We start from the raw sequence: 56886 nt of genomic DNA on the forward strand, positions 1-56886 counted from the left end.
CGAGGAATAATCCTCAAATTTAGACTAGCATACGTGGGAGTCAGTTATGCAAAATTTAGTTACTCGTTTTATTAAAGACGAATCCGGTGCAACAGCCATTGAATATGGCCTGATTGCAGCTCTTATCTCAGTCGCTCTTATCGCTGGCGCACGCGCTATCGGTACTGGCCTTGACGATAAGTTCACTGCTGTTTCATCAGCGATCTCAGGTGAGACTGTAAACACTGGTGAGTAATTTGTTTTAGGCAAATTATAAGATTGAGCCGCGTTTTTGGACGCGGCTTTTTTTTGCCTGAATTTATAAAGTGAAACCCAACATTAACCATAGCTTGGTAAAACGCCTTAAATTTACCGGAGCTCACCCCTTATGTTGCTAACTTTTTTCATCGTTGTGGTCTTTGCGGGCACCATGTTGACCGCTGCGGCAAAAGACGCAACATCCATGACAATACCAAACTGGATCAGCTTGGCTGTGATTGCTGGTTTCATCATTGTGACGCCCTTCATATGGGCGGGTTGGGGCGTGCTGTCTCAACACCTTCTTGTGGGACTGACATTTTTTGCTGTAGGTTTTGCCATGTTTGCCTTTGGTTGGCTTGGCGGCGGTGATGCAAAGCTGATGGCGGCGACAGCCCTTTGGTGGCAGTGGGATGATGCCGCGATATACGTTATATATACAACGTTTTTAGGCGGTATTTTGGCGCTTTTACTAGTCTTTGGCCGTAAATACATACCTGAAAGACTTTTGACAGCACAGTGGGCTCATCACTTATTCCGGGACGAGAAAAAAATGCCTTACGGCCTGGCTTTAGCCGGCGGTGCCCTTTTGACGCTTCCGAAAAGCGATATCTTCCTCAGATCCGTCGGATTTTAAGAATTATCATCAGGCGTTAACACTTTTTTTGCATGCAGTACCTAAATATTAACCATGCTTTATCAAATCAGTCCCTAATATTGTGGGACATAAGGCCGAGTGAGGGATAATGGATACCAAGAGACTTATACTTATTGCAGGCCTTGGATTGGCGGCTGTTGTGGTTTTTACCCAAGCTAAAAAGCTTGGCACTCCTCCGCCTGTTGCCCCTGTCAAAGCAGCGGCCCCAATTATACAAAAAGTTGAATATGTAAAAGTGCTTGTCGCCGCACAAAATCTTCCCCTTGGGTCTCGTTTGAGTGAAGCGGCCTTTGAATGGAAACAATGGCCTGCAGAAGCCGTCAGCCCAGCATTTATATCTAACGATTTACGCCCCAATGCAGATGCTGAACTCCTGAACTCTATTGTGCGATCCCCTATTGTTGTCGGAGAACCAATCAATGAGGGTAAGCTCGTCAAATCGGGCGAGTCAGGTGTTATGGCAGCGCTTTTAAAGCCAGGAATGCGCGCTGTAACAACTAGAATTTCGGTGGACACAGCTGCAGGTGGATTTATTCAGCCTGGCGATCGCGTGGACCTCATATTGACACAAGCTGTTCAGCGTAATCTGAATAATACAAATCAGACTGGAAATCAGCGCGTCTATATTTTCCGATACTATTTTTGAAAACGTACACGTTCTAGCGATTGACCAAACATTTTCGACTTCAGCAGAGAGTGGCGCTACAAAAATTGGTTCTACTGCGACGTTCGAAATGTCTCAAGGTGATGCAGAGCTTTTACAGCAAGCTGTGGCAAAGGGTGACCTTACACTCACATTGCGCGGTATTAGAAATAGCCGTGCTGTGGCGCCGACTACGGCAACTTTTGACAAAGAAGAAACAGATACACAGTCGATGTTGACCGTTTATCGGGGCGGACAGCCTCAACAAGTTGCGATCAGAGGAAACTAATATGTCAAGCAAGACACTCATGACGCTGGCATTAGGAACGGCTGTAACATTTGGCCTCGCGGCGTCCACAATATACACAGCAGACGCTGGAACACGTTCTTATTCGCATATCCAATCAGCCTCCGCTGGGAATGTGAATATACAGTCTCCGGGCCAAAGCTCTAAAAGTCGCTCGATTGTGTTGCCATATTCCAAGTCAACAGTCATTGAATTGCCCCAAGACATGATGGACGTGATCGTTTCAAATCCGGATATTGTTGAGTCTGTTATTCACACATCTCACCGCGCGGTCCTTATTGGTAAGCAGCCTGGTCAGACGAATGCTTATTTTTACGGACATGACGGTCAAGAGCTTCTGAGCTTAGACATTCGCGTCGAACGCGACATTAATGGTCTTACATCATTGATATCGCAACATGTTTCAGATGCGCAAGTTGATGTGCAAGCTGTTAATAATAATATCCTCTTAACAGGATCCGTTCAGAATGCCTCCATGGCAAACCGAGTCGAAAAGCTCGCGATGATGTGGCTTGATGAAAATACCGCTGGCGGCGCAGAGGGTGAGATTGTCAATCTGATGTCTGTAGAGGGTAAAGATCAGGTTTTACTGAAAGTGCGTATTGTTGAAATGCAGCGGTCAGTGACTAAACAGATGGGTATAAACCTAAATGCAATTGGGCAATTAGGCGATTCAACAGTGTCTCTTATCAGTAACTCAGCTTTAAATACGGGGGCTGGGCTAGATGGCTCATTTAACTGGAACAATACAGGCGGCGGTAATCTAAGTTCTCTGGGAGCTGGATTGCAAGCTTTAGAGCGGGTTGGTCTTATACGCACGCTTGCAGAACCAACGCTCACAGCTATTTCAGGCGAAACAGCAAATTTCCTTTCTGGGGGAGAATTTCCCCTCCTTACGGGTGTTTTCGTGGATGAAAATGGCCGACTTCAGCGTGAATTTGAATTCAAACCTTACGGTGTGGCGCTTGGCTTTACGCCAGTGGTTCTAAGCGAAGGGAGAATTTCACTTAATATTTCAACTGAGGTCTCAGAACCTACTACTGAGGGGGCTTTTGAAACGGGCGGCTTATCCTCTGATATCCTTGGTTTAAGAATTCGCCGCGCAAATACAGTTGTTGAGCTTCCTGCAGGAGGAAGTCTTGTGATTGCAGGCCTTATTCGTGAAGAAAGCCGCCAATCATCAGACGGTATCCCAGGCGCAAAAGATATACCCGGCTTTGGGGCGCTGTTTAGAAACAGAGATGATTTAAATACGCAAACCGAGCTTGTTGTGATGGTCACGCCTTATCTCGTGGATCCAACGCACCCTGATAAATTACAAACGCCACTTGATGGTTATGTGCCTGCGAGTGATTTGGATAATCTTTTGCTTGGTAAAATGAATAAAATCTACGCTGCCAACGGTAAGCCGAAAATCAGCGCTGACTCACTCAGTGGACCTTTTGGTCACGTGGTAGATTAAGGAGAGCCTGATGATGAAATATAAGAGACATCTTGTCAGATCAGTCGGCTTAACGTTACTTGTGAGCGCGGTCAGCGCGTGTTCGACACCTTCAACTTCGACGCCTCCAAGTATCTTCAAAAATAAGGTACAGGTCGCAGAGTCTATAGAACGCCTAGAGCTGTATACACGGCCAAATGGTCTCGAGCTCTCCGCGCGCGATCAAGCTGCTGTAAGTCAATTTCTACAAGCTTATGGACATGGGGGTAACGGGCCGCTTTACATCAACGTTCCGAGTTCAGCACAGGCTGGACTTGGTTCGCAGCAAGCACAAGCTCTCATACGCCAAAACTTATCAGCTATAGGTTTGGGAGGCGCAGCTGTTCAGACAGGACAATATCAAGCTGCTTATGGTAGCCCTGCGCCAGTTGTCGTATCTTACCGGACACTTAAAACGATTCCGCAAGACTGTCGCCATTTAGGCGATATGACTGATACATTTGCAAATCAGCCTTATGATAATTTTGGATGTTTCCACACGGCAAACTTGGCCGCAATGATTGGCGACCCTCGCCAACTATTAGAGCCTTATGCCATGACTATTCCTGACTCTCAGAGGCGTCAGACTGTATATGATAAATATATTAAGGGCGAAAACCCTGCTTCTGCACAACCTGACAGACAACAAGTTTCTGTAGAAGATTAAGCCCTATCGAGTGACGGACCCAACCGGATGAATGCCATGAAACAGACCCCAAAGCAGATGACGAGCCCGACACCCGGCGCTCCTGTACCGTTACCTAATCCAACGCGGGCTCCAATGCCGGCCAATCCGCCTATGCCGATGGCGTCGCCGCAGCCTATGCCAAACCAACACATGCCGCGTCAGACTATGTCGCCGCAGCCTATGCCGCAAATGCAGCCTGCGCCGCCGATGCCGCAACAACAGATGATGCCACAAGCGAACATGCACGGACAGCCTCATATGCATACGCAGCCACAAATGCATGCTCAGCCTATGGCTTCGGCGGTTGTGCAGCCTTTGGAGGAACTAAACCGCGAGGGTGGTGATAAAGCGTTACCCCAAATTTCTATTCATGCCTTTTGTGATCGCCAAGAAACGGCAGGGGTCATAAATGAGTCTTCGCGCGATTGGCGGATGAAGCGTACGAATATGAAAATCTATATGGGTGGTCTATCGTCTGCTATTGAATTTTATCACAAGGAAAACACGCCTAGCTTGATTTTAGTCGAATCAGGTATGCGCGGGACTGAGCTTTTCTCACAATTAGAGGAATTGGCATCAGTCTGTGATGCTGGGACAAAAGTCGTGATTATAGGCGCCGCAAATGATATTCGCCTCTATCGTCAGCTTATGGATAAAGGCGTTAGCGACTATATCGTACCGCCATTTCATCCTATTAGTCTTATTAGGTCTATGGGAGAGCTTTATGCGGATCCTGATAAGCCATTTATTGGACGTGTTGCGGCCTTTTTTGGTGCAAAAGGCGGCGTAGGCTCCTCCACACTGGCTCATAATATTGCTTGGAGCCTGTCTGAACGTATTCAGCAGGAAACAGCTTTAGTCGACCTTGATTGCTCATGGGGAACGACAGGCTTGGACTTTGCCTATGATGCAAGCCAAGGCCTTGAAGAAGCTTTGGCGGAACCGGACCGCTTGGATGAGACATTATTGGATCGGATTATGATCCGCCACACACCTAAGCTATCTATTTTACCGACGGCAGGATCTTTGAATCAAAAAGCGGTCATGACGCCTGAAGCTTATGAAGCTGTTGTCAATGGCGTGCGGTCTATCAGCCCTCTTACAATATTAGACATGCCTCATTATTGGTGCGATTGGACGACGAATGTTCTCATTAATTGCGACGATGTTGTGATTACGGCCACGCCGGACCTTGCGAACTTACGCAATACGAAAAACCTCGTTGATTTTCTGAGGGCGCAACGTCCTAATGATGCGGAGCCTATCCTTATCCTGAACAAAACAGGCATGACAAAAGGATCTGAGATTTCAGTGAAAGACTTTGCGTCTGCCGTAGGCCTTGAACCTGCGCTTGTTCTGGGGTTCGAACCTGAAATTTATTTTGAAGCGTCCAATGATGGTAAAATGCTTACAGAAGTCAAATCAGCTGCACAGCTTGTCAATGGTATCGACTACATTGCTCAAAGGTTGAAGACTGGCAATTTTAACTCAGGCCCTTCTGGCGGAGTGGCAAAAGGAGGCTCTTTATTGGGCAAGCTCTCAAAATCAAAAGCTGACGGTGCCGGTAAAAAAGAAGGTAAGTCACTCTTTTCCTTTAAGAAAAAAGGAGCGTAAACGCTCATGTTTGGTAAGCGCGCAGAGACTAGTAGTGCAGCCCTAAAGGCCCCGCCATCAGTTGAAAAAGAAATTGTTAAAAAGGTCGAGCCCACGGCGGCTCCCGTGCCTCAAAGTGGCAATGCTAATCGTGGAGCGCCTTCTGAGGAATATTATGAGACAAAGGCGACGATCTTTAACGCGCTTTTTGAGACAATTGATGTTACTGCGCTCGCAGGTATGCAGCCCGATAAAGCGCGCGAAGAAATTCGTACAATTGTCGATGAAATTATCGCTATTCGGAATGTACGTCTTTCCGTTGCAGAGCAAAATCAATTAATCACTGAAATTTGCGATGATATTCTTGGCTATGGTCCATTGGAGCCTCTTCTCGCTCGCGATGACATTGCCGATATTATGGTCAACGGCGCCAAGCATGTCTTTATTGAAACAGGTGGTAAGATGCAGAAAACGAATATTCGTTTTCGAGACAATACACAGCTGATGAATATTTGTCAGCGCATCGTGTCTCAAGTAGGCCGCCGTGTCGATGAAGCCAGTCCTATTTGTGACGCGCGTCTGCTAGATGGCTCACGGGTCAACGTTATTGGGCCGCCGCTTGCGATTGATGGCCCCGCGCTTACTATTCGTAAGTTTAAAAAGGACTCACTGAGGTTAGGTGATTTGGTAAATTTCAAATCTATCTCTCCCGCTGGTGCACGTGTTCTCGAAATTATTGGTGCTTGCCAATGTAACATTATCATTTCTGGCGGTACGGGTTCGGGTAAGACCACTCTTCTGAATTGTTTGACCAGCTTTATTCATCCCGATGAGCGCATAATCACCTGCGAAGACTCGGCTGAATTGCAGCTCCAGCAGCCACATGTTGTACGCCTCGAAACACGTCCGCCAAACCTTGAAGGCAAGGGTAAGGTCACCATGACGGATTTGGTGAAAAACTGTCTGCGGATGCGTCCTGAACGGATTATCGTGGGTGAGGTACGTGGACCCGAAGCCTTTGACTTGTTGCAAGCTATGAATACGGGCCATGATGGTTCGATGGGAACACTCCATGCTAACTCGCCTCGCGAAGCACTCTCACGTATTGAATCCATGATCACAATGGGCGGCTTCTCATTGCCCGCCAAAACAATTCGCGAAATGATAACGGGTTCTGTCGATATTATTGTGCAAGCGGCCCGTCTTCGCGATGGCTCCCGCCGGATTACACATATTACCGAAGTTATCGGTATGGAAGGTGAAGTCATCGTAACGCAAGATTTGCTAACCTATGAAATGGACGGTGAAGATGCTCAGGGCAATATTATTGGCGAGCACAAGTCTACGGGTATTGCGCGTCCAGTATTCTGGGATCGTGCGCGTTACTTCAACCTCGAAAAAGAGCTAGCCGAAGCCTTGGAAGCTGCTGGTAGTTAAACTATGGAGCCAAACACTCTCATAGCACTCGCCGCCGCCGCCGGTATATTCTGCCTTGGGTTTTTGTTGTTGGATAATGGGTCTTCGAAAGGCGATGCTCGTATCAAGCAGCTTTCAGGCCAGCAATCTGGCAAAGCGGGATTTTTATCAAAACTCAAATCTGAAGATGGCGGTAATCGCCGAAAACAGATTGAAGAAACGCTTGGAAAAATTGAAGAGCGTCAAAAGACAAAAAAGAAAAAAGCCAAAGCTCTTCCGGCGCGCCTAATCCAGGCGGACTGGTCAATGAAGCCTCAAACATTTATGGTCATGTCACTTATTATTGCGGTGATAGCGGGCGCTGTTCCTTTTGTGCTCGGGATGAAGCCGCTTTTTTGTTTGGGGTTGGCTGTGGGCCTAGGCTTCGGGATGCCGCGTTTTTTCTTGAATAGCGCCATTAACCGCCGTCAGAAAAAATTCACTTCTCATTTCGCGGATGCGATGGATATTATTGTTCGCGGCGTCAGAACTGGTTTGCCATTAGGCGACTGCCTGAAAATTATTGCCCATGAAAGCCCTGACCCTTTGGGGGCGGAATTCCGCCGCGTCGTTGAGGGCGAGTCCGTTGGTGTGCCTTTGGAAGTTTGTCTAGAGCAAATGTACGAGCGCATGCCGATTTCTGAGGTGAACTTCTTTTCAACAGTTTTGAATATTCAAAAGACGACAGGTGGTAACTTGGGCGAAAGTCTCGCCAACCTTGCCTCTGTTCTGCGTGGCCGTAAATTACTCCGTGAGAAAATTAAAGCGCTCTCAGCGGAAGCTAAAATGTCAGCCATTATTATTGGTGCTCTGCCAATATTCGTTGGGGGTCTCGTGACAGTTATTGCGCCCGATTATATGGAAGAGCTTTATACAACGCCGACAGGTCACAGAAACCTGATGATCGGGGCGGGCATGATGGTACTAGGCACAGTCATGATGCGCAAAATGATTAACTTTAAGTTCTAGGGAGGCCGCTATGGGTGCTGAATCAGTCGCAATGTTCCAAAACGCAGCTTACCTTGTAGTCGCTTGTCTTGTTGTTGCAACGCTTTACACAATCTTTGCTCCAATGCTTGAAGGCGATAAGCTCAAGAAACGTATGGACTCCGTGGCGAGCGCACGTGAAGGATTGCGCAATAGCCGCATGGAGCAATTAAATAAAAAAGCGGGCCTCCGTACGGAGAGTAAAGGCTATATCAAGGATATGGTTGATAAGCTGAGCCTTGAAAGGCTTTTGGAAGCGTCCGACCTTAAAGACAAGCTCGCCCAAGCGGGCATGCGAGGACAAAAACCCGTATATACTTTTTATATTTTCAGACTCGCCTTACCTATTGCGGGATTACTCATAGGCCTGATTTTATTTGTGGGCCTCAATATATCTGGCTGGCAAATGTTGCAGCGAATAGCCATGACAGTGGCTTTGACCTTATTTGGATATTATCTTCCTGCGATTTTTGTAAAAAATGCTGCGGGTAAACGGTTGGCGTCGATTGTACCCGTTTTTCCCGACGCGCTCGACTTATTATTGATTTGTGTGGAATCTGGTATGTCTGTCGAACTTGCTTTCAACAAAGTTGCGGAAGAAATGGCTGAGAACTCAGTAGAGCTCGCAGAAGAATTTTCCCTAACAACGGCTGAATTGTCTTTCTTGAGTAGTCGCCGGATGGCTTATGAAAACTTCGCGCGGCGAAATAACCATGTAGGTATGCGCTCAGTTGCAACGGCGCTCATTCAAGCCGAACGTTATGGTACGCCGCTCGGAGATACTTTGCGGACAATGGCGAATGAAAACCGTCAAATGCGGGTTATGGCAGCGGAGAAAAAGGCAGCCTCTCTTCCTGCTAAGTTGACGGTTCCGATGATTTTATTCTTCTTGCCGGTTCTCTTTATTGTAATTCTAACGCCAGCTTCGATGCGCCTCATGGGTGCCCTCAGTTAGAATTAGCCATCTGATGAAGTTATAATCATAAAAAAAGCCTCTGTTTCAACGCAGAGGCTTTTTTATATGTATAAGAGAGACGTTTTATCTGCGGCGTCTGTTAGGCGCGCGTCCTTGATCTTGTATCTGTCCGTAATATTGCTGTTGTGTCGGAAGATAATTTTGAGGCGGTTGAGCTTGATAGGCTTGCGGCGCGGTTGGCGCGGCGCCTGCAAGTTGTGGCCCGCTGGCTTTTGGGCCTAGCCCGCGCGATATTTGCTCCAGAACGGAACGTTGCTCTAATGTGGGTTGGGATGTGTCTTGAAGCGGCATGACGACTTTGCCGCGTTTGGATTGTTGCGCGGCGAGGCGGGCGGCATCAGATGCTGTCATGGGAGAGCTGTTTCTCGCAGGGTTTTGCCCGCCAACGGAGGCTGTCGCATTTAACGAGCGGCTAGGATATTGGCCCGCGCCATATGTTTGTTTGCGAGTCCCTCGCTCGGAACTTGGTATACCTGAAAGCTGTTGCTGACTTGGCGTTGACCGGCGCGGTTGGTAGCTTTGCGCTGCGGGGTAACCTTGAGGCGCTGCATTTGCCTGTTTTTCATAAGCTCCGATGCCGGATTTATAGGCGCCTGATTGCTGCGCATGTGAGGTTTGGGGCGCGGGGCGTAAACTCGGAGTCGCCTTCCGCCCTGCATAACGTTTAGCTTCATCGTCTTTGCCTTGAAGCTGTAAAATAAGCGCCAGATTTTGCCGAACAGATTGACTGGCGCCCGGAATAGCCACAGCGCGGCGTAACCACCCTTCTGCGGTAACAGGGTCACCGGAGAGCGCAAAGCTAAGCCCGACATTGGCCATAACATTTGGATCATACGGAGTAATTTGCAGGGCTTTTGCATAGTGTTTTCTGGCAAGGTCATAATCTTCTTGCTGGTCAAGCGCAGCGCCTTTGAGGGACCAGAGTCGGGCGTATCCTGGGGCAGTTCTTAAAGCATCATCTAAGGGTTTCATTGCTTCTTGTGCGCGCTCAGCCGCTATAAGGCCCGCAGCAAATTCCGCTGTCAGATAAGGGTCGCGCGGATAAAGGGCCCGAGTTGTTTGCGCTATTTCGATTGCGCGCTGCGGATTGCCAAGTTTTCTAACAGCTGCAGACAGCTTAATTGCGCTCTCAAGATCTCCCGGATTAAGTTCATATTCGCGAGACCAGAAGGCGGCTTGGGCAAAGAGTTCCTGCGTTTCTATATTATCACGCATTTCGCGGGAGGCTGGCTGAAAGTTAGAACCTTGCAGTGTTTCCGTCATTTCCTGCTCGGCATCCGTATAGCCCGGCGCAATCGCGCAACCTGCTAAAGTGAAAGCAGATACTGCCATAAGTAAGCTAGAACATAAAGTAGATCTCAAAAACATAGAGTCTCCATAGGAAAACCACGGTTGCGCCGTGATAAGATTTCGTTAACAAACGTAAACACAGACAGTTAACGAGACGTTAGCAAATTCAAGATGCGGAGCCCCAATGTCAGCTATTTTTGCGACCCAAGATGATGTCACAGCAAGTGCTGTCGTCAAAGATATCCACGTCGTAAGGCCCGAATCTTGGCCTGAGTTGAAGTTGGGCTTCTCTGCCGCGCAGCAAGCTTTTGCCGAAGCACGGCAATTTACTGGCGAGTCTGGCCAGAAATTGCAGTTACCTAACTCTAAGGGTGAAATTGAATGTGTCCTTTATGGAGCCGGGTCTGTCGAAACAGATGTCCTAGGGCCAATGCGCGCCGGAGGATTATCAAGCGGCTTACCTGCAGGATATTACAAATATGCTAGCCTTCCTCGGGATTGGAATATCAATTTAGCGGATGTCGCTTGGGGAGTCGGGGCTTATAAGTTTGAAACTTACCTGCCTTCAAAGACGGAATTTCCAACGCTTGTTATTCATGACACGGACAGGCTGATTGAGACTCGCGCCTTGTCTGAGGCCACGCATCTATGCCGTGACCTCATAAACACACCTGCAGGCGATATGGGCCCCGTGGCCCTCCATCAAGAGGCGGCGGATTTGGCCTCAGAATATGGTGCCGATCTGACAGTGACGATGGGAGAGGACCTTTTAAAAGAAAATCTGCCGATGATTCATGCTGTCGGTCGGGCTGCCCATGAAGCGCCTCGCTTGGTCGAGTTTGAGTGGGGTGATAAAGATTACCCGCGCCTCGCCCTCATCGGTAAGGGGATTACCTTTGATACAGGCGGCCTCAATATAAAAAGTGCCTCGGGAGCACGCATTATGAAAAAAGACATGGGCGGGGCTGCTCATGCTTTGGCTTTGGCGAAAATGATTATGGCGAATAATTTGCCAATCCGTTTACACTGCTTGGTCTCTATAGCTGAGAACGCCATTTCAGCTGGAGCTTACCGTCCGGGCGATATTTTGACATCGCGCGAAGGCCTCACGGTTGAAATCGATAATACAGACGCGGAAGGCCGTTTGGTTTTGGGAGATGCTCTTACCAAAGCAGCTGAATCAGAGCCAGTTTTAATGATGGACTTTGCGACCTTGACAGGGGCAGCGCGTGTGGCTTTAGGGCCAACATTGCCGCCTTTCTTTAGTAACCGTGAGGCCCCAGTTACAGATGTGCTTGCACACTCCAAACAACAATATGATCCCATTTGGCATATGCCGCTCTGGCAGCCTTATAATTCCATGCTCAGCTCACCCATAGCTGATATGAAAAATTCAGGCGGAGGTTTTGCGGGCGCGGTCACAGCGGCGCTATTTTTGGAGCGCTTTGTTAAAGGTCGTCCTTGGATGCATTTTGACGTTTATGGTTGGTGCCCCACGTCCTATCCTGGACATCCCAAAGGCGGTGATATGTTTGCGTTACGGGGGCTGTATCATTGGCTGAAAGCCGGCGGTCTAAATGGCGACTTCTCGTCTTAAGGCTGTCGCGGCCCAGCGGTTTATATGGCCTGAAATAGCCGCATGGGTCGCTATCGCAATGAGTGTTGTTATCGCGATACAGCATCCAATAAGCGGCCATCCGTGAAGCTCCGGATACATTAAGATAAGAAGTTGCGATGTTGGCCAATTGGCCAAATAAAGCCCGAGGACGATATTGGGCCAATTATTCATCCAGGCTGTAACCCGCATTGGTGTCTGGATGATAACAATTGCAAGATAGGTCCATAACAGAGTGCCGGTAATTTCAATCCCTGGTGTCCAAGGCAATACGAAATATTGAACTAGCGCCAAGCTTAAAAGCATCATAAGCACCGCGCTCTTTCCTGTGGCTGTACTTGGAAGTTTATCCTGCCATCCATAAAGTGCAGCCCCTGCAAGGAAAGCATAGGTTAGGCGAAGACCTGCAAAGGCCGGGAAAACTGCTTCGAAGCCGTTCTTGGCGGCGAAATAGCCCGCCACACCATAAAAAACAGTCCCGAGAACCGCTAAAATCAAAAGTATATGCTTGGACTTTAGAATACCAAGGCGCCATCCGAGAGCCATAGATATATGCGCAAGAGCGCCCCAGCGGAATGTCCAAATGGCTCCCTGTATGAGGCACATATATTTGGCATCATCCAACAAACCCGGAAGCCTCGCGCCAGGGTCTATGCATAAAACTGTCAGAAAGAAATAACGTGTCAGCTTAACGACTTCTTCTGCAAGAGGGGCGTCAGTGCGGCAAAAAATAGGATATATGACGGTAACAGTCGCCAAGGTAAAAGCGGCCAGTAAAGGCCCGTTACGTAAGATACGAGACATCAAATAACGTATAGATGACCCGTGCCGGGTTAGACTGCGTACAGCTAAATAACCTGAAAGACAGAATAGGATTTGAAGGCCAAACCAACTGGGGTCATAGCCCAAATGCCTCAAGACTTCATATTGGTCATCCAGAGGAGACATGGTTGAAGCGTAGCCAATCGCGATCAAAAGAACGATGATCGTTCTTACGGCGTTTAAACGTGTTAGAGGCATTTGTGCCCATTTTTGTGTATCTGCTTGCTGCATGCCAGCCTTTAAAGCCCTGAATTTCTAAATAAGCCTAACCCAAAAACATTAAAAATTTGCTTGTGTTTGAATCACTTAGGACGATGCAAGAAACACACCGCGAATTGCCGCTTGACCCAAGAATCCTGGTTATGCGAGTCAAGTGACATCAGTGATTTGTTTTGAGGGAAAATAACAGGTTTTATGTCTGCGTCAGCCAACACAGCCCGTATGAAGCGTAGTGACGCGCTCTCATTGTGGCATCGCGTGACACTGGAAACTGTCATTGCCCAGGGCCCAGACTTATCAACACGGCAGCTCGCAATACTCATGTCGGTTTACTTGGAAAGCACAAGCCATACGGTTAAATCGCTTTCGGAAAAGTTAAATGTGACTAAGGCCGTTATTTCGAGAGCTTTGGATACGTTAAGTAAATATGGGTTTGTCGCTCGTGCGCCTGACCCGTCTGACAAACGGTCAATTATCGTGACACGCACGTCGGCAGGTATTCTATTTCTTCAGCGTTTCGCAGATATTATCCAATCTGAAATTCACTTAGGTGACGTGTCGCGCGTCGCGGCATAGTGCAGCGTTCGGATCCTCGTTTATATATTCCGCGCCAAAAAGGCCCGCATCTGTCCACGCGAACGGTAACGGTGCCAATCGCTCCGCTTCACAGCAAAGCCTCTAAGCACTCTGGTCAAGATACGCAGCTGCTCTATGGGCATCACTTTGACGTTTATGAGGTCAAGAAAGGTTGGGTATGGGGGCAGGCTAAATCCCCCTTAAAAGGTTCAAAAGAAAAGGGTTATGTAGGTTTTGTGCCATCGCGTTTTTTAGAGGAGGCCAAGGTTAGAGCCACCCATATTGTGACAGCTCTGAAAGCTCCAATGTTTACAGCGCCGGATATAAAAAGTCATATTGTGCAATCCTTGCCTCTGGGCGCGCATGTGAAGGCACAGGAAGAGCAGGCTGACTTTCTTCAAATTGGGGCGGGGGGATATATTCACCAAAATCACGTGAGAGCGATAACTAAGCCCTACTCAATTTCAGATTATGTCGAAGTGGCTGAGGCGCATTTGGGATTACCTTATGTGTGGGGTGGTATCAGTACGGATGGTCTTGACTGCTCAGGTTTAGTTTTATCCGCCCTTCGTGCGACGGGGCGTGACGCCTTACGGGATACAGATATGATGGAAGCAACGCTCGGACATCATTTGCATATTAGTCAGCGCGGCTTAAAGCGTGGTGATTTGATTTTTTGGAAAGGCCATGTTGGTATTATGCAAACGTCGGGGCGCCTACTTCATGCTAATGCTTATCATATGTGCGTTTCCACAGAGCCTCTACGTGAGGCAGCTCGTAGAATAATGGAACGTGGAGGAGGGCCGATGACCGCCATTAAGCGGTTATAGCCCTATTGTTCTGTTGTCGTTTCGGTGGGGTCTCCGGCGGGTTCTTCAATGACGACTTCTTCAGCCTCGACAATAACTTCTGCAACTGCTGCGGTGGGCTGATCCATAGGCGCGTCAGCGGCCAGACGAAGCAATTCAATAACAGCAGCACGATCGGCTTCTTTCTTTAGGCCTACAAAATTCATATTAGTACCGGAAAGGTATTTAGTTGGTTTCGCAAGGAAACCATCAAGTTCTTCATAACCCCAGACAAGTCCTGATCCAGCCATGGCGCCAGAATATTTAAAGCCTGCATGTTGGCCCGCTGTCGCGCCGACAACATTCCACAGATTTGGTCCTGTTCCATTAGCGCCGCCATTGTCAGCATTGTGGCATGAGGTGCACTTTTTAAAAACTTTCGCCCCGCGCTCAGCATCCATAGCGGCTACCCATTCAGGCTGGGGGAAAGGGAGAGGCTCCGCATCTCCAGAGTCTTCGACGATCATGGGCCCAACAGTATAGGCCGGAGTTTCGGGCATGTCAGAATGCATGAAAAAATGCGGCGCTTCCCGCAATAGCATGACGCCTAAAGCTGTGGCTAAAACAGCGCCCGCAATTTTGTTAAAACCAAGTTCGTCCATGACGTCGTCCTTTAGTCGTTCCAAGCCTGATTCCAGCCTGTCGTTTGTTCTCGGTCTTTTATAAACTTCTGCCGTAAAAGCAAACTGAAAACCTCTTGCGGCGAACCGTCGCAAAGGCTTTAAGGCTTATTGGAAAAACAAGGAAGACCAAAGCTATGACAGAGGCCATTGTCTATCAGGGAGAACCCGGCGCATATTCTCATCTGGCGTGTCGGGACGGCTTTCCATATATGACACCCAAGCCTTGCGCGAGCTTTGCAGCGGCTTTTCGGGACGTCAGTTCAGGCGCGGCTAAGCTTGCCATGATACCTGTGGAAAATACTGTCGCGGGGCGTGTGTCAGATATCTATCATTTACTGCCTGAAGGCGGGCTTCATATCATTGGTGAACAATATTTAGCTGTGCATCATCAATTACTCGCAGTGCCAGGCGCTAAACTGACAGATATCAAGACCGCGCGGTCACATCCGATGGCCTTGGGTCAAGTGCGTAAACGCCTTTCTGCGATGGATATTCGTCCCGTCAATGATGTGGATACGGCGGGGGCAGCCCGAGCGGTTGCCGAGCTTGGGGATATATCTGTGGCTGCGATTGCCTCGACATTAGCGGGCCAAACGTATGGATTGGATATTTTAGCGGCTGATATCGAAGATGCCTCCCACAATACGACGCGGTTTTTGATTTTGGCGGATGCGCCGTTGGAGATTTCAAAAGCGGAGGGGCCTGTCGTCACAAGTTTCGTCTTTAAGGTGCGGTCTGTGCCATCAGCTCTGTATAAGGCCTTGGGCGGCTTTGCGACAAATGGCATAAATATGACTAAACTTGAGAGCTATATGGTCGGGGGCTCTTTCCAAGCCGCGCAGTTTTATGCCGATGTTGAAGGACATCCCGAGGATGATGGAATGAAGCATGCGCTTGAAGAGCTGTCTTTCTTTACGGAATCCGTGAGCATGCTCGGCACTTATCCCGGCCATGCCTCACGCTACAAAACTCAAAATACACAAAAGTGTTAGAAGGACGTGTTTTGTTTATCGGGGTGTTTCTGAGTAATTACCCAATATGAAAATTGTTATTACAATAATTGCGCTATTGTTTACCGCATTCTCTGCCGCTCCCGTTGTTGCCAAAGACTCAGTATATACGTCATGGCAGAATAATTTGGCCGTCGGTGGGTATGACACAGTGAGCTTTTTCTCGGGCAAACCGCAACTCGGGAAGAAGAGTTTTACTTTTGACTATGCGGGCGCAAAATGGCGTTTCGCAACACGCGGAAATTATGATTTATTCAAAACCAACCCCGAAGCTTTTATGCCGCAATATGGCGGTTATTGTGCTTGGGCTGTCGCGAAGAACAAACTTGCTAAAGGCACACCAGACTATTGGCATGTCGAAGATGGAAAGCTGTATTTGAACTTCAATGCCCGCATCAAAAGACGTTGGGAAAAAGATATTCCCGGGTTTATAGATGCGGCGGAAGAAAACTGGCCTGAAATATTACAGGACTAAAAAGAAATAATAAGGGGATACAACATGGATAAATTCAAAAAAATATTACCGATTATACTGGCCCTCATATGTAGTGCTGTTTTTCTGGACAGCTTACGTTTCAAATTTACAAATCACCCGAACACGCAAGAAATATTTGGGCGGCTAAATGAATGGGCCGCCAGTCACGGCGCGGACGGTCTTTTTGCGCAAACAGGCCTTTTCTCGCAATATTCAATAGGCGCCGCGGAACTGTTGGCCTCAGCAGCTTTACTCTTAGGGTGTCTTCCGCGCTTTCACAGGCTTCAAGGATTTGGGGCGTTACTGGGGCTAGGCGTTATGACAGGCGCAATTAGTTTTCACCTTTTCACGCCGCTTGGTATCGACCCTAATAACGATGGCGGAGGCTTGTTCTTTATGGCCTGCATTGTCTGGCTCTCTTGCCTGACCTTAGTCATCATACGTCGCAAGCATTTAGCTTATGGCTTAGGCCGCATTGGAGAGGCTTTATTTGGGAAACGAGCTTAGGTCTCTAACCAATGCCTTAAAAGGTGATGCGCGATCGTAAATCTTGGAAGCCTTAAAAAGGCTTCGCCCGTTTTATTATAAACGGCCTGAACCTCGTCTCTCGTGAACCACTTCGCGTCTTCCAATTCGTCTTTATTAATCGTGAGTTCTTTGCTTTCGGCTTCGCAGGCAACGCCCATCATAAGCTGACTTGGCCAGGGCCATGGCTGGCTAAAGATATAGCGCGGGTTTTTGATCCTAATGCCGACTTCTTCAAACGTCTCGCGTGCGACAGCTTCTTCCATGGATTCTCCGGGCGAAATGAACCCCGCTAAAGCGGACATGGCGCCTTCGGGCCACCCGGCTCCACGCCCCAATAAGACTTTGTCGCCTGATAAAATCAACATGATAACAACAGGATTTACCCGCGGAAAATGTTCTGTCTCGCAAGAGGGACATTTGCGTTTTATGCCCCCAGCTTCAGGCTGGCTAACCTGCCCGCATTTTGCGCAAAAGCGGTGGTTGAAATGCCAATCAAGCAGCGACTTTGCGCGCCCCGCCAAGGCCATCTCCTCGGGGGATAGGAAGCGTGTTGCGCTCCGTAGGTCTTTAAAATTATCTTGATGTGTTACATCTTCGGGATTTTGTAATGATGCCGCAAAAAGAGGGGTCTCGCCTTCAAGACCTAAAAAGATAGGGCCCGGATCTATCAGGTTTCGTCCTATAAGTTCGGAAGGATGAATGCGGTGTAATCCGCCTGACTCTCTGAGTGCTGGAGCCCCTTTGTGGAAGATAACACATCGGGCTTGTGGCTTTGCGACAAAAGCCTGAAGCTCTGCAGGTGAGCGCTGTGTCTCAACGTGATCAATTGTGCCGCCGGCAAAAGGCATTGTAAAATTATCTGTCATAAACCGCTCTGTAACGGGTTCAGATAGCTTTGCCTAGTGGGGCTTTTCCCGCTGTTTCACGCGCATGGGCATGTCATTTTCGGGCTGTATAGTAATCCGAAGCTTAGGCCAGGGCACATCTTCACCTGCATATGCAAAACGGTATCTACGCGTAAGCAATGCGATAAGAATAGCCGCTTCTTGCAAAGCGAATCTTTGGCCGATACAGACTCGTTCTCCCACACCAAAAGGAAGATATTGAAAGCGCCCTATTTTATCGCGGGCTGCGCCCAAAAAACGTTCGGGGATAAAAGCACCGGGATTTTCCCAAAGAGTTTCATGACGATGTAACTGCCAAGTATTTAAAAATAACACGCTTTTGGCGGGGATTGTAATATCGTCTTTAGTATCTTCATGAATGGCTTCGCGCACAATGAAAGGGGCGGGTGGGAAAAGCCGCATAGTTTCCTCAAAACAGGCGAGAGTAAAAGGAAGGTGCTCTCCCCACTGCTCAGGCGGGATGTTGTCTATATCAAGCGCATCAACCTCGGCTTCTAATCGACCGAGAGATGTTGGATCATTTGAGAGCAAATAAAATAGCCATGATAAGGCCCGCGCGGTCGTTTCATGTCCTGCGCCAATAAAGGCGAGAAGGTGATCAATAACGTCCTCATCCTTGAACGGGGCGGTATTACTATCGCCGACTAATAATAGTCTGGATAGGAAGTCATCGGGGAGGTCTTGCCCTGCGTCTTTTCTCTGTTTTCTGTCCTCCGCCAACTCACTAATCATGTCGCGAAGATGCTTAACGGCCTTCAGTCCCCGTAAACGCGTCAAACGCGGCACCCATTCGGGCGCTTTTAATAAATCGAGAGGGTCAGGCCGTCCTACATATGTCAGTGCTGTCGCGACATCTTTCAAGACGCTTTTTTGTTCACGCTGTATCTCTCCAGAAAAAAGCGTGTCTGATAAAACCAAATATGTGAGGGCGGCCATAGGGTTCGAAATTTCTATTATTTCACCCGTCTCAAGGACATTAGGCATTTCCCTTTCAGTTGTTTCCTTCATAACGGCTGCAAATTTCTTGACATTACGCGGTGTAAACATGGGTGACATTGCGCGCCGCGCATGGGTCCATTTTTTACCTTCAGCTGAAATGAGCCCATCGCCTATAACTGCGCGCAAAACACGTTGGCGAATATCACTGAATTTATAATTGCTGCGATTATCCACAAAACAGTGTTTGATAAGTTTGGGATCATTAATTACTGAATAAGCTGTTCCAAAAAGATTATATTGCGTGACGGGATTCTGATACTGCTCTGCGTTAAAACTCTCAAGCGGGTTTCGGGCAATCGTGCGTATGGCAGATATGGCGTGATACCAGCGATACTCATCAGTCGTTTTCGTATCTGGAACTGGAACGGAAGGGCTAAAAACACCATTTTTAAAAATGGGTGCTGGGCGGCGTTTATCTTCGTGATGGGTCATAAAGTCCCTCCGTTCATGTCACAATACCGTGCCTTTAACATGCGTCAATTAAGCAATTTCGACGTAGAGCTATGCGGAAGTGTAAGCTTACAGCGCTCGGTACTTTGGTGTCTTGCTTCTATCTGCAGTCTTTTTAATCGTTGAAGTACTTGCCTTAGCGGCAGTCTTTCCCTATCTAGCCGCTCGGAAGGCTGGCTTGGACGGCACTCTTGTTAACCCGGTCAGGTCGGGAACGAAGCAGCCGCATGCGAGTCCTTGTCGGGTCAGGTTCAGTCTTCCACTCACGACGCGCCCGAAATCAATCTAGTTGATTGATTTCAGCGAAGTGCCATAACCGTTGCTCGATTTTGGGTGGTGCCATATCTTATTTTCATCATAATGCAGTCATGGACACATCACCAAAAATAACCGCTATCTTAGCGGGTGGTAACGCGCGACGTTTTGGTGGCCAAGATAAAGGTGAAATCATAATCGGTGATAATCGCTTGATAGATATTATACACGCGCGATTAAGTGTTCAATCTACGGACATCATTATCTCAGGCACCAGTGACTATGGTTTAGGTGTGAGTTTTATTGCTGATAGTGACGATGCGCCTGCAGGGCCAGTGGGCGGGCTCTACTCTATATGGCAGGTGTTAAAACCAAAAAAAATTGAAGGCTTTTTCACGGTTGCCGTTGATGGTCCTAATTTGCCCAGTAACCTTATTGAATCATTATATTCAAATACGAACTCAACAATTGCCGTTGATGGCGCGGGTCGTCATCCAACCTATGGCTGGTGGCGCATCGAAGATCTGTCAGTAGCTTGGGTGAAACTCCAAGGTGAACCTTCGATATCTCTGAATAGATTAGCAGATGTTGCAAAAGCCAAAGAGGTTTCTTGGGACAGGAGTGAGAGCTTTATAAATATTAACCACGCGGAAGACTTAGAAAGATATGTAAAGGACACTTGACATGTAAAGCTTCCTTGTCTATGTAAAGTTAACTTTACTATTTATAGGAGACGATGATGAAGCCAAAACAAGCTAATAAACGATATTTTTCTGCGATGTTGGGATCATCCCTTGGATATCTTGGGAGTGTTTTTGGGGTAAGTTTTTTACACGACAAATTGGTCGATGGGTCTATTCCTGGCATTCTTTTATCTCTTATCCCGGGAATATTTATATGCCTCATGCTACTCTCAGTCTGGAGATATTTAAAAGATGTCGATGAAGTTGTCCGGCATGAACTTATCCAAGCCATGATGGCAGGATTATTTGCTTTGCTGGCGCTAAGCGGAGGTTGGGGCCTTGTTGAATTATTCAACGATAGCCTCCCACGCTTACCTGTATTCTTTGCATTTCCAGTCTTTTTCCTAACTTACGGCTTGGTCACTGCCATCAGATATAAGCGGTGTGTGTAAGATGGAAAACAACCTTAAAACCTTACGCGGCGAAAAAGGGTGGTCTCAAGCGGCACTCGGAGACCAACTAGATATTTCGCGTCAATCCGTGAATGCAATTGAAACGGGCCGTTATGATCCCTCTTTACCGCTAGCTTTTAAGATTGCTAGATTATTTGATATGAAAATAGAGGATATTTTCGATGATAGCGGTGCGGATTAACTAGTATGTTGCAGAGCTTTTTGCAGCATATCAAGATTGGTAAGCTTCATCGCTAAGAGTTGACGGCGGAGATTTTCTCCATAAGGAGACGACGATAACTGCGGTACTCTGGTAATATCAGTATCATATCGCTCTGTTGCGAAATCTTTCACGAAGCGGCCGGCCGTTTGCCCCAAAAGGTTCTCAGGGTTTTGGCGTAAGTCGGCTGAAAGCTGTGCAATTGCCGTAACGTCATTTTGGGCGCTAAACCTTGCAAAATTATTATAGCGAAAATTCTCATCGACATAGCTGTCGCTTCGGGCAATCAGCTCGTTCATAAGAGCATGTAGCAAAGCATTTGGTGTGAGTGCTTTTAGAAGTAAGATAATGGGCTCTGCCGTAAATTCCTCATGCGTTTCTGTTGGCATATCTAACTGTAAAGTGACGGCTGACAGACCGTTACGAAGAGATTGAATATCGACCATTGAAAATGTACCGCAGTCAAATTTTATCAGCCTTAAGCAATCTTCATAGGATAGCTCTGTAGATATAGGCCGTCTGAATATGTCAGCATTACGCGCCATAAGCGGTAAATCGTGATGATTATTAAATGGCGTTGTTGTCTTACCGTTCAATGTCAGGGTAAAGAGCTCGCGTATCTCATGCTCGCGCGCTTTCTTTATTGCAAGGAAAGCTGTCTGTATAATTTCCGATGTAGGCAGATTAGGTTCTATGCGCCATTTACGACCAAAAACAATTTTTGGTCCGGCCTGTTTTGAGGTCGGACGGTAATTATCAAAGCCGATAATACCGATTTGCAGAATAAGTCCTCCGGCATCCTTACTTACAAAAATGGGATAACGGTCAGAAAATTCTATATGAGCTATAACCGCCTCAACTGAGGCAAGAGTATGAGAGTATTGGAGGTAATGTTGAGGTATGCAGCTGCGTCCGTTCCTTAAAGTCAGGGTCGGCGCATTCTCAATGGCACGCTCGCCTTGGTTTAAGTCTTCAAACATTATGCCCATATCGTTACTCGCGGGTTGAGAGCCAAAGCTCATGACCTACATATTACGGTTGGCAGAGAACAAAGTTCATCGGGGCGTTTAAATAATGTCTTGGCCTAAATGCGGGGTACTGCGTTACTTATAAGGTTTAAGGGAATCGCATAGCTTTCTTTGGCTTGCCGCAAGACAATGCGAGACTGAACGTCAGAAATCAGATCAATCGAGAGCAAGACTTCCCGCAGAAAGTCTTCATAGGAATGCATATCTTTGGTCACAACGCGCAACATAAAGTCAACGGCTCCCGTAACTGAGGCGCATTGTACAACTTCCGGCATCCGGGAAATGGCTTTTTCAAACTTTTCCATATTTGTTCGGTTGGGTAGGGCCAATTTTACAGCAACAAAGACTTCAAAGTCCAAGCCTAGCTTTGTACGATCTAAAATTGTCACGCGCTGTTTGATAATGCCAATTTCTTCCATGCGTTTGATACGCCGCCAGCATGGTGAAGATGACAACCCGACTTTGTCAGCGATATCAGCAACAGAAAGCGCAGCATTGCTCTGAATGAGGTGTAAAATTTTGGCATCAATACCATCAATTTGCTCAGGCACGTTTCGCCTCCCAATAACTTTTTATGGGTGAATTATTGTGCATTTAAGCGAATTTCAATAGATATTATTATGTAATTCGACATATATACGAAAAAGAATATCATTTTATCGTGAAAATGGACGCCCTTATGACAAAAAAGTCTAACCAATCCCGTCTTTATGTCCCTGAACCGCCTTTTCGTCCGGGTGATACGCCTGATTATTCGCATATTGCCGTACCTGCAAATCACTCTCCGCCCCGCCCAGATCCGCTTTGCGAAGATCATGAGACTGTGGAACATGCGACAAGCCTGATCCGTGTCATGCGGTTTAATGGCGAAGCTGTTGGTGACTGGGCCCCTAAATTGACAGCAGATCAGAAGCGCAAAGGTTTGCGCGACATGATGCTAACCCGCGCCATGGATGACCGCATGTTTAATATGCAGCGCCAAGGCAAAATGAGCTTTTACATGAAATCACGCGGTGAGGAGGCTGTTTCTGTCGCTCACGCTATGGCGCTACGTAAAGATGATATGACCTTTCCGACCTATCGGCAGCAAGGCATTCTGATAAATCGCGGTGCGCCTATCAAAGAGATGATGTGCCAATGTCTTTCTAATGCAGGAGATCGTTTACAGGGTAAATCCATCCCGGTGCTTTATTCCTTTCGTGATTATGGCTTTTTTTCCGTCTCCGGAAATTTAGGCACACAAATGATCCAAGCCGTGGGATGGGGGATGGCTGAGGCTTATAAAGACAGTGACGGTATTGCCAGTGCCTTTACAGGCGAGGGGGCGACAGCGGAAGGCGACTTCCATTACGCGCTCAACTTTGCCTCAACTTATAGAGCTCCCGTTATATTAAATGTCGTCAATAACCAATGGGCCATTTCTTCCTTTCAGGGTATTGCCGCCGGAGAAGGGGAAACCTTCGCCGCGCGTGGGTGTGGCTTTGGTCTTGCGACTTTGCGAGTTGATGGAAATGATTTCCTTGCGGTTTACGCGGCGACTCAATGGGCGGCCGAACGAGCCCGCAAAGGCGGCGGCGCCACACTGATCGAACATTTTACGTACCGTAAAGAGGGACACTCAACGTCTGACGATCCAACGAAATACCGGCCGGAGAATGAGCCCGAGGTCTGGCCCTTTGGCGATCCAGTTGACCGGCTGAAAACACATCTAATCCATATAGGGGAGTGGGACGAAGACCGACATGCCGCGCAAGCAGAAGAGTGCAAAGTTGAGATTCGCAATATTTACAAAGAAGCTGAAAAAATGGGCTCTCTGTCTAGTGCGACGAATGTCAATGACTTCACGATGTTTGAACAAGTTTATGAAGAGTTGCCGGGGCACCTACAAGCGCAAGTCGAAGCCTTTAAGGAAGAGCTATAATCATGGGGCAAGCAACTAAACGCATGAATATGATCGAAGCGATCCGAGATGCGCTGGATGTCAAAATGACGGAAGATTCTGACGTTCTCGTTTTTGGCGAAGATGTGGGCTATTTTGGCGGTGTATTTCGCGCCACGGCGGGCTTGCAGGAAAAGCATGGCCTTCACCGCTGTTTTGATACGCCAATTTCTGAAGGCGGCATTGTTGGGATTGCTATAGGCATGGCGTCCAATGGATTGCGGCCTGTCGCAGAAATTCAATTCGCCGATTATATCTATCCGGGCTATGACCAAATTGCCTCAGAGGCTGCGCGTTTGCGTTACAGGTCTAACGGCGAATTTTCGGCGCCGCTGACAATCCGTACCCCTGTCGGCGGGGGAATTTATGGCGGGACAACCCACAGCCAAAGCCCAGAAGCATTGTTTACGCATATTGCGGGACTAAAGACTGTCATTCCGTCCAACCCTTACGATGCTAAAGGCATGCTTATCACCGCGATTGAGGATAATGACCCGGTCTTATTTTTGGAACCCAAGCGGCTTTATAATGGCCCGTTTTATGGGGACCCGCATATTCCGTCAGTTAGTTGGGCCAAACATGAGCTTGGAGATGTGCCTGAAGGCCATTACACTGTGCCATTCGGTTCAGTCCGCCGAATAACAGAAGGGCCTGATCTCACCATTTTGGCCTATGGAACGATGGTCTGGGTGGCCGAGGCGGCGGCAAAAGAGGCAGGTGTTCAGGCGGATATTCTCGATCTGCGCGCGCTTCTCCCTCTTGATATTGAAGCCATTGCAGAGTCAGTCAAAAAGACAGGGCGTTGTCTTATTCTGCATGAAGCCACGCGCACATCCGGCTTTGGTGCAGAATTATCAGCCCAAGTCGCAGAGGCGTGTTTTTTCTCACTCGAGGCTCCTATCGTGCGGGTGACGGGCTGGGATACGCCTTATCCGCATGCGCAGGAATGGGCCTATTTCCCGGGGCCAAAGCGCGTTATGAACGGCATTCGTAAAGTAATGGGTCAGGCGTAATGGGCGATTACAGATTTAAACTCCCCGATATCGGTGAGGGCGTCGTTGAGGCCGAAATTACAGCGTGGCATGTCGCCGTTGGCGATACTGTCGAAGAAGATGCGCCAATAGCAGACGCTATGACGGATAAAGCCACGATTGAACTCACGGCACCTGTGTCGGGCGTCATAAAAATGGTGGCTTGCGAAGAAGGCGATATGCTCGCCGTCGGCGCCGATCTGGTTGTTTTCGAAACCGATGGCGGAGAGGATGATGATAAGGGCGATAAGACCGAAGCCCCAAATACTGTTGAGGCAAGCTCAAACGGCTCTTCAACATATGCCTTTAAACTGCCCGATATTGGTGAGGGTGTAGTTGAGGCTGAAATTACGGCGTGGCACGTCGCTGTTGGGGATGATGTTGAGGAGGATGACCCCATAGCCGATGCGATGACGGATAAAGCCACAATTGAGCTAACCTCTCCTGTTTCAGGCACCGTTAGAACCGTAGCCTGTGAGGAAGGGGAAATCTTGGCCGTAGGCGCGGACCTAGTCGTGTTTGACGTAGAAGGCGGCGGCAATGTCGATGCTGAAACCGGCTCGGACTCCAGTGATATTACGCCGCTAGCGACAGCCATTATCCCAGCAAAACCTCAAAACACATCCACCCCGCCGGCGAGTTTTAAAAAAGCAGCGGCGCCAAAATCCAATGGCGGCAAAGTCCTCGCGGCTCCTGCCGTGCGTAAAGCAGCCCAGGAAAAAGGCCTAGATTTAGCCCTTGCCAAAGCGAGCGGTAAAGATGGTGAAGTCACCCATGCTGATTTGGCCTTGCTAGAAAAAAGCTTTGCGCAGGAAGAGGGTGAAACCCGTATCAAAGTCATTGGGCTGCGCCGTGTTATTGCGCAGCGCATGCAAGAGGCTAAACGTCATATTCCGCATTTCACCTATGTTGAAGAGATTGATGTAACGGAACTTGAAGCCTTGCGTAAGCGTGCCAATGAAAAGAAGAGCGAGGAGAAACCAAAGCTCACCGTTCTGCCCTTCATCATTCGCGCCTTGGCAAAAACGCTCGAAGACTGGCCTCAATTTAATGCCCGCTATATGGATGAGCAGGGCTATGTTTCTCAATTTTCTGACTTGAATTTAGGAATAGCCGCTCAGACAGAGGCCGGGCTTATTGTTCCCGTTTTGAAAAAAGCGCAAACACTGTCGATATGGCAAATGGCCGAAGAGATCGCGCGTCTCGCCGAAGGCGCAAGAATGAATAAACTCACGACGGATGATCTGACCGGCGCCACGACAACATTGACCTCTTTGGGGCCTCTAGGTGGTATTGTAACAACGCCCGTTATCAATCGTCCCGAAGTCGCGATTTTTGGCCCCAATAAAATCCGTAAAAAACTGGTCTTGGAGGGCGGGGAGGTTAGGCAGCGCTTGGTCATGAATTTTTCAGTCTCTTGCGATCACCGGGTGATAGACGGATATGATGCCGCAAAAATGATGCAAGATATGAAACAAACGCTTGAAGATCCATTATTTATGTTTTTGAGCTAAGGGATGCGTGCAGCTTAAATCGCCGCGCGTCTTGGGGCTTGTTGCCGTAATTTAACGTATTTCCCAAGATGTTCCTATATTATACCTTGCACTCAGCATGGTTTGTAGGCATTTGGATTTCGCAATGGTTTTATTATAGTTTCATCTCAAAATGCTTACTGCGCTCATTCAACAAGCCAAAAATGCCACGAAATACTCACTTGAGGGTTTTCAGTACCTTTTTAAAAGCGAATTCGCGGCCAGAATTGAAGTCTATTGTTTCATTTGGTTTTTTCCGGCTTTGGTGTTCTTGAAGTTATCACCAATTTATCTTCTGAGTTCACTACTCCTTTTCCTAATGCTACTAGCGACTGAAGCATTGAATACGGCTGTTGAAGTAATTGTTGATAAAGTTTCTCCTGAGATCTCTGCTATGGGAAAACAAGCTAAAGATTTGGGGTCTTTCGCTGTAATGTGCGCTTTAATAATGAATTTTGCGCATTTGGCTTTTGTTTTGACTAAAGTAAATTGGACGGCGGTTGATGTGAATTTAGCCATTATTTTTTCTCTTATCGCTCTTCTTATAGGTGTTTATCTGGCGGTATGGCCACATTCCAGAAAACGGATATTATTTTTGGTCACACCTGTTCTGCTCCTCTATTTTTTGGCTTTAGGCATATATTTGGCTTCAAACGCTTTTACAGGAGCTGGGTTTGATAATAAGGTTATATACCATTTAAAGACAGGCTTGAGCGGAGCGGGTTTTGCCGAATATACAGGCCTTATCCTATGGATGACCTTATATTCTGTTATCGGACTTGCTTTAGTTTATTTAGTGCATGATTTAATTGGCAAAAAAAAGAGAGGCATTTCCCAAAAGCTGTCCGGTTATATGACTCGTCAAGTCAAATTTGAAGCCACGCGAGGTGAAACGGATAGTACGCATAGGGTTCCCGACCAAAAAATAAAACACTGGCTAAGCCTTGGAGCATTACTGCTTGCTGTCATTTTAAACCCCCTTACCGCGAATCTCGCCACGCTATTGAATAGGCCTTCGCCTAAGCTCGTAACAATGTCAGATTATGAACTTTACGTTCAGCGTGATGTCGCCAGTCTTGCAAGCGAAGTTAAAATAAAGAAAAATTTTTTATTTGTTTATTTGGAAGGATTGGAAAGGACCTATTTCGACCCTGAATTATTTCCGGGTCTTACACCTAATTTAGCCGCTCTTGAGGCTAACCACATCAGCTTTTCTGATATACGCCAAGTTTACAACACGGAGTGGACAATAGCAGGTATGGTTGCGACGCAATGTGGCGTACCCATGTATACGCCGTCTCAAGGCAATACGATGAATGCCTATGACCAATTTATGCCCAATGCGGTTTGTTTAGGCGACATTTTGGACCGTAATGATTATCAACTTGAATTCTTAGGTGGCGGCGATTTGGACTTTGCTGGAAAAGGGAAATTTCTCAAATCCCATGGCTTTGATAAGGCGATTGGACGGGATGATCACGAGAAAGGAAATTTTTCTGAAGCGGAGTATAATGGTTGGGGGCTTTACGATGATACCCTACTCGGAGTGGCTTATGATAAATTTGTCTCCCTATCACAAAATGACGACCCGTTCGGGCTATTTGTTTTGACGCTGGATACACACCAACCTAAGGGACATGTCTCTCCATCTTGTGAAGGACGAGTCTATCAAGATGGATCAAATCCTTTGTTAAATTCTGTTTTTTGCACTGATCAGCTCTTTAGTGATTTCGTCAAGAAAATTCAGGCCACGCCTTATGTTGACGAGACTTTAATTGTAATTGTATCTGACCATATCGCTATGAACGGGACAACATCAGACCTTCTTGCAAAAGGGCAACGACGAAACTTGTTTATGATTATTGACCCGTCTGCGACAAAGCCTCTAAGAGTTGAGCGGCTTGCCTCTCCTCTCGATGTTGCGCCTACAGTCTTATCATATTTAGGTGTAGAAAGTAGCTCGATCGGTTTTGGCCGAAATTTATTTGCAGATAAGAAAACGCTTATTGAAGAGAAACCAGAGCATTTTAACTTCTTTTTATGGCAGGTTGGAAAGAAGATAAAATCGGAACTATGGAATTTCCCAGAGCTCTCTCAAGGGTTGGTATTGGACATAAAAACAGAGCGCTTGAATATAGGCCGGCGATGGATTTCTGTTCCAGCGATACTGGTGCTTAATAAAGATAATGAAATTTCTACATTAGAGTTTTATTCAGTCGATGCGGGGGAACGAAAAGGTTATCTGGTCAATAAACTCCCAAAAGAGATGCCCTATCTTTGGGTAGATAATTGCGCTGAGATGGAAGCGAAGCAACCAAATAATGCTGTATTAGTTTATACTGAAGGAGAGTGGTGCGCGGGCCTTGGTGAAAATAATAATCTGTTAAATGAAATTTCTAAGGTGAAACATCGGGGAAAAGTATTTCCTGAGATTTTTAAACCTTAGCCTGATGCGTCTTAAGTCTTATATTCTGCTGATATGTTAGCTTTTGGGAAAATGACGGCCATAGAGAGCTTTCCACTTGTCAGACGTAATATTTTCCCTTAAACGGCGCATCTTTAGAGGCGTGGTGAGGTAGCTCAGCTGGTTAGAGCGCAGGACTCATAATCCTGAGGTCGTGAGTTCAAGTCTCACTCTCACTACCATTTTCCTAATTTGTGATCACTTGCTCGACAGCACGCGTTTTCGTAGCATTTAGCGTTTTTTCTTTGTCTCTATTTTGGCTTTCTCTGCCTTTTCCAATGCCTTTTTCTCATCATAGTCTTTGATGAGCTTCGAACCATATTCGATGCTGGAGGGTTTCAGGATTGTACTTGCGGCATTTATCTGAGTGCCTTGAATAGTTGATCTTAGGCCCAAGCTTTCATTTTTTGGCGATAGGACAGGTTCTTCCAATGGAGGAAGAGATAAAGTTTCGGTATCCACAATCGTAATTTTAGGCTCTGGTTCTGGTTTGGGCGATAGTCTCAAAAGGGTACCATTATGACTATTTGCTAAAAACAACCCTCGCTGATCCATGACCATTGCCCCGGGTTTGCCCCAAGCACTTCGCTGCGAGCGGTTCATGAAACCGTCAAGCAAGACACGCGGCTGGCCGCTAATTTGCCCAAATTCGGTTGGAATGGCGATGAGGTGCATAGCATTAGGTCCGACTTGGCTCGCGATGATATGTTCTCTTAGTTGCGCAGGCCAATTAACCGGAAATTTATGACGCCCTGGGAGAAGTATATCCGCAACAGATTGCCCTGATGCGAAGCGGGTTGGGTCAGAGCCAAGCGCCCCCAAAGTCTCTCCATGTCCCGCCCAAATATTGGTGCTGCCATTGACGGCCACGCTGTTTAGGGGGCCTTTAGAGCTTTCAGTTATAAGCGAGGCTCGTCCTGTGGGAATGTCAATTTTTAAGACACGACTTGTTTGTGTATGTGTTGTGAGTCCAAGGATGAGTGATGGACTATTATGCATCGCTCTAAGAACATATGGCTGTCCCGAAGAATCTGATTCTCTTAGGCTTGCAATTTTTTTGGGGGGCTGACCGGGCATTATCGACCACACAGCATGTTGGTCCGCTACGTAAAGCGTGTCGCCAATTGCGGCTAACCCCGTGGGCTGTAGAAATGTGTGGGGAAGGGGGCGACGCAGGTCGATTTTTCCATCTAGTCCGCGGTCTGAGAGGGCCCAAATACGCCCTGTTTTTTTATCAGCAGAATAAATCGTCCCGTCTTCACTCAGTGCAAGGGCGGAAATTTCGCCCAAGCCTGTGGCGCTGAGCGTTATATCTAATTCAGGCAGCGTTTGCAGAGACCCAATACCTGTGCCGCGCTGAAGTTGAACGGGCATAGCGGGTGTGATGCGCTCTGACTCTTCTTCTGCCGTTGGCACAATATCCCAGGGCGCGGCAAAGCTATCAGTCGTTAGCAGAGCCATTATCGCTGTGATTAAAACGAATCGCATAAGCTCAACATGGCCTGAAAGCGTTAAGGAAGCGACACTTGCCTGCATTTGACCTGTATTTGCTCTGAATAAAATATCATAATCCAGACTGTCATCATTCGTTAATAGTCTTGTCACGGAGCTGTTATTCAGGTTAGCTATGATTCGATTGATATAAGGAGATTTGTCTTCAGTTTAAACGCGCAACACATTCAAAATTTCACGGTTGAGGTTGTCCTATGAGTTATCTGGATCAATCAATGAATGCATCTATCAGAGACGCTATTCCTGTTGCGCAAGGCAATTATCCTTGCCTCATTCTAAACGCAGATTATCAACCGCTGTCTTATTTCCCGCTCTCCCTTTGGTCATGGCAGGATGCTGTTAAAGCGGTCTTTTTGGACCGCGTTAATGTTGTTGATCATTATGAGCAAACAGTCCGCTCGGCGAGCTTTGAAATGGAAATACCGTCCGTCGTAGCACTTAAGGATTATGTTGCGCAAAATCGTTCTCCGGCTTTTACCCGGTTTAATTTGTTTCTGCGGGATGGGTTTGAATGCGTCTATTGCCAGAGCCCTGATGAATTGACATTTGATCATCTTATCCCGCGCCGTCTGGGCGGAAAGACGACTTGGCAAAATATCGTGGCAGCCTGTTCGAAATGTAACCTTCGAAAAGGGGGACGCTTGCCAAAAGACGCCGGTATGATACCGCAAATAAAGCCTTTCCGGCCGACCATGCATCAGCTCCAAGCTCAAGGCCGCCGCTTTCCGCCCAATCATTTACATGAGAGTTGGCTTGACTATTTATACTGGGACGTCGAATTAGAACCATGAGATTACATCCATATGCTATAATTATCGGTCTGGCCCTCGGGTTTTTTGTGTTGTTGACATTACGGCACCCTCCCTTTGCGCTCATGACAGCCATATTGGGCGTGCTTGGCTTTGATATGAGCTTCAAAGCCCGTGCCAAGAAGCTCGAACAAAAAGATGATGACGAATGAGAGCTCTTTTTCTTAGCGCTGTGTGTTTGGCCGTGAGCGCTTGTGGTCCCAAAATTGATACATCTCCTAATGTGATTTTAGAGACAGAGATGGGCCTTATTGAAATTGAAACCTATCCTCAAAAAGCCCCAGCCTCTGCAGGGGATTTCCTCAATTACGTGGACCGCGGATATTATAATGGCGAAGGCTTTTATCGCGTGGTTAGAGCAGATAATGATCCGCGTAATATGGGTATGTCGCTAATACAGGGTGGCCGCCTTGATACTGAACCCAAAGGAGACCCTATAGTACATGAGCCCACATCTCTGACAGGGCTGCGTAATGATAGCGGCACGGTATCCATCGCGCGTGATGCGCCGGGTACAGGCAGTGCTGCCTATTTCTTCATCAATATTGGCGATAATAATTTTCTCGATGAGGGCGGTGAGCGTAATCCGGACGGTGCGGGTTATGCGACCTTTGGTAAGGTCGTAAAGGGCATGGATGTTATTAAAGCCATTCAAGCTGGGAAAGCTGATGCGCCGACTGAAGAAGAGGTTGTTAGAGGGCAATATCTAACACGACCGGTTATCATCAAAAAAGCTTACCGTAAGTGATAAGACGAACGCTTTTAACGGGCTTGGCGGCTTTATTACTCCTAGGCTGCGGTTCTCAAACGAAGACTGTTGATGCGACCTATTATTTGGTGCGTCACGCGGAAAAAACGGCTGAAAAATTAGACCCTGGCTTGACACAAGCGGGACAAAAGCGGGCGAGTGATTTAGCTGACAGGTTAAGCAAAATCCCTTTAACTGCGGTATATTCAAGTGACTATATTAGAACGCGCGACACGGCCGCGCCTATAGCGATTCTAAAAAACTTGGAGGTCATATTATACGACCCGCGCGACTTAGACAGTTTTGCCAAAGGTATTGTAAAGCAAAACGGCCATATTCTTATCGTGGGGCATTCTAATACGACGCCGCAATTATCCGCTCTGCTTGGCGGCCCTGAGGGCACAGCTATCGTAGAGGCGACGGAATATGACCGCCTTTATATTCTGGAAAGACGCGGTGAGAATGTGACGGGGCGAATCGAGACTTATGGGGAGTAAAGATAATGGTTGATCAAACACCCAATCCACAAGAGCTTTATGAATGGCAAAAGCCAAAGCCCGCTTTCCAATTTGGGCGGGTTATGAACCGCTCATTTAGCGGCCTGTTCAGAAATATAAAACCGATAATGATCGTTATTCTGATAAGTTTAGTCGTAAGCTCGCTTGTCAGCGCGCCGATGTATTTTCTTGACTCAACAGACCCCACCGCTTTGATGCAAAGCCCATCTTATTGGATCATAACAGCTATGTCTTCTGTGTTTGGGTTTCTGTTCTTTATGTTTATCTGCGTATTTACAGATCATTTTGCCTTTGCGCATTTTACAAACAGGCCTGTTAAGTTTCGTTATGTAGCGCTAAGGTCTTTGAAGCTGACAATACCTATTCTTTTTATTGTCGTACTTTATTTTATCGCCAGCTATATCGGGATGATTTTCTTAATTGTTCCCGGCGTAATTATCTCTGTAGGCTGGGCCATTATTGGCCCGTCTTACCTGCATGAGGAAACGTCTCTCTTTGGAAGTTTTGGACGCTCTTGGGAGCTCACGCGGGGTTATAAATGGTGGGTATGGCTCGCGACCATTGTGATGGGGATTATCATGATGATCGTCTTCAGCCTCGCAGCCGTCCTGCTTTCAGTAACGGCTTATTCCGGCGTGACTGAGACGGATATTTCATCCGCCTTTACGGTTACAGCTTTTCTTATGGGATTGTTAATGAGCTTGAGCATGTATTTAGCCCTCGCGCTCTATGCCTCATTTACCACCGCACTCTATACAGAATTGCGGGAGCTGAAAGAAGGCCCTCTAGCCGAGGAAATGAGCGCCGTTTTTGATTAGGCCGCTGCCGCCTCGGCTTTTATCCGTCCGATCATGGCTTTAAGGCCATTAGAGCGTTGTGGAGATAAATGCTCCTGAAGATCAAGTTCTTTCAATATCTCCGTGGCATCGAGTTCGTGAATTTTTGAGGCTTTGCGATTTGAAAATATTTGCAGGGCAACTGCGACAAGGCCTTTGACGATATGAGCATCGCTATCTCCTCGGAAGGTTAAAACGGGATCATCGCCGCCTGTTTTGTCGCTTACAAGCCAGACTTGGCTGACACAACCTTTGACTTTAGTGGCTTCGTTCTTCTCGGCCTCGCTGAGAGGCGGCAAGGCTTTACCAAGGTCAATCACATGCATGTAACGCTCTTCCCAATCGGAAAGAAAAGCAAAGTCATCAATCATGTCCTGGATATCTTGCGGGTAGCTCATAGGAGCTAATTAGGGAGCGTGAGGCTCCCTTGCAAGTGTCATTCAGCCGCGACTTTTATCTCGGCCGCCGCATCTTCTTTTATCATGTCAGACGCTTTTTCAGCAATCATAATGGTCGGGGCGTTTGTGTTGCCAGAGACGACATTGGGCATGATAGAGGCATCTACAACGCGCAGACCCTCTATGCCGTGAACTTTAAGGCGGTCATCGACAACTGCCATATCATCATGGCCCATCTTACAGGTGCCAACGGGGTGATATTGCGTATCAGCGCGCGCCCGAATATCGGCTTTCAGCGCTTCGGTATCTGTCGTCCCCGCGACGTATTTTGGCTTACCTTTTATGGCGTCAAAAGCAGGAGCTTCCATGATTTGCGTCATCATCTTTGCGCCGCGCACCAATGTGTCCATATCGCGCTCATCTTTAAGAAAAGCCGGGTCAATGGCTGGCGGGGCTTCGGGGTCTGCGGATTTCAGCCATAATCCACCGCGGCTTTTGGGGCGCAACACACAGACGTGACAGCTATAACCATGCCCCCAGTGAAGTTTCCGCCCATGATCATCGACCATAGCGCGGACAAGAACGAGGGAAACGTCAGGGGAAGGCTCAGAGCGATCCGTATAAAGGAAGCCGCCGCTCTCTGCTAAATTGGAAGAGAACATACCTTTGCGCGTTTTACGGTAACGAAAAATCTCGCGCAGTGTCGGGAATGTGCCTTTGACGGAGAAACCAAAATTATCAAGCAAGTCGGATTGGTAGGAAATCACATAATCAATATGGTCTTGTAGATTTTCACCCACGCCTGGTAAATTGTGTACTTGCTCAATATTATGGGGCTCCAACTTATCTCTTGGACCAATACCAGAGAGCAAGAGCAATTGGGGCGACCCAAAAGCTCCGCCCGATAAAATCACTTCGCGGCGTGCTGTAATTGTGCGCGGCTTACCTTTGACCTTCACCTTAACGCCTGTCGCGCGGCTATTTTCAACAATAACTTTTTGAGTGAAAGCGTGGGTGATAACCGTCAGGTTCGGACGATCCATATGATCATCCAAAAAAGCACGGGCGGTATTCCAGCGCTCACCATCCTTGTGAGTGACCTCATACATGCCGAGGCCCTCTTGCTGCTCGCCATTAAAATCATCAGTGAAAGGCATTTGATTTTGACGACCAGCTTCGAAAAAAGCTTCATTCACCGCGCCGGGACTGCGTAAAGGCGCGACATTCAGCGGGCCGCCCTGCCCATGATAGTCATCCGCTCCGGCCTCACGGTGCTCACTTTTTTTGAAATAAGGCAATACATCTTTATAAGACCATCCTTTATTCCCGAGATTAGCCCATTCATCATAATCGGCTTTGTGGCCACGAATATAAATCATTGCATTGATACTGGAAGACCCGCCCAAGACCTTACCGCGGGGTTGATAGCCCTTGCGTCCGTTCAGGCCCTCTTGTGGCTCCGTTTCAAACCGCCAATTGCGTTTACCCAGCACCATATTCCAGATGGCGATACCGGGCGTAAAAACGCTCCAATGCTTATGGCTGCCGCCGGCTTCCAGTAAGCAAACTGAAACATCAGGGTCTTCTGTCAAGCGGCTCGCAAGGACGCATCCTGCGGAACCCGCGCCAACAATGATATAATCAAACTTATCAGTCATTATAAAATCTTCTTCATCAGGCCGAGCATCTTGCGGGTCTTATCCGTGTAGGGCGGGAATAGATTTTTACCTTGGCTAAAGCGGCTTTGCGTAAAGACGCCTTTCATATGAGAAAAGGTCTCAAAACCATGTTCACCATGATAAGCGCCCATACCGGATGGACCGACGCCGCCAAAGGGAATGTCTTCTTGAACAACGTGCCAGGCCGTTTCATTGATAGAGACCCCGCCTGAGATCGTTTCGGTCAAGACTTTTTCACGTTTGGATTTATCCTCTCCGAACCAATAAAGGGCTAATGGCCGCTCGTGACTTTGCACATATTGCATGGAGTCTTCGAGTGTCTCTGACGCGACGACGGGCAGAAGCGGACCAAAAATTTCTTCCTGCATAATTTTCATATCGGGCGTCGTCTCTGTCACAACGGTCAACGGGACGCGGCGTTCTTTGGCGAGTTGCTGTTTATCATCATCGCCGGCAACCCGTATACGAGCTCCTTTGTTTTCAGCGTCTTCCAGAAGGTCTTGCAGCCGAGCATAATGGCTATCCGCAATGATAGATGTGTAGTCTTTATTGCCTGCAAAAGTCGGATAAAAGCTTTCCGCTTTTTCAATAATGGCATCAGAAAAGCTGTTGATTTTTTCCGCCGGCATCAAAACATAATCCGGCGCAACACAGGTCTGCCCGGCATTGAGAAGCTTCCCATTTGCGATGCGCGCAACGGCGGTGTCCATATTTGCGCTTTCATCAATAATCGTCGGAGATTTGCCGCCCAGTTCAAGCGTGCAGGGGACAAGATTTTTGGCAGCAGCTGCCGCCACAATTTTTCCAACCGAGGTCGAGCCTGTAAAAATCATATGATCAAATGGCAATGCAGAAAAGGCCGAGGCGACTTTTACGCCCCCTGTGGCGACATAGACTTCGTCTTCGGTAAAGATTGTGCCCAAGACACGCTTTAACAGGTCTGACAAGCGAGGTGTATATTCGCTAGGTTTTATCATGGCGCGATTGCCTGCACCCAAAGCCCCGATCAGAGGCATAACAGCGAGTTGTAGAGGGTAATTCCAAGGGCTAATAATGCCAATGACGCCTAGCGGTTGCGGGATAATACGGTTGCTAGCGGGTTTATATTGCAGGGCCGTTGGTGCGCGGCGGGCCCGCATCCAATGTTTCGTGTGTTTAAGGGCGTGGCTGATACCGCCCTTGATAACGAGCAGCTCTGCAATAGTCGTTTCTTCATAAGCGCGATTGCCAAAATCTTCGGAAATAGCTTTTTGAAACTCTTCAGCATGTTCTTCGATGGCTTTTCCAAGTTTCTGTAAATTAGCTTTACGCTCACTCCAAGGCGGATTGGTATGTGCGTTGAAGGCCGCGCGTTGTTTGGCTAAAACGGAGTCTAAATCCGTACCTGTTCCCGCCTCTTTTTCTTTCAAATCAATTCTGACCATGTCCTCACCCTTATAGTTTATTCTTGTTGTATGTATTTATAGCATAAAAAAGGCGCGAATAAAATCGCGCCTCTTAAAGTATTTAATTTAGCCTAGAATGTCTTCCGAGCTGTTACGCCGTAAAATCTTGGGTCCTGTACGAAAGCAGAACGTGAACCGCTACGCAGTGTGGTGTTAAAAGTAACACCGCGTGTGATTTCGTTTGTTAGGTTTGTCGCCCAAGCCTCTAGTCCCCAACCATGAGCTTCATTACCGATACCGGCGCGAAGATTGATCTTGGTGTTAGCTTCCTGAACATCAAACGGAACTGCAACGCCTGTAGTTGGGCTGAATGCTTGTGTGGATGTACGGCGGTCACTTTCATAACGCACTGACCCATTTAAGAAGAATGTGTAGTCACCACCAAGGCTTCCATCATAAGTGGCTCCAATGATACCGACGGTCTTGGGTGCATTTGTCAGAGTATTTCCGCAAAGCGACGTTACGTTGGCAGCAGTTTGGTTTCCTGCGCAGTCATCTGGATACTCTGCATTAAGGAGTGTCAGGCCACCATTTAGAGTGATGTTATCAGTCGGTCTCAATACGGACTCGATTTCAACACCCTTTGTTTGCGCTTTAGGAACGTTAAAGGTTTCAAAGCGTGCGCCTGTGAACTCTAGAACTTGGAAATTGTCAAATTTCTCAAGGAAGGCGGCAACATTTAATGTCATCATGCCGTCCAGTAATTTCGATTTCATACCAATTTCGTAAGCATCAACTTCTTCCGAGGCAAAGCGTGGGTCAGCTCCGCCAATTGCTGCTGTTGAGTCCAGATTGAATCCGCCTGATTTATAACCATGCGTGAAGCTGGCATATGTCGAGATGTCATCATTGACTTCGTATCCGAGCTTACCTGTGTAGATAAGCTCATCATCTTTAAAGGTGTCGTCAAATGTTCGCGGTAAAGGTAGAGGCGTCGCAAATGCAAGCGGGTGATCCGCAGGCGCGAGGAATGGGAAGCAACCCAGAACCGTCAGGTTACCTGTCAAAGAGGCTGGTAAAGTCCCGTACCCACCCGTGGCACCGTTAAATGCTGCCAATTGCGCAGTACATGACGCATAATTTGCTTGAGGTTGAGAAAAACTACCATCTTTCGATTCATCAGAATAGCGTAGTCCGATTGTTACGTCCAATTTATCCGTAATATCAAAGATATTATGGGTAAAGATTGACCAACTCGTACTGTCTTGTGTGTACAAGTTCTGTGTTCTGGCCTCTGCAGGGTTTTGACCGCCTGATATGAATGGCAGGGTGCCACCAAGTCCAAGGATAGGTGCACTTGGGAAAGTTCCGCCTGTACCTGCAAGCAATAGGGCGTCTGAGAAGGCGCTATAATCCGTTCCTAGGCCAAAATTGACGGCCTGTTTTATGTCCTCTTCGGCATAGAAACCGCCGACTAACCAGCTAAGTCTGTCATCCATGGCGTTGCCTTGAAAACGAAGCTCATGGGTCATTGTATTAATTTCAGTGCTTCCTGGAGGTAGCCCACTATTAGCAGGACCTACATTAAATAGGTCCAGTCCTGAGAAGGCAGAGTCGTAAACTTCAGTCGCATCATATTCACGATAAGAACCAATATAGATGGCATCAACATCATCATTGATAGCATATTCAACTTCAGCGGTAAGACCCGTTTGCTTGCTTGAGGGATTTGGAACTTGGCCAGACGTCGCGATGCGGTCATCGACAGCGGCTTGTGCGCCGTCAAAATCGGTTGCGCTGGTTGCAACATTTGGTGCCGCCATCCCGCCGCGAGCGCCAAGGCCCACAAGCCCAAATATACCGCCAGCTTCTACTGGAGATCTCAAGACCTCAAGCGCCGAGCAGCAGACTGAGTCGCTATTGGAATGATCAATAATGACGCGGCCCTTCCAGTTTTCTTCACCTTGGAAGCCGATTTGTCCGCGAAGGTAATATTGATCTACGGAATTTGACTCGCCGAGTTTATTTCCCCCTGCATCAATAACATCGACATAACCATCTCGTTTACGAATGGCGCCCGTCAGGCGGGCTGCGACTTGGCCTTCGGCCAATGGAATATTGACAGCGCCTTGCAGGCTCTTGTGATCGTAATTACCATAAGTGGCGTTGATGAAGCCGCCGGCTTCATCAAGATCAGGCCTAACATTTGTGATATTCAAAGCACCGGCAGATGTATTTCGGCCAAAAAGCGTGCCTTGAGGGCCGCGAAGGACTTCGACGCGTTCGACATCAACAAATTCACCAAGCGCGACACCTGGACGTGATTGATATGCGCCGTCAACAAAAATACCGACGGCAGACTCGAAACCAATATTGTTAGAGGTTGTACCCACACCACGAATTCTAAGAACGACCGAGCCTGATGCAATTTGTGCATTTGATGAGGCAAAGCTTGGCGCAACATTGGACAGGTTTTGGATATTAAGTACACCTTGCTTCTCGAGATCTTCAGGCAGAATAGCTGTCACCGCAATAGGGATATCCTGAATACTTTCGGCCCGGCGTGTCGCCGTTACGATAACTTCATCATCAACTGTATTGGATTGAGCAATTGCAATCTCTGGCACAGTCATGGCTGAACTGGCCAATAAACAAGCGGATATTAACTTAAAGGTTTTCATGAACATCTCCCCGATGCGTTATTATGTGTAAGACGGCGCTCTTGCGCTCTGCCCTTACAGAGAAATAATCACATTATGATGGCTTTGCCAAATAGATAATAGGCAATTTGTTGCATATGTTTGGGAGCGCGGCTTTTTCGCCACAGTTAGGTTAAGAGCGAGCGCTGCTTTTTACGGCTTGAAGCATCGCTTTTGCACGGCCAGACACGCTATCTTCACAGGCCGCTATTTGCGTATAGCGCCGACGGAGCTTTCCGGGGGCATCGCCGAGGGCTTTTTGGCCAAAGCTTTCTGCTTTGCCATAAAGATTGGATAGCGCTGCAGCAGGGCCTTGCGCGGCGATAAAGCCTGAACCTGTTTTGACGGGGTCTGTGGCGTAGTGGCGCTTATAGCCGTCCGTGCCAACGCCAAGGTCAATGCGCTTATAGCCAAGGCTTTCAGATGCATCGATAAGCCCTTCGAGAAGTTGAATACCGGGCGCATAGCTGTGAAGCTCTCCGTCATAGGCGACAATCCAGCTATGGAAGGTAGCTCCGTCGGATAAGCCTAAATCAATTGCAGCTAAGCGTTCTCCGAAATAGAGCGCCTGCATATCGCACCGAAGAGTCTCATCAGGACGTTTCCAAAGCCGCTCTAAAAGCTCCATCGTCCAATCAGCGGAGAGGACATCATATTTTCCTGTTTCCGCAAATTTTTGCTTTTTCCAGCTTATGAGTTGTTTGAATACGGCTTGATCTTGGGACTTCCATACAAAACGCGGCTCGCCTATATCTTCACTTGCTTTACGGGTGCGGCGGCGATTGCTTTTCAAGTGACGTCGATAACTTCCGTCTCTCTCACGTCTCCACGCTTCAGCCCCGTCATTGAGGCTGAGCAAGACACCGTCTTCCTCGTTTTGAATTTGCGGGTCCATTTGAGAATTTACAACGGCGCTGAAATGAAAGGCTCCTATGCCCGACGCTTTTAAGACCTCAACCGGATCAATTACAGTGTCTTCTCTGCAAATAAAGCCGTGATAATCCGTCATAGGCGCGCCAACAGGCCGCGCAAAACGCTCGCCTTGATAGGGCAAGAAACCCACAGGCAAATCGTTTTCATACAAACATGCAATGAAAACGTCATCGCGTAGTTCGGCAATTAAAGCAGTATAATCTATATGAAAATAAGGGCTGTAGATCTGGGGGTTACCCGCACGAAACGCCGCCCAAGCCGTGCGATCTGTCTCGCTGAGCTCAGAAGCCCGCTTGATGAGAATGTTAAAGCTTTGTCCCACGTCTAAACGACCCTTTGTTCACAAGTGATCGATGGACTAGCAAAAAAGAGTTAGAAACCGCTTAAGATTGCGCTTTGCGCGGTCATAAATGGGTCCTATTGTCGTCACATGGGAGCTCACCACCATCACGGTCATTCACACGGACACAGCCATCACGGTCATTCCCATATGGGCGGGAATAACCGTATGCGCGTGGGTGTTGCGGCGCTTCTAACCGGGTTTTTCATGATAGCCGAAATTATTGGCGGTCTCGTTTCAGGCTCTTTGGCTCTACTGGCGGATGCGGGTCATATGATGACAGATTTTGCAGCTCTGGCGATGGCCTGGGGGGCTTTTACTCTCGCGAAACGTCCGGCTAATTGGAAGCATACTTTTGGCTATGACCGCTTTACGATTCTGGTCGCATTTGTAAACGGATTGACGCTTAGCCTGATTGCGGTTTGGATATTATGGGAGGCGGCGGCCCGTCTGCAAGCGCCCGGAGATGTTCTGGCGGGGCCCATGCTTTGGATCGCTATAGGTGGTTTAATTGTGAATCTGATTGTGTTCAAAATCCTGATGGGGGCAGATCAAGAAAATTTGAACATTCGAGGCGCGGTCTTACACGTCTTGGGCGACTTGCTCGGCTCCGTCGCTGCCATCATAGCCGCGCTTGTTATTTTGCGCACAGGCTGGACACCTATTGACCCCATTCTTTCGGTCCTCGTTGCCGTCCTCATTTTACGCAGCGCATGGTTTTTAATCAAAGACAGTTCGCATATCCTATTAGAAGGCGCCCCGCCCCATATTGACCGCCGAGCAATTCGTGAGGATTTACCGGTACAGATTGAGGGACTAATCTCTGTCGAGCATATTCACGCATGGTCCATCACGCCCGAACGACCCATGTTGACCTTGGAAGCCTTTGCGACAGATGAGGCCAATTTGGAGGTTGTAAGCCTAGCCATAAAAGAACGTCTTCAAACTCAGTTTCATATTGATCACGCGACGGTGGATGTGATGCGTCAATCCTCGCAAAAAACGTCCTGATCACACAGTTTTATCGGGGTCTCTGAGAGATGAATTCTTGTTGCTGAATTTACGCTTAGTGTTCGAACATAACACAATTTGTCAGGACATGTCATGGATCTTATCAGCCCCAATCTTAAACTCCCTTATCTGGCGCCCGCTCAGGCCCAGAAACACGTCACGCATAATGAGGCGCTCAGGCAGCTGGATGCCATCGTTCAGCTATCCGTTCTAAGCGAGGTCAATGAGCCGCCCCAAAACTCGCAAAATGGAGATTGCTATATTGTGGGGGCTAATCCCGCGGGCGATTTTGCTGATAAGGCAAATAATATCGCCGCTTTTCAAGATGGCGCTTGGGCCTTTCTAAGCCCTAATATTGGTTGGCGAAGTTACGTCCAGGATGTCTCGGAGTTCAGGGTCTTTGGCGGCGGGACGTGGGACAACCTTTCCGGAAACGCCGCATCCGATAATTCTGTGTCCCTTTTCGGTATCAATACCACGGCAGATGAAACCAACCGCCTTGCCGTGAAATCTTCTGCAACGCTTTTGGATGATGAAGAGCACGGCCATCAGCTGAAAATCAATAAATCCAATGATAGCGATATGGCGAGTCTGTTGTTTCAAAGCGGGTATATAGGGCGAGCGGAAATAGGCCTGACGGGAGACACTGACCTTCATCTTAAAACAAGTTCTGACGGTCAAACGTTTCGGGATGTTTTAATAGCCGATACCGAAACCGGAGCGCTGAAAACACCCTATGGTTTGAACCCCGCTATAATGACGCCGCCGACATTGGCTTGCGGCGGTCCGCATAGTTTTTACGGATTACCATCAGCAAGTTCGATTGTGGTCGGGCGCAGTAATTTATCTTTGGTGTCCGGCCGCATGATTTTTACGGCAGTCTATTTGGACCGTGAGTCTGTTTTAGAGGGCGGGTTTGTCACGCAACATAGTGCAAGCGGTGATATGGGCGCCATTATGCGCTGCGGCCTCTATCACTTGGGAGCAGCTAATGGCAATGCTTGGGATATCGGAGCACTCATCCATGATTTTGGTACAGCGCCCGCCGATGATGAAGGTCACAAGGTATTTGATCTCTCAGTGCCTGTGACTTTGTCCCAAGGGTGGTATGCCTTTGCCGTAGGCGTGAATGGGTCAGGCGCAGCTGTGCGTTATGTGCAAAGCCGCCAACCGGGGCTGGGCTATGTTCAACCTTATGGGAACGGTACAGGATCTGATGTTCGTTTTGGCGGTCCAACATCTTATATGCTTGACTCCGAGGCGTTTGGGGAAATTGAAAACGGCCTCAGTACAATTTGGCCATCTAATCCGATAAGTATTGTCGCTGCGGTCAATAGTTACGCCTATAATATTTTCATTCCGAAATGGGCTGTTTGGCCGTGATATGCCTAATGGAGCAACCCCATACGCTCACGATAACGTCGAATAAATTCCTTTTGCTCGCTATTGATAACCCCTTCTGAACGGGCGGTCGCATCCATCATTAAAACCAGACCTTCAGCGTCTTCTTTGTTGATTTGGTTTTTTAGAATATCGACCATTGGGAAGAGTGCGCTTTCCGGAAGTGTGATGTCATAAGTAAGGCTATGCATTTGGCGATATACGCCATCTGCATCATCCAGATTAAGATCCATATTTTTTATTAATTGTGAAATTATCTCTTGCTCCATATCCTCGGTAACGCGCTTTTTATCGCTCATTCGCGCAGTCGATATCATCATAACAGTCGCCGCTTCGATAGGTGTTTCAACAAGATCGAAACCTGATTGATTATATTTTTTTGAAAAGCGGCGGCGGCGAGGAAGGTTTGCAACAGTATTGGCCGCGTCTGCAATGTCACCTACGCCGCGTGATGCTCTACTGATCCAAAAAATCAATGACGCAATGGCAATCAGAATTCCAATAATATGCATAAAACTCTCCCTAAGCCTCACCTAACGAAAAGCAAGTTATATCACAACTGCTTATCGGCAGGCATTGCTTGGGCCCATATCCACATGGAAGTGATCGTGATGTGCGGCGTTATAATCTGGACTTAAAGTGACACGGAATATTTTGCAGGCTTTGTTGCGGGCATCTCGCAAAAATTTACGGCGTTTTTTATCTTTACCTTGCCAATCCGTTTTAACGGATATGAGGCGTCCGTCTTTGAGTTCAAATCCAGTGATATCCCACGCATTTGCGAAGGCATGTTCGCTCCATTGTCCCGAGCTGTTGCCATTTTGGCGGCGGCAGCTGTAAGTCCCAACGTGATGAATTTTCTTGAGCTCTGACCCGAGATGCTTTTGTGCCAGAGCATTAACTTCGCGAAGCCACATATAGGCGCCGACAGCCAAGGGGCATTGCATGTTAGCCTCTCCCGGCTTTAGTGTGCCATTATCAGACCCGTAAACAACACGCGCCGTTTCCCAACCGCAAACGGAGGGTGTTATTTTAGGGTCGGCGGGAATAGAGTTAAACGCCGCTGCATCACGGGCCATATCCATACATATGTCTGAAGAAGACAGGCTCATTCTCAAGAATTGGCTTTTTGTCGAAAATCCCAAAGGCGCTTCTGGGTTGAGCTGTTTCCAGGGTAGGTGTTGCGGAGGTATATTACGGTCAAGCGCAACGACGCTTAGCGATATAAGCGCAATGAATAATGTTAAAAAAAGCGTGGGTTTCCACATAGCGTCAGACTATCCGAATTAGCGGACAATACAAATGACTTGGGCTATGCGGCGCTCACGGCGGAGGCGATCTGCTTGTAGGCCATAGCTTTGTAAGGACAAGGCCTGTGCCTCAGCCTGGGTTGTCTTGATTAAGCCTTGCAGGTTCTCAGGTGCAACCGTGTAGATACGCCCTCGGCGCGGGCTTTCGGCTGAAACAACGCCGATCACCTCGCCGTCTTTATCCATGACGGGCGCGCCTGATAACCCGCCTAATGACCCGAATAAGCCCCTCGTGCGCCCGATTTCCGACCATGCTAAAATAGCTTCATTAGATCTGTAACGGCCTCTCACAATCATACGATTTCGCGCTAATAAGGACCCGACGACTTCGCCTGGGCGGCCTTGAGGAAAACCAAAAAAGAAACCTTGTTCCCCGATTTGCCGGTCACTAAAGAGGTCGCTGGCGAGCGGCTTTCTCTCCCATAAGCCGGTTAATATAGCGGTATCGGAGTCGGCTGAAACAAAGCTCTCGACCCGCATAACTTGACGGCCACTGATTTTAATTCCCACTTGATCACAACTATCGACAACATGCCGTGCTGTCATCCATTTGCCAGACTCATCAATTGCAAAAGCTGTCCCTATGCCAGAGCTCTCTTGCTCAACATTTACAACTATTCTCTCATCCCGAGGTGTCTCATTGGGAAGCATGGGACCAAGTTCCGGCGGTGGATGCGGGGCATCTATTTTTTGAGAGGCTCTGTTAGCATTGGCATAAATGGCAATAATAATGACCAAATAGATCAACCAATCAGGTATTTTTCGCCACATAGGAATTAGCCAGCAATAGCAAAGGCAAGAATAATAGATCCGGCAAGTTTAAACGCTGCCAAGACTGTGGCGGCGGGAACTTCATTATTCTCAATGCGTTCCGGCATGCCTTTGAAAATCCCGTCTGTAAGGCGGAATAAAAAGAGCTGTAAGAACAGGCTTAACGTACCCCATATCGCGACATCGATCAGGCCCAATTTATTGATAAGACAAGCTGAGAGCGGGAGGGCCAGGCTGATTACCAGGGCGCTAAAGGTAATGGCAGCCGCCATATTTCCGTTTTGAACAAGCTCTAATTCTTTATGCGGGGTAAGCTTCACATATATAAAAAGTCCTGCCAGATAAATAACCGTGACAACCAGCAAATAAAAAATGAGCCACGGGAATCCATTGGCGAGACTGTCGAGTGTGGGTGACATAAATTTTCCCAGTCTGTGATTTGAATTTAGATGTGCGAGCCTTTGAAAAAATTCAAGCTATTTATTCACAGCGGAGGATTTTTCTAACTTTCGCCGTTCACTGGCCCGCATTTTTTCAGATTCTGATTTAAGCTGTCCGCAGGCGGCCAAAATGTCCCGCCCGCGTGGCGTACGAATAGGCGAGGCATATCCTGCGCGGTTGACGATATCCGCAAATGTTTCAATCGTCTCCCAGTCTGAGCACTCATATTCACTCCCGGGCCAAGGATTGAAGGGGATGAGGTTCACTTTTGCCGGGATACCTATTAGCAATTTTATAAGCTGTTTTGCGTGCCAAGGTTGATCATTTACGTCTTTGAGCATGACATATTCAAATGTGATGCGGCGTGAATTGGACACGCCCGGATAATCGCGGCAAGCTTGCATAAGCTCTTTAAGCGGATATTTGCGGTTAATCGGCATGATTTGCTCGCGCAGTTCATCATTGGCGGCGTGAAGTGAAATGGCGAGCATAGCAGAGGTTCGCGCCCCCATCGGGCCGATTTCAGGCACTACGCCGGATGTGGAGACCGTAATTCTGCGGCGACCAATGCCAAGTCCCTCAGGATCACAGATGATATCGAGGCTGTCCCCAACTTGTTCTGTATTATAAAGCGGCTCACCCATGCCCATGAAAACAATATTGGTCAGCTTTCGGTTTTCCTGAGTCGTAGGCCATTCGCCCAGGTCATCCCGCGCGGCGATGACTTGCAAAACGATCTCCTGCGCCGTTAGATTTCTCACTAGTTTTTGTGTGCCCGTATGGCAAAACTTACAAGTAAGGGTGCAGCCAACTTGAGACGAGACACACAGAGCCCCTGTTTTTGAAACATCCGGAATAAAGACACTCTCAACCTCAATGCCAGGCGCCATACGGATGAGGTATTTACGAGTGCCGTCTACGCTTATCTGCCGTTCAATAATTTCAGGGCGGGCGAGAGAAAACGCCGCTTCTAGCTCCGCGCGAAGACCTTTTGCGATATTGGTCATTTGCAACCAATCGGTCACGCCGTAATTATAAATCCAGTGGAATATTTGCTTTGTGCGCATACGCACTTTTTTAGGTTCAATTCCAAAGTCAGTTAGGTGCTTGGCGATCTCTTTGCGGCCAAGGCCAACCAAACGGATACGGTTATCGGCTTGATGCAGCGTAACCCCCGTAGGGGCATTTGATATTAAAGTCGTGCTCATATGGCGCGGCCCATATCATGCAAAGGCTCAGGCGTCACCGTTTTTTACATTAAAGGCGCTGCCAGCTTGAAGGGCCTTTATCTGTTTTAACAAGCCGCCCTTTATCACCGATAGGATAGCGTGATTTATCCATGAGCCAAGCCATAGCTTCGCTTTCACTCCCCTCGATTTTTGCCAAGCTGCGTTCGCCGCTTTCGAGCCTTGCCATAATAGCGGCATGTGAGGGGGATCCATCTCGGTTCGACAGGATCGCAAAGCTCTCTACTTGCGCGGGGCCTTTCGCGTCGGTTACGATATCAGGCACAGCGCCGCGGGCTTTATCCGCTATCTCTTGGGCGTCATCATTTTCCAGCAAGATATCTAAATCCCCGGGCGTTTTAGAAAGTCTTAATCCATAATGCTTGGTGACATATTCGCCTTGTCCATAAAGCAGACCTGCGGGCTCACCCAAACGGATTTTCCGTACCATGGCGCAGCTTGCGTGGGTCATATAATTATTCAGCGGCGCACCAAAGAAACTCATACCGCCAGTCACGGTTGAGGCTGTTTCAACTTCGCGTCCTAAAATACGGCGCGCCATTTTGGGCACGACCGGAAAACAGGAATAAAGCTCCGCAGCTTCAGTAGCCGAACTGCTGGATTTCAGGGCATTCAGAACAGCGTCTTGCGCTGGGCTTTCGTAATAATTTGCGCGTGCCAGGAAATCACGCGGTTCATTTGCCGCCGCGCCTTGTGTTATGAAAACGCAATGGTCTTCAGCCACACCCATATCCAAAGCTGTTTGAAGAGAGGTTATTATGATCGCCGCGCTTTGATTGACATTCATACTGGCCACCATGGATTTCGTGTAAGGCCACGCAACAATTCGGTTCTTGGGCGTCGCCTTGAGAATTTCCTCGCCGGGCATATTTACAGGGCCCCAGCTGTTGGGGTTCTGCCCCGCTATAAAAGATGATAGCTCCAGTATTTTAGCGGTCTCTGCATCAGCCTCTTGCGGAGTCTGGCCCCAATGCGCGGCTGTAGCAGCTTCGAAAAGGGGGTAGATGTTAAGCGGCAGATAAAGCCCGAGCTGCAACGAGAGAGGATGAATTGCGCCGGGCGTATCGGCAAAATTAGGCCCATCGCTTGCAAAAGGTGACCAAGAGGGCATTTGTCCCGCCCTTTGAGCGCTCACTAGGCTATATTGCGCCTCGCCGCCTACAACTGCAGCGACTTTGGAGCGGCCTTCCGCAATATTTATAGCGGCCTCATGGATATATTTTAGCGGTGTTTGTCCGCCTGAGGGGCCTAAAACTGCGCGTTTGGGCGATATATTTAAGGCTTTACCCAGCTCGCCCGCGAGGTCCGAATAACGCCAGCTCATTGGCATAACGACGTCAAGCGAATCGATTTTTGCCAGAGCCTGACCGCCGCAATCTTTATTGGCCGTTTCTAACGCCCGGGCCATCATCTCCGAGGGCTCTAAGCTTTTCGCAATATTGTCTGGTCGTTCACTATATTCGCCTATGCCAATAATGACGGGTTGGCGTTCGGTTGAGGTCTTGGACATATTAGGCTGCGGCCTGTTCCATGGCTTTTGCAAGGGTGACATCCTTGTCGGTCACGCCCCCAGCATCATGAGTTGTGAGCGTTACATCAACCCGGTTATAGACGTTAAACCATTCGGGATGATGGTCCATTTTGTCGGCGATAATCGCAATGCGAGTCATAAATCCAAAAGCTTCGGCGAAATCCGTAAATTTGAATACCTTTGTAATAAAGTCATCTCCGCCAGTCCAACCGGGTAAATCTTCTGCAACATCTTTTGGATTTAAAACGTCCATTTTGTTCTCCTGATGATTTTAACGATGTATTAATCGTGATATTTGCGCAACACTAAGCAGAAATATTGACCTCTGGAAGCCCAAAATTATGTATCTGCCCCAAAGTTGACACATTCTATCATGTAGTTTGACTTTGCTTACGGCAGGGGGTTGTAAGTGTGTTTATTTGGGGAGGAAAGTTGATCTTTTGTAGAGATGAGATGACGCTCGGCAGTTACACGCAATATATGACGACGGAAATAATCATATTTTAGCCGTAGGATCGTCATAGGCTGTTCATTTTTTTTCCGTAAGTAAAAGAGATGTCAGCAGAACGCCTATTTTCTTTATCTGTGTTAAAGCAGCCACTTCGCGTGAGCATGGGGATTTACAGCCTGTGTCTTACTTGGGTCTCTTTACGTCCCTCAGGAACGGGCGGAGCAATACCACATTTGGATAAAGTACTGCACCTGATTGTTTATGCGGTTTTGGCAGGAGGCATAGCCATAGCGTGGCCAAAGCTCTCTAGACTCTCTGTTTTTTGGGTCTGTGTTATTTTTGGGGCGGCTCTGGAAGTGGCACAAGGCCTTATAGGAACGGGACGTACAGCGTCGCTCTGGGACGGTTTGGCGAATACTCTTGGTGCGGGCCTAGGGGTATATGCAGCGGTCATTATTGGGCGGCTTTTCGTCAATAAAGCGAAATAGGTTTCGGTCACTCACCGATAGAAAGATAAATTTTCCTAACTAACTGCTTTCTTGTGGCGACAAGCCCGACTTAGCATATTATTTGCAAGTAGGACTCGTAATGACCGCCGCAACTGGCAAGACTGAGGACAATAAAGGGTGAAAACCATGACAAAACTTAAATCTATCAAAACAGCTGCTATCTTATTAGCCAGTACGACTTTAGCACCTTCGGCTTTTGCGGGCGGGCAAGCTCATTCTGGCTACACACCTGATTTATTACCGCCAAGCTCAAATGCTGGTGAGTGTTACGCCCGCGTCGAAGTGCCGGCGCAATATTCGGCCGGGTCTGAACAGATTATGGTGGAAGAAGGCTATTCTACAGTTGAAGTGGCTCAGCCAACCCTTGCGCAACGTCAGGAAAACGTAATGGTGAAAGAAGCCAGCGTCCGCTACCGAGTCACGCAGCCGAGTTACCGCTCTGTGACAGAGCAAATGTTAGTGCGGCCTGCTTATGACAAACTAACCGTTTCAGCGCCGCAATTCTCAACCGTGATTGAGACGATACAAACATCAGCTCCACGCCTTGTTTGGAAACGCGGAAACCCGGGCAAATTGGCAGCTCAAGGCTACACAATCCATTCCACAGCTGATGGCGGACGCTTTGGTCAAGGTTATAGCAATACCGAGCAATATTTAGCGGGCGGCGGCGATAAATGCGGCCCTACGTGTGAAATTTGGTGCCTTGTTGAGGAACCAGGTGAGCAGGTTCAGTTTAACCGCAAGGTTATGACGTCTCCGGGCCAGGTTCGCCGCCAAAGCGTTCCAGCAAAATATAAAACTATCCATAAGCAAGTCGTCTCGAACCCTGGCGGCGTCGAAGAAATCCCTGTTCCGGCGGAATACCGCGCGGTCATGGTTGAAGATGTTGTGGACCCGGGCGGCGAACGTGTTGTCAATGTACCGCCAAAATTCGCGGAAGTCGCAACAAAAACTTTAGTCACGCCTTCACGTTATGAATGGCGGCGTGTTCTTTGTGCGCCAGGTACAGGCTCTATCAAGTCTAGCGCGGATTACGCTGCGCCTTCATCATCATACGGTACAGGTGGAACTCATTACTCTAGTGGCTCTACGGGTGGTTACACATCGGGCACACATAGTTCTAGTACGTCATATTCATCAGGCCATTCGCCCGTTCATACGTCAAATCATACATCTGGGCAGACTCATCATTACGGCACGCATACGGCGCCTGGCGGAACTGTTGCGGGGTCACGTGTTGTGACAGGATCCGGTTACTATGGCGGTTATGAAGATAAAAACGCAACACATCATAGCTCTGGTAGTCATAGCGACTATGAATATAGACAAAAGGCTAAGCGTAAGCGTAAGACCTGGCATTAAATTTATCAAAGCCATCTGATTAAGCCCGCTCATCTTAAGCGGGCTTTTTTATAGGGATTTATGAAATATAAAATCGGTATCTTGGACGTCTCCGACCGTCAGCTGATACTCTGATATTTTCTTATAGTTATGTCGCATATAGAACCGTTGTGCGGCGTTATTTTCTGACCATACGCCCAGTACAAGATCTGTGATTCCGCGGCTTTCCGCCCAATCCTCCCATTCAGTCAAAAGCCTCACGCCTAGTCCTTGGCTTTGGGCCGAGCGGTGTGTGTAAATTTTTGAGAGTTCATGGGCGTTGGTTAAGGGGTGCGGCACGGGTAATGTCGTGGGTTTGGCATAAAGATAGGATAAAAGCTCATTATGCCGTTCAGCCACCATAAGCAATTTCGCGGGGTCAGCTATGGCCGCATGATAGACGCGTTCATTATGAGATTGCGCAATAAAAGCCTTACAGTTTTCGGGGGTATGGTAATTCCCGAAGCTATCAATGAAGGTCTCTGCGGCTAAATCAATTAAGGCCGGGATATCTCCCGGCCTTACGTTTCGAATTATCAATGTCATGTGAGGCTACATATCGTCTTGATCGACTAGCCCATCACTCGCGATTTTATCTTTATCAAAATATTCTTTCGCGAGTTTGAACACGACAGGTGAGAGCAGGATTAGCGCGATTAAGTTCGGCGCGGCCATGAGGCCTGTCAAACTATCGGCGATTAACCAGAAGGTATTCACCACAAGGTTGTCGTCTCCTGTTTCAAAAGAAAGTGCATAAGTTGAAGCGAAAACAGCTAAAATACAGAAGCAGCGGAATATAGGAATAGACTTCTCTTTGAAAATAAATGCCGCGCAACGCTCGCCATAATATGACCACCCAATGATGGTGGTGAATGCAAATATTACAAGACAAAATGTTACGATATGTTCGCCTAAACCGACTAATGTAGCATCAAATGCTGCGGCCGTAAGCGGTACTCCAGTTTCACAGCCCTGAGGGGTTGAGCCGCTATCAAGCATGTCAAGAATTGCGGGGCTAGCCAGACAATCTGCTGACATAACGCCCGACGTCAAAATCACCAGAGCAGTGATTGTACAGATAATGAGCGTGTCAATGATTGTGCCAAGCATAGCAATAATGCCTTGATTGACTGGGTCGTTATTCTGCGCAGCCGCATGGGCAATGGGGGCGGAGCCTTGCCCAGCTTCGTTTGAGAAGAGCCCGCGCGCGATACCTTTTTTCATGGCTAGCATCATTAAGCCAATTGCAACTCCAGTTCCCGCGCCTTGCAACCCAATGGCACCTTTGAAAATAAGACCAAAGGCGGAAGGAACTTGGCTTATATTTGCACCAATTACGATTAAAGCTGTTGTTATATAAAGTACGGCCATGAACGGTACGAGCTTAGACGCGATTGCGCCAATTCGTTTAATGCCTCCAAATATTACACCGGCGACTAATAATGATAGTACGAAGGCTATAACTTTTGCATCAAATGGCTGAACCCCGAAAATAGTCCAATCCCCATAAGCGCTTTGAAGAGCATCACCAATTGAGTTGGCTTGAACGGCATTACCTGTCGAAAGAGACCCGATAATTCCAAATGTAGCGAAAGCGGCGGCCAGCCACATAAATTTCGGGCCGAGTCCGTTTTTAATGTAATACATCGGGCCGCCGACACGGTTTCCATTGGCGTCAATTTCGCGGTAACGCACGGCCAAGACACCCTCGCCAAATTTTGTGGCTGTACCGAGAATTGCCGTAACCCACATCCAAAAGACAGCGCCGGGACCGCCAATAGCGATGGCAGCTGCAACACCTGCAATGTTACCTGTTCCAACTGTTGAAGAGAGCGCGGTCATAAGCGCTGCGAAAGGAGAGACGTCACCTTCTTCTGCATTAGTGCGTTTTTTGAAAAGCTGGCGGAAGCCATATCCGATTTTTGTAAGGGAGATAAAGCGTAATCCTACGGTGAGGAAAAAACCGACACCAAGTAACAACGCCATCATGGGGGGACCCCAGACGAAATTGTTCAAGCTTTCCATAAGCGCTGCAAAGGTTTCCATGTGTGTTCCCGATCTGTCTTGTGTAATTTTCTCTCAACCATAGGGGAGGGCTTTGCTTGCGCCAAGGCTAAATATGCCTGTAGCGGGGATTGAAAAGCCGTGCACAACATGTCGCCAAAAGCGCTTGACGTGCGGGCGGTGGCCCCCTATATGCCGCCTTCGAAATTCAATATCTGTAAGGCCAAGACGATGAAAGTCCGTAGCTCTTTGAAATCTCTTAAGAACCGTCATCGCGATTGCCAAATTGTGCGCCGCAAAGGACGTCTTTATGTGATTAACAAAACTGACCCGCGTTTTAAGGCGCGCCAAGGTTAATTCTTATACAGCCGCGAGCTTTCGCGGCTCTACAGTGATAATGCCTCTTGCCCCATCGGGTTGGAGGCATCATTATGTTTGGGATTATGAAACTTACCTCTTTCAGTTTTGCTCTTATGATAGCTTTTTCGAGCCAAGCCTTTGCACAAGAGAGCTCGCCTCCTATTCAAATCGAGCCCTCTGAACCGATTGAAGCGCCGGATATCGCGCCTGAAGTGACTCCCGAAACCATTATTGACTCTGACGATGAGCTGAAGTCAGTTGAAAAACCTGATTATTCTGATCTCACGGAAGAGGCTGAACGCACGGCCCGGCTTGATGAGCTTTTTATCCGCCTCCAAGCTAAGACCAACGAAGAGGATGCAAACCTCGTCGCAGAAGAAATTTGGGCAATCTGGCTTGATAGTGGTTCTGATACGGTAAACTTTATTTTACGGCGCGGTACGGCTGCGCAGAAACGTAACGATAACAAGCTTGCACGGCGTATGTATGATCACGTGACAAGTCTGAATCCTAAATATGCTGAAGGTTGGGCGAGGTCGTCGCGTCTGGCGCTTGAAGAAAAAGATTTAGGCCGTGCTTTGACAGAGGCCGCTCAAGCCTTAATTTATGAACCGCGGCATTTTTATGCGCTCTGGACGATGGGCAATGTCTTTGAACAGCTAGGACGCCAGGATGAAGCGCTGGAGGCTTATCGCGAGGCGAATAAATTATATCCAGAGCTCAAAGCCGTTAAAGACAGGGTAGAGGCCCTGCAAAATAATATTGATGGCGACGTGCTTTAAAGCCTGGTGGATTGGGCGAGGCTCTCAAGGTTTTCATCCAAGACGTGAGCCGTATTGACGATCAATTTCAAAGAGTTTTCATAGAACGGGATTGGTATTGTTGAGAACTCATCTGTGGGTCTGTGGTAATGCGGATGATCTTCGACGCCGAAATACAGAAAAGGTATTCCTGCACTGTGAAAGATGCCGTGATCAGATTGAAGAGTCCAATCATTGGGCCCGTCTTCGGGTCTGTCATGGCCGAATGAAACTTTAATATCCACGCCTTTTGCGGCTTTGCTCACTAAGGGTTTTAGCGCGGGGGTATGATAGCTACCACTGGCGTAAATCTCGCCCGTTTTGTTTTGGCTCACCATATCTAGATTTAAATTAAAAACAGCTCTGCTGCCGAAATCCGCAGCCTGGACATAATGACGAGCCCCTTGTAGACCCATCTCTTCTGCGTCTAGCCAAATAAACAGCACATCATGATTTGAGGTCACACTGACAAAACTTTGCGCGATAGCAAATAGGGCGGCTGAACCGGAAGCGTTGTCGTCTGCCCCATTGTAAATTTCTCCATCGCGCTCGCCCAAATGGTCATAATGCGCTGTAATCACAAAAAGCGGCCCCTCGTCATTATCGTCAGTATCGATTAGCCCATGCAGGTTTACGGCGTCATAAACAGGACTATCCGGCGGGATAACGCCGTCCCTATTTGGGCGAGGCTGAGTTTTGAATTTGGTCTCATAAGTCATGTCAAAGACATCAAGCTTGGCAATTTCGCTTTTGAGGAAGGCTTGAGCCTTTGCATTTCCCTCCGATCCCGTGCGGCGGCCTTTCATGTCATCCGCAGATAAGGTTTTCATGATGCGAATGGTATTGTCCGCGTCAAAACTCTGAGACGGCGCTTGTGAGCAAGCCGCCAACATTAACGGCAAAAGCAGGGTTGTATTTTTCATAAGGCTGTTCTTATTTTTCCGGCAGATTTTCTGCAAAATAGCGTTTTACATTTTCACCCATTACTTTGCGAATTTGCGGCTCTTTCATGCCTTGGGCGATAAGCTCATGGGTGATGGCGGCGAGTTCAGACGTGTCGAGCGCCGTTTTTACCGTCCCATCATAATCAGAGCCAAGCGCGACAGCATCCTCACCTAAAAGATCAACGGCGTGGATGATTTCGGTGGCAATGCCTTTAGGCGAAATATCGCAAATGGCGCCGCTAAAATAACCAATACCCAAAATACCGCCTCGCGCCGCGATTTGAAGGAGTATATCATCAGGTAAGTTTCTGTTGGCTGTTTTTGGACAGCCGCTAATTGTGCCGCCATGCGAAATAAACAGAGGCGCGTCTACAAGGGTTAAAACATCACGCACAGTTTGGCGGGAACTATGGGCCACATCAATCATGATGTTTCGGCGCTCCATTTCCAAGACAGCCTCGCGCCCGAACCGAGTGAGACCCGCTTGAGATCGGCCATGCATAGAGCCGCCTAATTCATTGTCAAAAAAATGCTGTAACCCCATGGCGCGGTAACCCTCATCGTAAAGCTTTGCAATATTTTCAATCTTGCCTTCGAGCGGGTGCGATCCTTCGGTCAGAAGTAGAGCGATAAGTGTGCCGCCCGGTTGATTAAGGTCAGACTTTTTACGGGCGATAACAAGGTTATTTTGCGCGCGGCTTTCTATCTTGTGAAGGCGTTGGGCTTGGAACGCGGCGCGTTCATAGATGGAGCCCCATGTGCGTAGCGGCCAAAGCTGTAACTTTGCCAGAGTTGTAATGTCATCAGGAGCATCGGCATCATTACCGTCAAAGTTCAGCCCGCGCGGGGATTTCGTGACCGCGCTGAAAACCTGAATGTCGACGCCGCCTTCGCGAAGTCGCGGCAAATCCACATGGCCTCTGTCCCATCTTTTTTCGGGATTACGCCGCCATAAAAGGCTGTCGCTATGTAAGTCAGCTACGAGAAGGGTTGCGTGAAGCGCTTTAGCCCGTTCAGAGACCGGATAAGGGTCATGAACCGCAACGGGATTCATTCTTGCGTCTGTTTGCGGAACGGCGATTCCAAAAATATAAATTACCACTGTAATCAGCAACAATAATATAAGGCCGGATATCCATTTAAATGCTTTTCTCATAGCTTCACTGTTGCGAGGCGATAGGCCTAGGTCAAGTCAGAAACAGACAGCTCAGCTATTTTGCCCAAGCCATCCGGTTAAGTCATTTGTGATGTAATCCACCCAGTCAGCTTTCGTCGTCTGGCCTGCAGGGCGCGTAATTTCAGGCTCATCACCCCAATCTTCATCCGAGGTGACCAATACCGTTGCCATGCCCATATGTTTCGGGACTTCAAGATTGCGCACACTGTCTTCGAAAAAGATGGCGGTCTTAGGGTCTATGTCAAAGACATCGCAAAATTTTATGTAGGGGCTACGTTTGGGCTTCGGAACATAGTCTACATCCTCAATGCCAAAACTCCCGTCAAAGAGATCAAACAGGTTTAAGTGACCTGCCACATTTTTAGCATGGCCTTTGGAGCCGTTTGTAAAGATGAATTTCCGTCCTGGAAGGGCTTGAATATACTCCCGCAGCTTCGGATCAGGTTTCAGCATTTGTAAGTCAACATCATGGACATAATCCAGAAATTCGGCTGGATCCATACCGTGAACAGCCATCATGCCCGAAAGTGATGTGCCATACTCAGCGAGAAACTCTTTCTGGACGAGGCGAGCTTTATTGGGTTGAAGTGCCAGATAACGGCTGATGAAGGCTGTAATTTTTCTATCGATTTGAGAGAAGAATTCTGCATCCGCACGGTAAAGCGTATTATCGAGATCAAATATCCAGTTATATATGTGTGACA

General features: G+C 48.0%; 59 protein-coding genes, 1 tRNA gene and 1 other RNA gene (1 of these 61 only partly in view). 36 read left to right on the forward strand and 25 right to left on the reverse strand.

The annotated features are described in order from the left end of the window. Positions 1-46: 46 nt before the first annotated feature. The 10 genes from F569_RS0111795 (at position 47) to F569_RS0111835 (ending at position 9003) form a co-directional block, all read left to right on the forward strand. Positions 47-235, forward strand: a complete 189-nt coding sequence (locus tag F569_RS0111795) for a Flp family type IVb pilin (protein ID WP_026942368.1) — start codon at positions 47-49, stop codon at positions 233-235. Between the two features lie 132 nt (positions 236-367). After that, the gene (locus F569_RS0111800; RefSeq protein ID WP_026942369.1) at positions 368-874 is read left to right on the forward strand and encodes an A24 family peptidase; all 507 of its coding nucleotides are present in this window, start codon (positions 368-370) and stop codon (positions 872-874) included. A 109-nt stretch (positions 875-983) separates the two neighbouring features. Continuing rightward, positions 984-1541, forward strand: coding sequence for a Flp pilus assembly protein CpaB (cpaB, locus tag F569_RS17820; protein WP_051279834.1), 558 nt, complete (start codon positions 984-986; stop codon positions 1539-1541). Positions 1542-1560: 19 nt separating this feature from the next. Continuing rightward, positions 1561-1827: an RcpC/CpaB family pilus assembly protein gene (locus F569_RS19975; RefSeq protein ID WP_267879452.1), complete on the forward strand. Its 267-nt coding sequence runs from the start codon at positions 1561-1563 to the stop codon at positions 1825-1827. A 1-nt stretch (position 1828) separates the two neighbouring features. Continuing rightward, on the forward strand, positions 1829-3307 hold the full coding sequence (locus tag F569_RS17825; protein ID WP_034388786.1) for a type II and III secretion system protein family protein: 1479 nt from the start codon (positions 1829-1831) through the stop codon (positions 3305-3307). A 10-nt stretch (positions 3308-3317) separates the two neighbouring features. Beyond that, positions 3318-3992, forward strand: a complete 675-nt coding sequence (locus F569_RS19065; RefSeq protein ID WP_051279836.1) for a CpaD family pilus assembly protein — start codon at positions 3318-3320, stop codon at positions 3990-3992. A 36-nt stretch (positions 3993-4028) separates the two neighbouring features. Then, positions 4029-5627 carry an AAA family ATPase gene (locus tag F569_RS17835; RefSeq protein ID WP_162143778.1) on the forward strand — a complete coding sequence of 533 codons (1599 nt, stop codon included), beginning with the start codon at positions 4029-4031 and terminating at the stop codon, positions 5625-5627. Positions 5628-5633: 6 nt separating this feature from the next. Further along, complete coding sequence (locus F569_RS0111825; RefSeq protein ID WP_026942370.1) at positions 5634-7043, forward strand: CpaF family protein; 1410 nt, start codon at positions 5634-5636, stop codon at positions 7041-7043. A 3-nt stretch (positions 7044-7046) separates the two neighbouring features. Continuing rightward, positions 7047-8030 (forward strand): type II secretion system F family protein, encoded by a 984-nt coding sequence (locus F569_RS0111830; RefSeq protein ID WP_026942371.1) that lies wholly within the window; start codon positions 7047-7049, stop codon positions 8028-8030. 10 nt (positions 8031-8040) lie between these two features. Continuing rightward, the gene (locus F569_RS0111835) at positions 8041-9003 is read left to right on the forward strand and encodes a type II secretion system F family protein (RefSeq protein WP_026942372.1); all 963 of its coding nucleotides are present in this window, start codon (positions 8041-8043) and stop codon (positions 9001-9003) included. Between the two features lie 84 nt (positions 9004-9087). Here the strand turns inward: F569_RS0111835 and F569_RS19070 are convergent, their stop codons facing one another. Next, entirely contained in the window at positions 9088-10356 is a 1269-nt protein-coding gene (locus F569_RS19070; RefSeq protein ID WP_051279838.1) for a tetratricopeptide repeat protein, read from the reverse strand. Positions 10357-10498: 142 nt separating this feature from the next. Here F569_RS19070 and F569_RS0111845 point away from each other — a divergent pair, with 142 nt between their 5' ends. Further along, on the forward strand, positions 10499-11911 hold the full coding sequence (locus F569_RS0111845; RefSeq protein ID WP_026942373.1) for a leucyl aminopeptidase family protein: 1413 nt from the start codon (positions 10499-10501) through the stop codon (positions 11909-11911). Here the strand turns inward: F569_RS0111845 and F569_RS0111850 are convergent. Further along, entirely contained in the window at positions 11888-12982 is a 1095-nt protein-coding gene (locus tag F569_RS0111850; protein WP_026942374.1) for a hypothetical protein, read from the reverse strand. The two genes, F569_RS0111845 and F569_RS0111850, sit on opposite strands and share 24 nt — an antisense overlap. A gap of 183 nt (positions 12983-13165) precedes the next feature. Between F569_RS0111850 and F569_RS17845 the strand changes: the two genes are divergently transcribed. Both F569_RS17845 and F569_RS17850 read left to right on the forward strand, forming a co-directional pair. Next, the gene (locus tag F569_RS17845) at positions 13166-13546 is read left to right on the forward strand and encodes a MarR family transcriptional regulator (protein WP_233353661.1); all 381 of its coding nucleotides are present in this window, start codon (positions 13166-13168) and stop codon (positions 13544-13546) included. Further along, positions 13546-14376 carry a C40 family peptidase gene (locus F569_RS17850; RefSeq protein ID WP_084169005.1) on the forward strand — a complete coding sequence of 277 codons (831 nt, stop codon included), beginning with the start codon at positions 13546-13548 and terminating at the stop codon, positions 14374-14376. Before F569_RS17845 ends, F569_RS17850 begins: the two co-directional genes overlap by 1 nt. Before the next feature lie 2 nt (positions 14377-14378). Here the strand turns inward: F569_RS17850 and F569_RS17855 are convergent, their stop codons facing one another. Then, entirely contained in the window at positions 14379-14996 is a 618-nt protein-coding gene (locus F569_RS17855) for a c-type cytochrome (protein WP_051279839.1), read from the reverse strand. 155 nt (positions 14997-15151) lie between these two features. Here F569_RS17855 and F569_RS0111870 point away from each other — a divergent pair, with 155 nt between their 5' ends. The 3 genes from F569_RS0111870 to F569_RS0111880 are packed head-to-tail and all read left to right on the forward strand — an operon-like array spanning position 15152 to position 17009. Further along, entirely contained in the window at positions 15152-16009 is an 858-nt protein-coding gene (locus F569_RS0111870) for a prephenate dehydratase (RefSeq protein ID WP_026942375.1), read from the forward strand. A 46-nt stretch (positions 16010-16055) separates the two neighbouring features. Then, positions 16056-16502, forward strand: a complete 447-nt coding sequence (locus F569_RS0111875) for a YHS domain-containing (seleno)protein (RefSeq protein ID WP_026942376.1) — start codon at positions 16056-16058, stop codon at positions 16500-16502. Between the two features lie 24 nt (positions 16503-16526). Next, entirely contained in the window at positions 16527-17009 is a 483-nt protein-coding gene (locus F569_RS0111880) for a hypothetical protein (protein ID WP_026942377.1), read from the forward strand. Here the strand turns inward: F569_RS0111880 and nudC are convergent. Both nudC and F569_RS17860 read right to left on the reverse strand, forming a co-directional pair. Continuing rightward, positions 17006-17896: an NAD(+) diphosphatase gene (gene nudC, locus F569_RS0111885; RefSeq protein WP_026942378.1), complete on the reverse strand. Its 891-nt coding sequence runs from the start codon at positions 17894-17896 to the stop codon at positions 17006-17008. The genes F569_RS0111880 and nudC overlap by 4 nt on opposite strands. 33 nt (positions 17897-17929) lie before the next feature. After that, positions 17930-19366 (reverse strand): cytochrome P450, encoded by a 1437-nt coding sequence (locus F569_RS17860; RefSeq protein ID WP_051279840.1) that lies wholly within the window; start codon positions 19364-19366, stop codon positions 17930-17932. A gap of 185 nt (positions 19367-19551) precedes the next feature. Here F569_RS17860 and ffs point away from each other — a divergent pair. The 4 genes from ffs to F569_RS0111905 all read left to right on the forward strand — a co-directional run bounded on the left by ffs (position 19552) and on the right by F569_RS0111905 (position 20976). Beyond that, positions 19552-19648: signal recognition particle sRNA small type (gene ffs / locus F569_RS19405), an RNA gene on the forward strand. Positions 19649-19752: 104 nt separating this feature from the next. After that, the gene (gene mobA / locus F569_RS0111895) at positions 19753-20322 is read left to right on the forward strand and encodes a molybdenum cofactor guanylyltransferase (protein WP_026942379.1); all 570 of its coding nucleotides are present in this window, start codon (positions 19753-19755) and stop codon (positions 20320-20322) included. Between the two features lie 53 nt (positions 20323-20375). After that, complete coding sequence (locus F569_RS0111900; RefSeq protein ID WP_154813739.1) at positions 20376-20774, forward strand: hypothetical protein; 399 nt, start codon at positions 20376-20378, stop codon at positions 20772-20774. 1 nt (position 20775) lies between these two features. After that, positions 20776-20976 (forward strand): helix-turn-helix transcriptional regulator, encoded by a 201-nt coding sequence (locus tag F569_RS0111905; RefSeq protein WP_026942381.1) that lies wholly within the window; start codon positions 20776-20778, stop codon positions 20974-20976. Here F569_RS0111905 and F569_RS17865 read toward each other — a convergent pair. Further along, the gene (locus F569_RS17865; protein ID WP_154813740.1) at positions 20973-22016 is read right to left on the reverse strand and encodes a hypothetical protein; all 1044 of its coding nucleotides are present in this window, start codon (positions 22014-22016) and stop codon (positions 20973-20975) included. The two genes, F569_RS0111905 and F569_RS17865, sit on opposite strands and share 4 nt — an antisense overlap. Positions 22017-22078: 62 nt before the next feature. Next, positions 22079-22573, reverse strand: a complete 495-nt coding sequence (locus F569_RS0111915; protein WP_026942382.1) for an Lrp/AsnC family transcriptional regulator — start codon at positions 22571-22573, stop codon at positions 22079-22081. Between the two features lie 128 nt (positions 22574-22701). Between F569_RS0111915 and F569_RS0111920 the strand changes: the two genes are divergently transcribed. The 5 genes from F569_RS0111920 to F569_RS0111940 all read left to right on the forward strand — a co-directional run bounded on the left by F569_RS0111920 (position 22702) and on the right by F569_RS0111940 (position 29170). Next, positions 22702-23943 carry a thiamine pyrophosphate-dependent enzyme gene (locus F569_RS0111920; protein WP_026942383.1) on the forward strand — a complete coding sequence of 414 codons (1242 nt, stop codon included), beginning with the start codon at positions 22702-22704 and terminating at the stop codon, positions 23941-23943. A gap of 2 nt (positions 23944-23945) precedes the next feature. After that, the gene (locus tag F569_RS0111925; protein ID WP_034388791.1) at positions 23946-24974 is read left to right on the forward strand and encodes an alpha-ketoacid dehydrogenase subunit beta; all 1029 of its coding nucleotides are present in this window, start codon (positions 23946-23948) and stop codon (positions 24972-24974) included. Next, a complete protein-coding gene (locus tag F569_RS0111930; RefSeq protein WP_084169006.1) occupies positions 24974-26506 on the forward strand; it encodes a 2-oxo acid dehydrogenase subunit E2 in 1533 nt (510 codons plus the stop codon). Before F569_RS0111925 ends, F569_RS0111930 begins: the two co-directional genes overlap by 1 nt. 151 nt (positions 26507-26657) lie before the next feature. Beyond that, the gene (locus F569_RS0111935; RefSeq protein WP_026942386.1) at positions 26658-28970 is read left to right on the forward strand and encodes a diacylglycerol kinase; all 2313 of its coding nucleotides are present in this window, start codon (positions 26658-26660) and stop codon (positions 28968-28970) included. Between the two features lie 123 nt (positions 28971-29093). Continuing rightward, positions 29094-29170: transfer RNA gene (locus F569_RS0111940), tRNA-Met, on the forward strand. A 49-nt stretch (positions 29171-29219) separates the two neighbouring features. Here the strand turns inward: F569_RS0111940 and F569_RS0111945 are convergent. Further along, positions 29220-30593 carry an NHL repeat-containing protein gene (locus F569_RS0111945; RefSeq protein WP_026942387.1) on the reverse strand — a complete coding sequence of 458 codons (1374 nt, stop codon included), beginning with the start codon at positions 30591-30593 and terminating at the stop codon, positions 29220-29222. A 122-nt stretch (positions 30594-30715) separates the two neighbouring features. Between F569_RS0111945 and F569_RS0111950 the strand changes: the two genes are divergently transcribed. From F569_RS0111950 to F569_RS0111970, 5 genes are read left to right on the forward strand one after another with little or no spacing between them, the layout of a single operon-like run. Next, positions 30716-31291 carry an HNH endonuclease gene (locus F569_RS0111950; RefSeq protein ID WP_051279842.1) on the forward strand — a complete coding sequence of 192 codons (576 nt, stop codon included), beginning with the start codon at positions 30716-30718 and terminating at the stop codon, positions 31289-31291. Continuing rightward, complete coding sequence (locus F569_RS19580; protein ID WP_154813741.1) at positions 31288-31461, forward strand: hypothetical protein; 174 nt, start codon at positions 31288-31290, stop codon at positions 31459-31461. Before F569_RS0111950 ends, F569_RS19580 begins: the two co-directional genes overlap by 4 nt. Then, positions 31458-32057, forward strand: coding sequence for a peptidylprolyl isomerase (locus F569_RS0111960; RefSeq protein ID WP_026942389.1), 600 nt, complete (start codon positions 31458-31460; stop codon positions 32055-32057). Before F569_RS19580 ends, F569_RS0111960 begins: the two co-directional genes overlap by 4 nt. Next, on the forward strand, positions 32054-32554 hold the full coding sequence (locus F569_RS17870) for a SixA phosphatase family protein (RefSeq protein ID WP_051279843.1): 501 nt from the start codon (positions 32054-32056) through the stop codon (positions 32552-32554). Before F569_RS0111960 ends, F569_RS17870 begins: the two co-directional genes overlap by 4 nt. A gap of 5 nt (positions 32555-32559) precedes the next feature. Continuing rightward, on the forward strand, positions 32560-33393 hold the full coding sequence (locus F569_RS0111970; protein ID WP_026942390.1) for a YjgN family protein: 834 nt from the start codon (positions 32560-32562) through the stop codon (positions 33391-33393). Here F569_RS0111970 and F569_RS0111975 read toward each other — a convergent pair. The 5 genes from F569_RS0111975 to F569_RS0111995 form a co-directional block, all read right to left on the reverse strand. Further along, entirely contained in the window at positions 33390-33809 is a 420-nt protein-coding gene (locus tag F569_RS0111975) for a SufE family protein (RefSeq protein WP_026942391.1), read from the reverse strand. The genes F569_RS0111970 and F569_RS0111975 overlap by 4 nt on opposite strands. 38 nt (positions 33810-33847) lie before the next feature. After that, positions 33848-35467, reverse strand: a complete 1620-nt coding sequence (locus F569_RS0111980; RefSeq protein WP_026942392.1) for a GMC family oxidoreductase — start codon at positions 35465-35467, stop codon at positions 33848-33850. After that, positions 35467-36912: a coniferyl aldehyde dehydrogenase gene (locus F569_RS0111985; RefSeq protein ID WP_084169007.1), complete on the reverse strand. Its 1446-nt coding sequence runs from the start codon at positions 36910-36912 to the stop codon at positions 35467-35469. Before F569_RS0111985 ends, F569_RS0111980 begins: the two co-directional genes overlap by 1 nt. Positions 36913-37004: 92 nt before the next feature. Continuing rightward, positions 37005-39554: a TonB-dependent receptor gene (locus F569_RS0111990; RefSeq protein WP_026942394.1), complete on the reverse strand. Its 2550-nt coding sequence runs from the start codon at positions 39552-39554 to the stop codon at positions 37005-37007. A gap of 151 nt (positions 39555-39705) precedes the next feature. Beyond that, entirely contained in the window at positions 39706-40827 is a 1122-nt protein-coding gene (locus tag F569_RS0111995; protein WP_026942395.1) for a GNAT family N-acetyltransferase, read from the reverse strand. 108 nt (positions 40828-40935) lie between these two features. Between F569_RS0111995 and F569_RS0112000 the strand changes: the two genes are divergently transcribed. Together F569_RS0112000 and F569_RS19075 are read left to right on the forward strand one after the other, a co-directional pair. Further along, positions 40936-41856, forward strand: a complete 921-nt coding sequence (locus F569_RS0112000) for a cation diffusion facilitator family transporter (RefSeq protein WP_026942396.1) — start codon at positions 40936-40938, stop codon at positions 41854-41856. 93 nt (positions 41857-41949) lie between these two features. Continuing rightward, a complete protein-coding gene (locus F569_RS19075) occupies positions 41950-43239 on the forward strand; it encodes a DUF2793 domain-containing protein (protein ID WP_051279844.1) in 1290 nt (429 codons plus the stop codon). 5 nt (positions 43240-43244) lie between these two features. Here the strand turns inward: F569_RS19075 and F569_RS0112010 are convergent, their stop codons facing one another. The 7 genes from F569_RS0112010 to F569_RS0112040 form a co-directional block, all read right to left on the reverse strand. Beyond that, the gene (locus F569_RS0112010; RefSeq protein ID WP_026942397.1) at positions 43245-43769 is read right to left on the reverse strand and encodes a hypothetical protein; all 525 of its coding nucleotides are present in this window, start codon (positions 43767-43769) and stop codon (positions 43245-43247) included. Between the two features lie 51 nt (positions 43770-43820). Beyond that, on the reverse strand, positions 43821-44342 hold the full coding sequence (locus F569_RS17880) for an extensin family protein (protein WP_162143779.1): 522 nt from the start codon (positions 44340-44342) through the stop codon (positions 43821-43823). 201 nt (positions 44343-44543) lie between these two features. After that, on the reverse strand, positions 44544-45338 hold the full coding sequence (locus tag F569_RS0112020; protein ID WP_034388796.1) for a S1 family peptidase: 795 nt from the start codon (positions 45336-45338) through the stop codon (positions 44544-44546). Between the two features lie 5 nt (positions 45339-45343). Then, positions 45344-45757: a DUF350 domain-containing protein gene (locus F569_RS0112025; protein ID WP_026942399.1), complete on the reverse strand. Its 414-nt coding sequence runs from the start codon at positions 45755-45757 to the stop codon at positions 45344-45346. A gap of 57 nt (positions 45758-45814) precedes the next feature. Continuing rightward, positions 45815-46987, reverse strand: a complete 1173-nt coding sequence (rlmN, locus tag F569_RS0112030) for a 23S rRNA (adenine(2503)-C(2))-methyltransferase RlmN (protein ID WP_026942400.1) — start codon at positions 46985-46987, stop codon at positions 45815-45817. A gap of 49 nt (positions 46988-47036) precedes the next feature. Beyond that, complete coding sequence (locus F569_RS0112035) at positions 47037-48536, reverse strand: hypothetical protein (protein ID WP_026942401.1); 1500 nt, start codon at positions 48534-48536, stop codon at positions 47037-47039. Position 48537: 1 nt separating this feature from the next. After that, positions 48538-48810: a 4a-hydroxytetrahydrobiopterin dehydratase gene (locus F569_RS0112040; RefSeq protein ID WP_026942402.1), complete on the reverse strand. Its 273-nt coding sequence runs from the start codon at positions 48808-48810 to the stop codon at positions 48538-48540. 302 nt (positions 48811-49112) lie between these two features. On the opposite strand from F569_RS0112040, the gene F569_RS19080 reads away from it, so the two are divergent. Together F569_RS19080 and F569_RS0112050 are read left to right on the forward strand one after the other, a co-directional pair. Beyond that, positions 49113-49496, forward strand: coding sequence for a VanZ family protein (locus F569_RS19080; protein ID WP_051279845.1), 384 nt, complete (start codon positions 49113-49115; stop codon positions 49494-49496). A gap of 147 nt (positions 49497-49643) precedes the next feature. Then, positions 49644-50879 carry a hypothetical protein gene (locus F569_RS0112050; RefSeq protein WP_026942403.1) on the forward strand — a complete coding sequence of 412 codons (1236 nt, stop codon included), beginning with the start codon at positions 49644-49646 and terminating at the stop codon, positions 50877-50879. Positions 50880-50927: 48 nt separating this feature from the next. On the opposite strand, the gene F569_RS17890 is transcribed toward F569_RS0112050, so the two are convergent. Continuing rightward, positions 50928-51443: a GNAT family N-acetyltransferase gene (locus tag F569_RS17890; RefSeq protein WP_051279846.1), complete on the reverse strand. Its 516-nt coding sequence runs from the start codon at positions 51441-51443 to the stop codon at positions 50928-50930. A gap of 6 nt (positions 51444-51449) precedes the next feature. Further along, the gene (locus F569_RS0112060; protein ID WP_026942404.1) at positions 51450-52943 is read right to left on the reverse strand and encodes an alanine/glycine:cation symporter family protein; all 1494 of its coding nucleotides are present in this window, start codon (positions 52941-52943) and stop codon (positions 51450-51452) included. A 189-nt stretch (positions 52944-53132) separates the two neighbouring features. Here F569_RS0112060 and ykgO point away from each other — a divergent pair, with 189 nt between their 5' ends. Together ykgO and F569_RS19085 are read left to right on the forward strand one after the other, a co-directional pair. Next, positions 53133-53258, forward strand: a complete 126-nt coding sequence (gene ykgO / locus F569_RS0112065) for a type B 50S ribosomal protein L36 (protein ID WP_026942405.1) — start codon at positions 53133-53135, stop codon at positions 53256-53258. A 74-nt stretch (positions 53259-53332) separates the two neighbouring features. Beyond that, positions 53333-54043, forward strand: coding sequence for a tetratricopeptide repeat protein (locus F569_RS19085; RefSeq protein ID WP_084169008.1), 711 nt, complete (start codon positions 53333-53335; stop codon positions 54041-54043). On the opposite strand, the gene F569_RS17900 is transcribed toward F569_RS19085, so the two are convergent. The 3 genes in view from F569_RS17900 to F569_RS0112085 are tightly spaced (at most 51 nt apart) and all read right to left on the reverse strand, a layout consistent with a single transcriptional unit that may run on beyond the window. Then, positions 54040-54984 (reverse strand): M28 family peptidase, encoded by a 945-nt coding sequence (locus F569_RS17900; protein WP_034388799.1) that lies wholly within the window; start codon positions 54982-54984, stop codon positions 54040-54042. The two genes, F569_RS19085 and F569_RS17900, sit on opposite strands and share 4 nt — an antisense overlap. Before the next feature lie 10 nt (positions 54985-54994). Further along, positions 54995-56161 (reverse strand): dipeptidase, encoded by a 1167-nt coding sequence (locus tag F569_RS0112080; RefSeq protein WP_026942406.1) that lies wholly within the window; start codon positions 56159-56161, stop codon positions 54995-54997. Between the two features lie 51 nt (positions 56162-56212). Further along, positions 56213-56886: the 3' portion of a pyrimidine 5'-nucleotidase gene (locus F569_RS0112085; protein ID WP_026942407.1), read on the reverse strand. Its footprint extends 19 nt past the window's final position; the window shows 674 of its 693 coding nt (coding positions 20-693); its start codon lies beyond the right edge, outside the window — the gene reads right to left on this strand; the stop codon is at positions 56213-56215.

This window comes from Hellea balneolensis DSM 19091 (assembly GCF_000428525.1).
GTDB classification, from domain to species: domain Bacteria; phylum Pseudomonadota; class Alphaproteobacteria; order Caulobacterales; family Maricaulaceae; genus Hellea; species Hellea balneolensis.

Bases quoted from the DNA above. Each gene is read 5' to 3' on its own strand.
- F569_RS0111795 (WP_026942368.1), top strand. From the start codon at position 47: ATGCAAAATTTAGTTACTCGTTTTATTAAAGACGAATCCGGTGCAACA.
- F569_RS0111800 (WP_026942369.1), top strand. From the start codon at position 368: ATGTTGCTAACTTTTTTCATCGTTGTGGTCTTTGCGGGCACCATGTTG.
- cpaB (WP_051279834.1), top strand. From the start codon at position 984: ATGGATACCAAGAGACTTATACTTATTGCAGGCCTTGGATTGGCGGCT.
- F569_RS17825 (WP_034388786.1), top strand. From the start codon at position 1,829: ATGTCAAGCAAGACACTCATGACGCTGGCATTAGGAACGGCTGTAACA.
- F569_RS19065 (WP_051279836.1), top strand. From the start codon at position 3,318: ATGATGAAATATAAGAGACATCTTGTCAGATCAGTCGGCTTAACGTTA.
- F569_RS17835 (WP_162143778.1), top strand. From the start codon at position 4,029: ATGAAACAGACCCCAAAGCAGATGACGAGCCCGACACCCGGCGCTCCT.
- F569_RS0111825 (WP_026942370.1), top strand. From the start codon at position 5,634: ATGTTTGGTAAGCGCGCAGAGACTAGTAGTGCAGCCCTAAAGGCCCCG.
- F569_RS0111830 (WP_026942371.1), top strand. From the start codon at position 7,047: ATGGAGCCAAACACTCTCATAGCACTCGCCGCCGCCGCCGGTATATTC.
- F569_RS0111835 (WP_026942372.1), top strand. From the start codon at position 8,041: ATGGGTGCTGAATCAGTCGCAATGTTCCAAAACGCAGCTTACCTTGTA.
- F569_RS19070 (WP_051279838.1), bottom strand. From the start codon at position 10,356: ATGGCAGTATCTGCTTTCACTTTAGCAGGTTGCGCGATTGCGCCGGGC.
- F569_RS0111845 (WP_026942373.1), top strand. From the start codon at position 10,499: ATGTCAGCTATTTTTGCGACCCAAGATGATGTCACAGCAAGTGCTGTC.
- F569_RS0111850 (WP_026942374.1), bottom strand. From the start codon at position 12,982: ATGCAGCAAGCAGATACACAAAAATGGGCACAAATGCCTCTAACACGT.
- F569_RS17845 (WP_233353661.1), top strand. From the start codon at position 13,166: ATGTCTGCGTCAGCCAACACAGCCCGTATGAAGCGTAGTGACGCGCTC.
- F569_RS17855 (WP_051279839.1), bottom strand. From the start codon at position 14,996: ATGGACGAACTTGGTTTTAACAAAATTGCGGGCGCTGTTTTAGCCACA.
- F569_RS0111870 (WP_026942375.1), top strand. From the start codon at position 15,152: ATGACAGAGGCCATTGTCTATCAGGGAGAACCCGGCGCATATTCTCAT.
- F569_RS0111875 (WP_026942376.1), top strand. From the start codon at position 16,056: ATGAAAATTGTTATTACAATAATTGCGCTATTGTTTACCGCATTCTCT.
- F569_RS0111880 (WP_026942377.1), top strand. From the start codon at position 16,527: ATGGATAAATTCAAAAAAATATTACCGATTATACTGGCCCTCATATGT.
- nudC (WP_026942378.1), bottom strand. From the start codon at position 17,896: ATGACAGATAATTTTACAATGCCTTTTGCCGGCGGCACAATTGATCAC.
- F569_RS17860 (WP_051279840.1), bottom strand. From the start codon at position 19,366: ATGACCCATCACGAAGATAAACGCCGCCCAGCACCCATTTTTAAAAAT.
- mobA (WP_026942379.1), top strand. From the start codon at position 19,753: ATGGACACATCACCAAAAATAACCGCTATCTTAGCGGGTGGTAACGCG.
- F569_RS0111900 (WP_154813739.1), top strand. From the start codon at position 20,376: ATGATGAAGCCAAAACAAGCTAATAAACGATATTTTTCTGCGATGTTG.
- F569_RS0111905 (WP_026942381.1), top strand. From the start codon at position 20,776: ATGGAAAACAACCTTAAAACCTTACGCGGCGAAAAAGGGTGGTCTCAA.
- F569_RS17865 (WP_154813740.1), bottom strand. From the start codon at position 22,016: ATGAGCTTTGGCTCTCAACCCGCGAGTAACGATATGGGCATAATGTTT.
- F569_RS0111920 (WP_026942383.1), top strand. From the start codon at position 22,702: ATGACAAAAAAGTCTAACCAATCCCGTCTTTATGTCCCTGAACCGCCT.
- F569_RS0111925 (WP_034388791.1), top strand. From the start codon at position 23,946: ATGGGGCAAGCAACTAAACGCATGAATATGATCGAAGCGATCCGAGAT.
- F569_RS0111930 (WP_084169006.1), top strand. From the start codon at position 24,974: ATGGGCGATTACAGATTTAAACTCCCCGATATCGGTGAGGGCGTCGTT.
- F569_RS0111935 (WP_026942386.1), top strand. From the start codon at position 26,658: ATGCTTACTGCGCTCATTCAACAAGCCAAAAATGCCACGAAATACTCA.
- F569_RS0111950 (WP_051279842.1), top strand. From the start codon at position 30,716: ATGAATGCATCTATCAGAGACGCTATTCCTGTTGCGCAAGGCAATTAT.
- F569_RS19580 (WP_154813741.1), top strand. From the start codon at position 31,288: ATGAGATTACATCCATATGCTATAATTATCGGTCTGGCCCTCGGGTTT.
- F569_RS0111960 (WP_026942389.1), top strand. From the start codon at position 31,458: ATGAGAGCTCTTTTTCTTAGCGCTGTGTGTTTGGCCGTGAGCGCTTGT.
- F569_RS0111970 (WP_026942390.1), top strand. From the start codon at position 32,560: ATGGTTGATCAAACACCCAATCCACAAGAGCTTTATGAATGGCAAAAG.
- F569_RS0111975 (WP_026942391.1), bottom strand. From the start codon at position 33,809: ATGAGCTACCCGCAAGATATCCAGGACATGATTGATGACTTTGCTTTT.
- F569_RS0111980 (WP_026942392.1), bottom strand. From the start codon at position 35,467: ATGACTGATAAGTTTGATTATATCATTGTTGGCGCGGGTTCCGCAGGA.
- F569_RS0111985 (WP_084169007.1), bottom strand. From the start codon at position 36,912: ATGGTCAGAATTGATTTGAAAGAAAAAGAGGCGGGAACAGGTACGGAT.
- F569_RS0111990 (WP_026942394.1), bottom strand. From the start codon at position 39,554: ATGAAAACCTTTAAGTTAATATCCGCTTGTTTATTGGCCAGTTCAGCC.
- F569_RS0112000 (WP_026942396.1), top strand. From the start codon at position 40,936: ATGGGAGCTCACCACCATCACGGTCATTCACACGGACACAGCCATCAC.
- F569_RS19075 (WP_051279844.1), top strand. From the start codon at position 41,950: ATGGATCTTATCAGCCCCAATCTTAAACTCCCTTATCTGGCGCCCGCT.
- F569_RS0112010 (WP_026942397.1), bottom strand. From the start codon at position 43,769: ATGCATATTATTGGAATTCTGATTGCCATTGCGTCATTGATTTTTTGG.
- F569_RS17880 (WP_162143779.1), bottom strand. From the start codon at position 44,342: ATGGATATGGCCCGTGATGCAGCGGCGTTTAACTCTATTCCCGCCGAC.
- F569_RS0112020 (WP_034388796.1), bottom strand. From the start codon at position 45,338: ATGTGGCGAAAAATACCTGATTGGTTGATCTATTTGGTCATTATTATT.
- F569_RS0112025 (WP_026942399.1), bottom strand. From the start codon at position 45,757: ATGTCACCCACACTCGACAGTCTCGCCAATGGATTCCCGTGGCTCATT.
- rlmN (WP_026942400.1), bottom strand. From the start codon at position 46,987: ATGAGCACGACTTTAATATCAAATGCCCCTACGGGGGTTACGCTGCAT.
- F569_RS0112035 (WP_026942401.1), bottom strand. From the start codon at position 48,536: ATGTCCAAGACCTCAACCGAACGCCAACCCGTCATTATTGGCATAGGC.
- F569_RS0112040 (WP_026942402.1), bottom strand. From the start codon at position 48,810: ATGGACGTTTTAAATCCAAAAGATGTTGCAGAAGATTTACCCGGTTGG.
- F569_RS19080 (WP_051279845.1), top strand. From the start codon at position 49,113: ATGTCAGCAGAACGCCTATTTTCTTTATCTGTGTTAAAGCAGCCACTT.
- F569_RS0112050 (WP_026942403.1), top strand. From the start codon at position 49,644: ATGACAAAACTTAAATCTATCAAAACAGCTGCTATCTTATTAGCCAGT.
- F569_RS17890 (WP_051279846.1), bottom strand. From the start codon at position 51,443: ATGACATTGATAATTCGAAACGTAAGGCCGGGAGATATCCCGGCCTTA.
- F569_RS0112060 (WP_026942404.1), bottom strand. From the start codon at position 52,943: ATGGAAACCTTTGCAGCGCTTATGGAAAGCTTGAACAATTTCGTCTGG.
- ykgO (WP_026942405.1), top strand. From the start codon at position 53,133: ATGAAAGTCCGTAGCTCTTTGAAATCTCTTAAGAACCGTCATCGCGAT.
- F569_RS19085 (WP_084169008.1), top strand. From the start codon at position 53,333: ATGTTTGGGATTATGAAACTTACCTCTTTCAGTTTTGCTCTTATGATA.
- F569_RS17900 (WP_034388799.1), bottom strand. From the start codon at position 54,984: ATGAAAAATACAACCCTGCTTTTGCCGTTAATGTTGGCGGCTTGCTCA.
- F569_RS0112080 (WP_026942406.1), bottom strand. From the start codon at position 56,161: ATGAGAAAAGCATTTAAATGGATATCCGGCCTTATATTATTGTTGCTG.